Source organism: Nocardia sp. NPDC059154 (genome assembly GCF_042755705.1).
Classification (GTDB): Bacteria; Actinomycetota; Actinomycetes; order Mycobacteriales; family Mycobacteriaceae; genus Nocardia.
Genome location: NZ_JBHZCS010000043.1, coordinates 1 through 56,619, shown reverse-complemented (window position 1 = coordinate 56,619; position 56,619 = coordinate 1). Strand labels below are relative to the sequence as shown.

Genomic DNA, 56,619 nt, shown 5'->3' with positions numbered 1-56,619 from the left:
GCCGATCGGGTGGAGCTCCTCGAAGCGCTCATCCGCCGCGAGGAGGACTACCTGGTGCAGGGCGTCATGGACACGCTGCCGCGCCGCCGGGTCGAAGCCGACGAGGCGGTCTTCGTGGAGGGCTTCCGCGCCCTGCTGCACACGGTGTCCCAGCGGCCCGACACCTGGCGCCTGCTGTACGGCAATCCCGATCCGGCCGTGGCGGATTCGTTCGGCAAGGGCCGGCTGCTGGCCGTGGAGCGCTGCACCCGGCGGTTGCGCCCGACCCTGAAGGCCTGGGGCACCGCGCAGGCCGAACGCAAGCTGCCGGCCCTGGTCGAGCTGTGGGTCTCGGCCGGCGAGGGTGCGGTGCGCACCCTGCTCACCGATCCGGGCGAGTGGACCCCCGACACACTGGGCGAGTTCGTCGGCGCGGCGGTGTATCGGGCCCTGCGCCACGCTTGAGAATCCGGGGTCCTGCCGTTATCCGGTGGCTACGATGGGAAAGGGACCATCGGTCATCGGGAGGCCGCCATGACGTTCTATCGGCAGGTTGGTTCGGTGCCGCCCAAGCGGCACACGCAGCATCGGGACGAGCGGGGCACGCTCTATTACGAAGAGCTGATGGGCGAAGAGGGCTTCTCCGGTGATTCCTCGCTGCTCTATCACCGGGGATTGCCTCCGGCCATTGTGGATTCGTCGGTGTGGATACTGCCCGAGCAGCGGCTGTACCCGAATCATCCACTGCGGCACCGGCATCTGAAGCTGCACGAACTGTTCCTGGGCGACAAGCCGGCCGACAGCGATGTGGTGACCGGGCGGCGGCTGCTGCTGGGCAATGCCGATGTGCGCATCTCCTACGTGGCGGCGCTGCGGGAATCGGCGCTGTACCGCAATGCCGTCGGCGACGAACTCGTCTACATCGAATCCGGTTCGGGGCGGGTGGAAACCGTCTTCGGGGCACTGCCGGTACGGCAGGGGCATCAGGTGCTGCTGCCGCGCGCCACCACGCATCGTTGGATTCCCGACGGCCCCGAACCCTTGCGCGCCTATGTCATCGAGGGCGCCGGCCACATCACCCCGCCCAAGCGGTATCTCTCGAAATACGGCCAGTTCCTGGAGAACTCGCCCTATTGCGAGCGGGATCTGCATGGGCCTGCAGAGTTGATGCAGACCGACGGCGAGAACGTGGAGGTGCTGGTCAAGCACCGTCCCGCCGGTGAGATCGTCGGCACCAGCATGGTGTACGCCAGCCACCCCTTCGACGTGGTGGGCTGGGACGGCTGCCTGTACCCGTTCACCTTCGATATCGCCGACTTCGAACCGATCACCGGCCGCGTGCATCAGCCGCCGCCGGTGCATCAGGCCTTCGAGGGGCAGAACTTCGTGATCTGCAATTTCGTGCCGCGCAAGGTGGACTACCACCCGCTCTCGATACCGGTCCCCTACTACCACTCGAATGTGGACTCCGACGAGATCCTCTTCTACTGCGGCGGAAACTACGAGGCGCGCAAGGGATCCGGGATCGGGCAGGGCTCGGTGTCGGTGCATCCGGGCGGGTACGCGCACGGGCCGCAGCCGGGGGCCTACGAGCACAGCATCGGCATCGATTTCTTCGACGAGCTGGCGGTCATGGTGGACACCTTCCACCCGTTGCAGCTGGGTGAGGGCGCGCTGGCGTGTGAGGACGCGCGGTATGCCTGGACCTGGTCGGGGCGAGGGCCGTCCGAGTGGATCTGAGTCCGAGTGGTGCGACGGTGCAGGGGTTGGTGACATGGGATCGGGTGGTGGGGAAATGAGCAGCCGGGTGCGGATCGAGGTGCCCGCGGGTTCCGGATTCGGTCCGGAACACCTGCCGTACTGCGTGTTCCGCCCGCTGGGCGGGGACCCGCGGGTGGGGGCGCGGCTGGGCGATTCGATCATCGATCTGGCGGTGGCCCTGGATGATCCGATGTTCGCGCAGCCCAACCTGAACGCCTTCATGACCCAGGGCCCGCAGTGCTGGCGGGAGGTGCGCGAGCGGGTGCGCGCGGCGGCCGACGCGGAACTGCCCGCGCCGGCGGTGCATTCGGTGCGGGCGGTGCGGCTGGACCTGCCGGTGGAGATCGGCGACTACGTCGACTTCTACGCCAGCCTCGATCACGCCACCGCCATGGGCCGGATGCTGCGGCCGGCCGGTGAACCGCTGCTGCCGAATTGGCGGCACCTGCCGGTGGGGTATCACGGGCGCGCGGGCACCGTGGTGGTGTCGGGCACGGATGTCGTCCGGCCGCACGGGCAGCGCCGGACCGATTCCGGCACACCGGATTTCGGGCCGAGCCGCCGCCTCGATATCGAGGCCGAACTGGGCTTCGTGGTGGGCGCGGGCTCGCGGCTCGGTACGCCCATCGGGACCGGAGAGTTCGCCGAGCACGTCTTCGGGGTGGCGCTGGTGAACGACTGGTCGGCCCGGGATATCCAGGCCTGGGAGGGGCAACCGCTGGGCCCGTTCCTCGGCAAGTCCTTCGCGACCAGCCTGTCGGCGTTCGCGACTCCGCTCGACGCGTTGGCCGCCGCGCGGATTCCGCTGCCGCCGCAGCATCCGGAGCCGCTGCCGTATCTGCGGGACGACACGTCCTGGGGACTGGACATCACGCTGACCGTCGAGTGGAACGGCCAGGTGATCTCCACTCCCCCGTTCCGGCGCATGTATTGGTCGGGGCCGCAGATGCTCGCGCATCTGACGGTCAACGGCGCGTCGACCCGCACCGGCGACCTGTTCGCCTCCGGCACCATCTCGGGGGCCGATCGTGGCGAGCGCGGGTCGCTGATGGAAATGAGCTGGGGCGGTACCGAACCGATCGAGTTGAACGGGGTCCAGCGGACCTTCCTGCAGGACGGCGACGAGGTGGTCATCACGGCCACCGCACCCGCCATCGGGGGCGGTCACCTGGAGCTGGGTGAGGTGCGCGGGCGCATCACGAAAGCCGAGTGATAGCTAATCCGCATCACCATGAACATCATCACTGACCCTACCGACCGGTAAGTCAGGAACGTTACCGTTCCGAAGGTCTGAAGACTTCGGAGGGTGGCGTCAATGTTGACCAGTTCTGCCCGGTTCGCCATGGCACGCCCGCGCGCGGTCCTGGTGGCCGCGCTCCTGTTGATGCTCGTGTGCGGTGGCTTCGGAGCCACCGTGAAATCCCACATGGTCGGCGGCGGCTATCTCACCGACTCGCTGGAGTCGGTGCGCGCCAATGACTTCATCACGAAGAACTTCCCCGGCGGCAATCCCAACCTCATCGTCATGGTCAGCGGTGACGGGGGCGTCAACAGCCCACAGGTGCGCGGCGAGGCGCAGCGCGTCACCGACGAGCTGAGCCAGGACCCGACGGTGACCGGCGTGCAGTCGTATTGGACCAGCCTCGCCGCCCGGTCCGATCTGGCCGCCGCACTGAAGAGCAAGGACGGGCAGCGCGGGCTCATCATGGCCACGGTCACCGGCACCGACACCGAGGTGCAGAACCGGGCCGCCGAGCTGTCGAACCAGCTCAATGGGGACAACGACGGCGTGCAGGTCCGGGTCGGCGGCATGGCCGGTTCCTTCGCCGATATCAATCACCAGGTCGAGAAGGACCTGCTGCTGGCGGAGGCCATCGCGGTGCCGGTATCGGCGCTGCTGCTGGTGCTGGTGTTCGGCAGCGTGGTCGCGGCGCTGCTGCCGGTCGGCGTGGGACTGTTCGCGATCGCCGCGACGCTGGGCATTCTGCGCGGGCTGACCACGGTCATGGATGTCTCCATCTTCGCGCTGAACATGACCAGCGCGCTGGGGCTGGCCCTGGCCATCGACTACAGCCTGTTCATTGTCAGCCGGTATCGCGAGGAGCTGGCCAATGGCCGCGATACCCGGGCAGCCATTCTGCGTTCGGTGCAGACCGCGGGCCGCACCGTGGTGTTCTCCGGCTTGACCGTCGCCCTGGCCCTGGCGGCGCTGGCGGTGTTCCCGCAGCCGTTCTTCAAGTCCTTCGCCTACGCCGGTGTCGCCGTCGTCGCCGCGGCCGTGGGCGCGTCGGTGCTGTTGCTGCCCGCCGCGCTGGTGCTGCTCGGCGATCGGGTGAACGCCTGGGATCTGCGGAAACCGGTGCGCCGCCTGCTCGGTCGCGGCGAGCCCGCGCCCAAGCCGGTCGAGACCACCTTCTGGTACCGGCTGGTGACCGCGGTCATGCGGCGGGCGCTGCCGGTCGCGGTGATCGCGGCGGCGGTGCTGCTGGCCCTCGGATCCCCCTTCCTGAAGGCACATTTCGGCACCCCGGACGATCGCGTGATCGGCACCTTCGCGTCCAGCCGTCAGGTGGGTGACGCGCTGCGGCAGGACTTCAATGCCGACATGGCCTCCGGCACGGTGATCGTGCTGCCCGGATTCCACGGCGGCGCAGCGGAAATCGGCGCATATGCCAAGAGCCTGTCGGAGGTGCCGGGTGTCGCGGCGGTGCTGTCCAGCGAAGGCGTCTACCTGGCGTCGCCATCCGCCGAGGGCATTCCGCCGACCGGCAAGCGGGTGGCGGCCGGTATCCCGCAGATGGCCGGCCCGAACGGGACCTACCTTTCGGTCGGCACGAAGGTCGCGCCCTACTCCGCCGCGGGCAAACAGCAGCTCGCGGCACTGCGGGCGGTCCCGGCTCCCGGCGAGGTGCGGTACGGCGGCGCGGCGGCCCTGAACGAGGACACCATGGACTCGGTCATCAGCCGGATCCCCTTGGCGGCCGCGCTCATCGCCGTCATCACCCTGATCCTGCTGTTCCTGTTCACCGGCAGCGTGGTGCTCCCGGTGAAGGCACTGCTGTTGAACATGCTGTCGCTGACCGCCACCTTCGGCGCCATGATCTGGGTCTTCGCGCAGGGCCACCTGTCCGGTCTGCTGGGGTTCACCCCGACCGGCAGCATCGACCTGTTCATGCCGATCCTCATGTTCTGCCTGGCCTTCGGCATGTCGATGGACTACGAGGTCTTCCTGCTGTCCCGGATTCGCGAGGAGTGGCTGGCCTCGGATCGCGGCCGGGCGGCCAATACCCGCTCGGTGGCCCTCGGGGTGGCCCGCACCGGCCGGATCTTCACCGCCGCAGCGGGTTTGATGGCGGTGGTGCTGCTGGCCGTGGCCACCTCCGAGGTCGCACCCATGAAGTTGTTCGGCATCGGCCTGGCGCTGGCCGTGGTCTCCGACGCCACCATCATTCGCGGCCTGCTGGCCCCGGCCCTCATGCGCCTGATGTCCACCGGCAACTGGTGGGCGCCGAAACCGCTTGCGGCGCTGCACAAGCGGATCGGGCTGGAGGAGGAGTCAGCCGCGGCGGTAGCCGAGGGCGACCACGCCGGCGGCGAGCAGCACCAGGACGCCGAGACCGACGCCCATGCTGTCGGCGAAGGCGACCGGGTGGGCGCCGTCTCCGGCGTGTGAGGCCATCACGATGCCGATCACCGCGACGCCGCTGGCGGCGCCGAATTCCCGTGCGGCGAGATCATGCTCGCCGCCCGCCCGCGCGACTGAGCGCCCCGGTCGGAGGTTCGCTCAGCGGGCGGCGGTCCGGCCCGCGTCGACCACCGCCACGAAGTGGTTCAGATCGGCGACGAGGGTGTCCACGGAATCCGGTGCGCCGCCGTCGTCGTGGTGGTGCAGCCAGTCGGCGACCAGTTCGAACATGCCGCCGATGGTGGCGAGGGCCAGCGCCAGCAGGTGCGGGTCGTCGCGCGGATCGGCCTGCAGCCATTGGTGTTTCAGGAATTCGGCGGACCAGCGGCGGTTGGAGCGGCGCATGGCTTCGACGGTGGGTGAGATGCCGCCGGCTTCGCCGAAGGTGACCTTGGCCAGGCGGGGGTCGTCGGCGATGGCGTGGACGAAGGCGGCCAGGACGGTAGCGCGGCGGGTGGCCCAGTCCGCGTCGGCGGTTTCGACGGCCACCTCGGCCACCCGTTGCTGGATGCCCGTGGTGATCTGTTCCAGCAGGGCGGTGTAGCAGGCTTCCTTGCTGTCGAAGTGGTCGTAGAAGCCCTTGGTGCCGACGTAGGCGTGCTGACAGATCTGTTCGATGGAGGTGCCCGAATAGCTCTGCCGGGCAAAGAGTTCGGTGGCGGCGGCGAGCAGCTGACGGCGGCGCTGGGCGCTGCGCTCGTCGGCGTCGAGGCCGCGGATGCGACGCCGTACGGGGGTCCGGTCGGTCGGCGCGGCAGATTTGCTGCGGGACATGCCTAGACGATAGCCAAGCTCATTTCAGAAAGACATCTTGTTGGTAACCTGAGGCCGTGCTGTAATCGCTGTCACGTCGATGCGGAAGGGAACAGAGACGTGGCAATCACTGGGGATCGCGGGCGTGGGAGGCGGCTGCTCGCGGCCCTCGCGACGGCACTGACGACCGCCTCGGCCGTACTACTGGGGGGAGTCACCGCGGGAACGGTTGCCGCGCAACCACTCCCGGTGAACGCCGACCCGTTCTATCGAGCGCCCGGCGGGTTCGAATCCACCGATCCCGGCACGATCCTGCGCAGCCGCGAGGTGCAGCTGGCGATGCTCACCGTGCTGCCGGTGCACGTGCGATCGTGGCAACTGCTGTACCGCACCACCGACCTGTTCGGGCAGCCGACGGTCGCGGTCACAACCGTGGCGATTCCGGAGGGGGCCAACACTTCTCACAGTCGGCCGCTGGTCTCGCACCAGTTCTTCTACGACAGCACCTCACCCGCGTGCGCGCCGTCCTACGTGCTGCAGCAGGGTGGCGGGCTACCCGCACTGGAGGGCGTGCACTCCACCGTCGAGTACCTGGAGCTCGCGGCCTCCATCAGCCAGGGGTACGCCATCAATGTGCCCGACTACGAGGGCCTGAACGGGCATCTCGCGGTCGCCAAGGAACCAGGATATCTGGTTCTCGACAGCGTGCGCGCCGCCGAAAGCTTCCAGCCGCTGGGCCTGGACGGCGCGAATACGCCGGTGGCCCTGTGGGGTTACTCCGGTGGCGGCATGGGCAGCGGCTGGGCGGCGGAGATGCAGCCGGGCTATGCGCCGGAGCTGAACCTCGAGGGCATCGCGCTGGGCGCGCCAGTTTCGGATGTCGAATCCCTGTTGCACGTCAACGGTTCGATGTTCGCCAGCCTGATCGGCGTGGGTATCGCCTCGCTGCGTAATGCGTATCCCAAGTTCGCCGAGACCACCGAGAAGTACCTGACACCCGAGGGCCGCGCGGTCATGGATCGCACCGCGAACCAGTGCCTGGTGCGCAATGTGCTGAACCTGATGTTCACCGACTATCAGCGCATGCTGACCATCCCGATCGCCGACTACCTGGCGCTGCCGGAGATCAAGGAGGTCTTCGATTCGACTGTGCTGGGCAGTAATCCGCCGACCGCGCCCACCATGGTCTATCAGGGCGTCTACGACGAGGCCGTGCCGTGGTACACCAACGACCGCATGGTCCAGCGGTGGTGCGACGGGGGTGCTTCCGTCTATTACAAGCGCGACCACCTCAGCGAGCACCTGACCCTGACCACCCTCGGCATGGCCGACGCCTTCAACTGGATCAAGTCCCGCCTCGCCCCCGGCGCGGCCGACCCGTCCGGCTGCCGTACCGACGATGTGATCACCATGCTCGGCAGCCTCGACGCCCTCGCCACCCAGACCGAGATCGAGCTGGACGCCGCGTTCGGCGCACTGGGCTGGCCCATCGGCCCGCAGGAGCGCTGAGACTCGCCTACCCGCTGAACCGCACCCGGCCGAGTCCATCCCCCGAGCAGACCGAATCGTATATTCCGCGGTCTCGGAGCGTGCGTGCCGTGGAGCGCGGTATGGTCGCTGCGGAAAAGTACGTATGCCAACGGGGGCTCGCACCAGCGGGCTGAGAGGACGGCTAGCGGGCCGTCGACCGTATGAACCTGACCGGGTAATGCCGGCGTAGGGAGGATTCACCCATGTCATCGAGTCGCGTCCCGAGCAACTCCGCGCCCGTCGACACCGTGACAACCGGTCCCATCGAGGGCAGCGTCAAGCACTACGAACAGGTCGAGGCCGACGGCACGACGCTGCGGGTTCCGGTGCGGCGCATCAATCTCACCAATGGCGAGCACTTCGACGTGTACGACACTTCCGGTCCGTACACCGACGACACCGCCACCATCGATCTCGAGGCGGGGCTGCCCAAGCTCCGCGACACCTGGGACAAGCCGCAGGTCGACGGCCCGCCGACCCAGCTGGCCTGGGCCCGCCAGGGCATCATCACCAACGAGATGCGCTATATCGCGGCGCGCGAGGGCGTCGGGCCCGAGCTGGTGCGCGACGAGGTGGCCGCCGGTCGCGCGGTGATCCCGGCCAACCACCGCCACCCCGAGTCCGAGCCGATGATCATCGGCAAGAAGTTCGCGGTCAAGATCAATGCGAACATCGGCAATTCGGCCGTGAGCTCCTCCATCGCCGAGGAGGTGGAGAAGATGGTGTGGGCCACCCGCTGGGGCGCCGACACCATCATGGATCTGTCCACCGGCAAGAACATTCACGAGACCCGTGAGTGGATTCTGCGCAACTCCCCCGTCCCGGTCGGCACCGTGCCGATCTACCAGGCGCTGGAGAAGGTGAACGGCGATCCCACCAAGCTCACCTGGGAGATCTACCGCGACACCGTGATCGAGCAGGCCGAGCAGGGCGTCGACTACATGACGGTGCACGCCGGCGTGCTGCTGCGCTACGTGCCGCTGACCGCCAAGCGTGTCACCGGCATCGTTTCGCGCGGCGGTTCCATCATGGCGGCGTGGTGCCTGGCGCATCACCAGGAATCGTTCCTGTACACCAACTTCGCCGAGCTGTGCGAGATCCTGGCCAAGTACGACATCACCTTCTCGCTGGGTGACGGTCTGCGCCCGGGCTCCATCGCGGACGCCAATGACGAGGCCCAGTTCGCCGAGCTGCGCACCCTGGGCGAGCTCACCAAGATCGCGAAATCCTATGGCGTGCAGGTGATGATCGAGGGCCCGGGCCACGTGCCCATGCACAAGATCGTCGAGAACGTGAAGCTGGAGGAGGAGCTCTGCGAGGAGGCCCCCTTCTACACGCTCGGGCCGCTGGCCACCGACATCGCGCCGGCCTACGACCACATCACCTCGGCCATCGGCGCGGCCATCATCGCGCAGGCGGGCACCGCCATGCTCTGCTACGTGACGCCCAAGGAGCACCTGGGCCTGCCCAACCGGGACGACGTGAAGGTCGGCGTGATCACCTACAAGATCGCCGCCCACTCCGCTGACCTGGCCAAGCAGCACCCGCGCGCCCAGGACCGCGACAACGCACTGTCCAAGGCGCGCTTCGAGTTCCGCTGGACCGACCAGTTCAACCTCTCGCTGGACCCCGACACCGCCCGCGAGTACCACGACGAGACCCTCCCGGCCGAGCCCGCCAAGACCGCGCACTTCTGCTCCATGTGCGGTCCGAAGTTCTGCTCCATGCGCATCTCGCAGGACGTGCGCGACTACGCCGAGAAGCAGGGCCTCACCGATATCGCCGCCATCGAAGCGGGCATGGCGGAGAAGTCCGCCGAGTTCGCCTCCACCGGCAACCAGGTGTACCTGCCGGTCGTGTCCTAGGACCGCATCCGGTAGCCGGCGAATCCGATTCGGGGCGGGCGGCTTTCGAGCCGCTCGCCTCGAATCGTGTTCCGGCCCGGCGTCGTTGCCTCAGGCCCTGCTCGAGATCTGCTGGACGGCCCAGCTGTTGCCGTCCGGATCGTCGAAGAAGATGAACCCGCTGTTGTCCAGCGGGTCGCCCGCCGACGGCGGCCCCGGCAGCACCTGGATGTCGCTGACCTCGACTCCGCGCTCGACCAGTTCAGTGTGGGCACGCTTCAGATCCGGCACCACCAGCTGCAGCCCTTTGAGATATCCCGGCTCCATCTTCGGCACCACACCCTCGCCGATGACGATCGAACAGCCCGAGCCCGGCGGGGTGAGCTGACAGATCCGCGTCCCCTCCGCGGGCCGGACATCGTGGTCCACATGGAACCCGAGCTTGGTGCTGTAGAAATCCTTGGCGCGGTCCACGTCCGACACGGGGACGATGACCACTTCGAGTGTCCAGTTCATGACAGTTCCTTCCGATTCGAGTGCTCTTGCGGAAGTCGGAGCCGAGCCGCGGAATTCATCATGGTTCGGGAATGAATGCCGGCACGCCCGCGGCGAACGCTACCGTTCACTGGTCACGACGCTGCCAGCGTTGGGCGAATTCGCCCGGAACCGGTGGCGGGCCGGGCAGGTCACCGGTGGCGGTGAGGCCGTCGATCAGCAGGGCCAGGACCCGGCGGCGCAGCTGGGCGGTGCGCTCGGGATCGGGCAGTGCGATCGTCGCGCAGGCTTCGAGGATCAGGCCGAAGTCGGCGACGGTGACCCCGGGCCGCAGCCGCCCCGATTCCCGGGCCCGGCGCAGGAGTTCGTCATTGAGTTCGGCCGAGCGCTGGACGTCCGGGAGGATCGATTCGTCCGGGGTGAAGGTGCCGGCCAGATGCACGGTCAGCGAGTGCACATCGGCGTCGACCACGCGGTGCAGGAAGTCGACCAGTGCCGCCCAGCCGTCGGAATTCTCCAGGGCCGCTTCGGCTTCCGCGTTATAGCGGCGCAGTCCGTCGTAGCAGAGGGTGCGCAGCAGCTCCTCCTTGCTCGGATAGCGGCGGTACAGCGCGCTGATGCCCACCCCCGCGCGCTCGGCGACGGCCGAGATCGGCGCCTTGGGTTCGGCCAGGAACACGTCCCGCGCGGCGGCCAGGATGAGTTCGTCATTGCGCGCGGCCTGCGCCTTGCGGCCGGGTAGGGCGCGCTGAGCTGCGGGTTCGGCTGTCTTCGGCATGAATCCGAGCTTACCACTTGAACGGAATGATCCGTTCTGTTATGGTTTGAACAGAACGAAGCATTCCGTTCCACTGAGGAGAGAATGATGAACGCCATCCGCCCCTTCCGCATCGACGTCCCCCAGGCCCAGCTGGACGATCTGACCGAGCGGCTGCGCAGGGCGCTGTGGCCGAACGAGCTGCCGGGCGTGGGCGACGCGTACGGCGTCCCGAACGCACGCATTCGCGAGCTCGCGCAGTACTGGCTGGAGGAGTTCGACTGGCGGGCACTGGAATCCGAGCTGAACGCCTACCCCCAGTTCACCACCGAGATCGAGGGTGAGGACATCCACTTCCTGCACGTGCGGTCCGCGCGAGAGGATGCCACCCCGGTGATCCTCACCCACGGCTGGCCGGGCTCGATCCTCGAGTACGTGGATCTCATCGCGCCGCTCACCGCACCCGAGGACACGGACGCTCCGGCCTTCCACGTGGTCATCCCGTCGCTGCCGGGCTACGGATTCTCCGGCCCGACCCGCTCCACCGGCTGGAACCGCTACCGCACCGCCCGCGCCTGGGTGGAGCTCATGGACCGGCTCGGCTACACCCGGTTCGGTGCGATCGGCAATGACGCCGGCTCGATGATCGCGCCGGAAATGGGCCGGATCGCGCCGGATCGCGTGCTGGGAGTCCATGTGACGCAGCTGTTCTCGTTCCCGTCGGGCGACCCGGCCGAGATGGCCGGCCTGTCCGAGGAGGACATGGCCGCACTGGCGCACCTGCAGTGGTTCTACGACAACAAGTTCGCGTTCAATACGCTGTCGAGCCAGCAGCCACACACCCTGGCCTTCGCGTTGTCGGATTCGCCGCTGGGGCTGCTGGGCTGGAACTCGCAGCTCTTCCCCGAGAGCCTCGACGCGGAATTCGTGATCGGCAATATGGCCATCTACTGGCTGACCGGCACCGCCGGATCGTCCATCCGCTTCTACTACGAGGACGCCCACGCCACCGAGCAGCCCACCGGACCGACCACCGTCCCCACCGCGCTGGCCATGTTCGCCGGCGATTTCCAGTCCATCCGCCCCTTCGCCGAACGCGATCACAAGAACATCGTGAGCTGGCACGCCTACGACGTGAACTCGGGCTCGACCAGCGCCAATGATGCGGCGGGACACTACGCCGCACACGAGGCGACCGACGTGCTGGTGGCGGATATTCGCGAATTCTTCGCCGGGCTGCGCTGATTCGCCCGGTTCTGCCCGAAGGCCGGCCTGGATCCTCCCGCATGTTCGCGAGACGCGCGGCGATGGTTCCCGGAGGCTCTCGCTGATGTACTGAATTCATCATCGCAACAACGAATTACACGAGGTGAGAGCCATGAAGGTCGCCATTTTCGGAGCCACCGGAACCGTCGGTCGCCACGTCGTCGCCCGTGCCCTCGCGGCCGGGCATCAGGTCACCGCGCTGACCCGCGATGCCGCCAACCTGACCGCCGCAACCCACGAGCGGCTGCGCGTCGAGGTCGGCGATGTGCTGGACCCGGCCGCGGTGGAGCGCACCGTGATCGGGCAGGACGCGGTGATCGTCACCCTCGGCGCGGGCCGCAAGGGCGTGGTGCGCGCCGAGGGCACCCGCCACATCATCGAGGCCATGGCTCGGACCGGGGTGAAGCGGCTGATCTGCCAGTCCTCGCTGGGTGTCGGCGACAGCCGCGGCAATCTGAACTTCGTTTGGAAGTACGTGATGTTCGGCATGCTGCTGCGGCAGGCCTACGCCGATCACGTGCGGCAGGAGGAGTACGTGCTGGCCAGTGATCTGGATTGGACCATCGTGCGGCCCAGCGCCTTCACCGACGGACCGGCCACCGGGAACTACCGCCGGGATTTCCCGGCCACGGAAACCGGTCTGTCGCTGAAGATCTCACGCGCGGACATCGCCGAGTTCCTCGTCGAACAGCTCACCGACGGCACCTACGTCCGCCGCACCCCGGGCATCTCGAACTGACCCGGTGCGCCGCCGATCAGAAACCGAAAACCTCTGCCATGGAGATGGATTCGTCGTCCCAGCGCCGTTCTATGGCGGCGCGCTCGGCATCCGGGAGGTACGGATCCCATCCGGCCCTGCGCCAGAAGGCTTCTCGATGCTCATCGCTGAGGAGATGCGGCGTGCTCATGGCGAATTCCCTGGATCGTGACGACCGTCACATCGATTCTAACGACGAGGTAGATCACTTGCGGCCGAGTCGCACACCGACTTGTGTCCGACGGAAAGAATCGAGCGCTCGTCCCCCATCGGGTACGAGCGCTCAGTCCTGTTGTGGCGGTGGCAAGCCCGCCGGTTATGTGGTCTTCGGCGAGGTCAGGTCGTAGAGGGTGATGCCGTCCACCTCCTGCGAGTTGAAGTGCTCCTTCACCCACGCCGTGATCTGCGAGCTCTGGCTCTGGTTGCCGCCGTTGCCGCCGCGGTCGCCGCCCATCTGATTGCCGCTGATGAAGTAGTGGATCCGGCCGACCTGCACGTACTCCTGGAACTGGGACAGTGTCGGCGAGGGGTCGCTGCCATTGAAGCCACCGATCGGCATGACCGGCAGCTGGGTCGCCAGCTGGAATCCGGCCGCCGAGTTGGAGCTGACCGTCGCCGCCACCCAGGTGTACTCGGAGCCGTCGGCCTTCAGCAGCGCGGTGACCTTGTCACTCGGGTTGCTCGCCATCATCATGTTGCCCGCGCCGCCGCCGAATCCGCCGTGCTGACCGCCACCCGGCTGCCCGCCGGGCATGCCATTGCCGGGTCCCGCATTGCCACCCGGTCCACCGTTGCCGGTGCGGCCGTTCGGCATACCGTGGTCGCCGCCACGCGGACCGCCCGGACCCCAGCCGCCGCGCACCGCGGGTCCGGCCGAGGGCATCGGCCCCTGGTGTGCGGTGGCGATGCCGTCCACGGCGTAGGCGGTGGGACCGGCCAGACCGACCAGCACCGCGGCCGCCGCGACGGCCAGACCGGCCTTGCGGGGCAGGCGAATCAGCAGCAGGACGGTGGCGACAATGCCGCCCACCAGGACCACCCAGCGCAGCCACGGCACGAAGGACGTGCTGCGGGACAGGATGATCCACGCCGTGGCCGTGGTCAGGCCCATCGCCAGAACGGCGGCCAGACGCACACACAGCCGATCGCGGTGCTGCCAGGTGAGCACCGAGCCCGCGCCGATCAGCGCGGCCACGGCCGGGGCCAGCGCCACCGTGTAGTACGGGTGGAAGATGCCCTTCATGAGGCTGAACACCAGTCCGGTGCCCACCAGCCAGCCACCGAACAGGATCAGCGTGGCGCGCTGGGGATCGGTGCGGGCCAGCTTGCCGCGCAGGGCGATTCCCGCCACCAGCAGTACCAGGGCGGCCGGGATGAGCCAGGCGATCTGACCGGCCTGCGCCGGTTCGAACAGCCGCCCGATGCCGGGCGTGCCCCACATGCCGCCACCACCGCTCGGCAGCTGGTCGCCGCCGCCGAAACCGCCGACGCTGCCGCGCTCATTGCCGTCGAGACGGCCCAGGCCGTTGTAGCCGAGGGTGAGTTCGATGATCGAATTGTGCTGCGAGCCGCCGAAGTACGGGCGATCCGAGGCCGGCCACAGCTCGGCCAGCAGCACCCACCAGCCGGCGCCCGCCACCATGGCCGCGGCCGCACCGAACAGCTGCGCGATGCGCTTGCCCAGCTCGGGCGGGCCCGCGATCAGGTAGGTCAGCGCCAACGCGGGCACCACCAGCAGCACCTGCAGCTGCTTGGCCAGGAAGCCGAGTCCGATGAACGCGCCGGTGAGCAGCACCCAGCGCCAGCGGCCGTCGGCGACCGCGCGGGTCATGGCCCAGGCCGCGGCCAGCATGAGGAACACCAGCATGGCGTCCGGGTTGTTGAACCGGAACATCACGGCGGCAATGGGAGTCAGCGCCAGCACCAGGCCGGCCAGCAGTCCGGCGCTCGCGCCGAAGGTGCGGCGCACGATGGCCCACAGCAGCGCCACCGAGGCCACGCCGAGCAGGGCCTGCGGCAGCAGCATGCTCCAGCTGTGCAGGCCGAAGATCCGCACCGAGATCTCCATGGGCCACAACGACAGTGGCGTCTTGTCCACGGTGATGGAGTTGGCCGCGTCGGAGGAGCCGAAGAACATGGCCTTCCACGACACCGAACCCGCCTGCACGGCGGCCGCGTAGAAGGAGTTGGCCCAGCCGTTGGCGGACAGGTTCCAGAGGTAGGCGATGGCGGTGCCGATCAGCAGGGCCGCCAGCGCCAGGTACTCCCGGCGGCCGGTGCGGGCCGCGGGCGGCTCGGCCGGGGCTGGAGCGAGCCGGGGCTCGGTCAGAGTCGCGGTCATCGGTCGCCTCCTCGGTCAGCTCGATCGGTGGGGGTGTCGGACGGGGTGGTCCAGTACGGCAGGTCGCCGTGTTCGGGATAGCACCGGCCGGGAAAGTCCACTCGCACCAGACGGAAGCCATCGGTCGGAAGCGCCTGTGGCGCAGGGAAGATCGTTGTCACCGGACCGCCTCGGGCACGGGATGCCGTCCGGCATTGCGGAAGACCCAGCGCAGCCCGACGAAGCGCAGCAGGGTGGCGACCAGGTTGGCGATCACCAGCACCAGCAGCTCCAGGTGCACCGCCGCATCCGGGGCCCAGTGGTGCAGGGTGTAGAGCGAGCCACTGGTCAGCACAAGGCCGACGCCGAAGATGACCAGACCCTGGAAGTGATGCGACACCGCCTGATTGGACCCGCGCACCCCGAAGGTGAAGGCGCGGTTGGCGGCGGTATTGCCGATCGCGGTGACCAGCAGGGCCAGGAAGTTGGCGGCCTGCGCGCCCGTGATGCCCTGCAGCAGGACATAGAGCAGCAGGTAGGCCAGGGTCGAGGTGACGCCGACGATGCCGAAGCGGACCAGCTGCCCGACCATGCCCAGCGGCACGCCCTCCACCAGCGGCTCGCGGCCGATGGCGGCACGCAGCTCGTTGATGGGGAGCCGGCCGGTGGTCAGCGCGCGGCCGACCCGCCAGACGCCGAGCAGGTCCTTGCGGGCCGTGTCGATGATGTCCACCCGGGAGTCCGGGTCGTCGATCCAGTCCACCGGCACCTCGTGGATGCGCAGCCCGATGCGCTCGGCCAGCACCAGCAGTTCGGTGTCGAAGAACCATTCGCCGTCCTCGACGAGCGGCAGCACCAGCTTGGCCACGTCGCCGCGCATGGCCTTGAAGCCGCACTGCGCGTCGGAGAACTTGGCCTGCAGCGAGGCCCGCAGGATCAGGTTGTAGCAGCGGGAGATGATCTCGCGCTTGGGCCCGCGCACCACCCGTGAGGAGGAGGCCAACCGGGTGCCGATGGCGACGTCCGAGTGCCCGGACACCAGCGGCGCGACCAGCGGTAGCAGCGCGTTGAGGTCGGTGGACAGGTCCACGTCCATGTAGGCGACCACCTGGGCGTCGGAGGCCTGCCAGACCTCGCGCAACGCGCGGCCGCGGCCCTTACGGTCCAGGTGCACCACCCGCACGCCGTCCATCTGGTCGGCCAGCTGCCGGGCCACCTCGAGGGTGTTGTCGGTGGAGGCGTTGTCGGCGATGGTGATGCGCGCCGTGAAAGGGAAGTTCAGGGTGAGGAACGCGTGCAGTCTGCGCACGCAGGGGCCGAGGTCGACCTCTTCGTTGTAGACCGGAACGACCACGTCCACGACGGGAGCGGTCACTGCTTCTGCGGGTTCCGCCGCCCGCACGGCGGTTACGGTGTCGTTCATAGTGACCAATCTCGATCACCAGACTCACATCAGTCTGCGGCCTGCCTGGGAGGTTCCTGGGAGCCGCTTGCCTCGGCGTCGATTTCGTGCGATGCGCGAACCCGGATCGAGATCGCACGGACCCCGCCGTGATCGCGCTAGCTCGGTCCGAGATGCAGCCGCCACAGCGGGGAGACCGGTCCGTGTCCTTTGCCGAGGTCGTAGGACGCTTCCAGGCAGCGGAAGGTCCATTCCTTGGCGAAGGCGACGGCGTCGGGGACCGAGTAGCCGTGGGCCAGCGCGCAGCAGATGGACGCGGCCAGGGTGTCGCCACCGCCGTGATCGTTGCCGGTGACCAGGCGCCGGGCCGGGAGCTCGTGGAAGGTGTCGCCGTCGAAGAGCAGGTCGGTGGACTGCTCCGAGGTGCGCAGGTGCCCGCCCTTGACGATGGCCCACTGCGGGCCCAGCGCGATGAGCGCCTCGGCGGCCTTGCGGGCGGAAGCGTCGTCGATGACGTCGATGCCGGTGATCAGGCGGACCTCGTCGAGGTTGGGGGTGACCACGGTGGCCAGCGGAATCAGGGTGTGGCGCACCGCGTCCAGGGCCTCGGCGTGCAGCAGGGCGTCGCCGTGCATGGAGGCGGCGACCGGATCGACCACCAGCGGGATGCTGCCCTGGCGTCCGATTCCGACCTCGCGGCAGACCCCGGCCACAGCCTCGATGATGGCGGTGGAGGCCAGCATGCCGGTCTTGGCCGCACCGATTCCGATGTCGCCGACCACGGTTCGCACCTGGTCGGCCACGATCTGCGGCGGGATCTCGTGGAAACCGCTGACGCCGACGGTGTTCTGCACGGTCACCGCGGCGACCGCCACGCACGCGTGCACACCGCACAGGGCCATGGTGCGGGAGTCGGCCTGGATGCCCGCGCCGCCGCCGGAGTCGGTGCCCGCGATGGTGAGGGCGCGAACCGGGGTGGTGCCGTTCGGGGCAAGCGGTAGCAGATGCACGGCGCTTATTTTGCCCTCCGCTTCGCTCCGGGCGGGTTCCCGGCCCTGGAGGTCTCGTTCTTCCCTCCCTCCGCCTCCTCCGCTTCGCTCCCCCGGCTCCGCTCAGTCCAGAACGAGACGGGCCGCGAACCCTGGGGGCGATCGATCGCAGATATTGAAAATCATTATCATTAATGGATGACTTCAACTCAGCTGCCTGTGACCGTGCTGTCGGGATTCCTCGGTGCGGGCAAGACGACCCTGCTCAACCACATCCTGGCCAACCGGGAGGGCCGCCGGGTGGCGGTCATCGTCAATGACATGAGCGAGGTGAACATCGACGCGGCGCTGGTCGCGGGGCAGGGGCATCTGGACCGCACCGAGGAGAGACTGGTGGAGCTCACCAACGGCTGCATCTGCTGCACACTGCGCGAGGACCTCATCGAATCGGTGGGAAAACTCGCGCGGGAGGGGCGCTTCGACCAGCTGGTCATCGAATCCACCGGGATCTCCGAGCCGATGCCGGTGGCGGCCACCTTCGAGTGGGAGTTCGAGGACGGCTTTCAGCTCGGTGAACTCGCGCGCCTGGACACCATGGTGACGGTCGTGGACTGCTCCACCTTCCTCGCCGAAGTGGTGAAGGGGCAAGCCCTCGCCGAGCGGAATCTGCAAGCGGGAGAAGGGGATGCGCGCACCATCGCCGACCTGCTGGTCGATCAGGTCGAGTTCGCGAACGTGCTGGTGCTCAACAAGACCGACCTGGTGAGCGCGAATGCCCTCGGAACCGTGGAGGCCACGATCCGGCGATTGAACCCGGGCGCGCGGATCGTGCGCGCCGCACACGGCGTCGTCGACCTCGCGGAAGTCCTCGACACCGGCCGCTACAACCCCGATCTCGCCGCCCAATTCGAAGGCTGGGACGAGGAATTGGCGGGCGGCCACACCCCCGAAACCGAGGAATACGGCATCAGCAGCCTCACCTTCACCGCCGACCGCCCCTTCCACCCCGAACGCCTCGACGCCGCCCTCGCCCAACTACAGCGACTGCTCCGCAGCAAAGGCTTCTTCTGGCTGGCGAGCCGCCCCCACCTGGCCGCCATCTGGTCCCAGGCCGGCCCGAACCTGACCTTCGAAGCCGGCGCCTACTGGGACGCCCTCGACATGCAACCCGGCCAGGAAATCGTCTTCATCGGCATCGGACTCGACCGCCACCACGTCCACGACCTCCTGACCTCAGCCCTCCTCACCGACACCGAACTCGCTGCGGGCCACCAGGAATGGCTCACCTACCCCGACCCCTTCCCCTCATGGGGCCCATCCCACAACCACGCCTGATCATCCGAACCGGCGGCGACTGCCCGATCGACTCCACCACCCGTGACACAGGTCATACGAAGGTGATGTCACAAGACCGGACGATTTCGAGTCTTGTGTGCGAATCGCCGAGAAGGAGTCGCCACCATGAATATCGCCCTGTGGATCTGCGCCGGCCTGCTGGCAGCCGCAGCCCTCTTCGGCGGCCTCACGAAAATCGTCGTCCCCAAGGAGAAGCTGGCCGCTGCCCCCGGCGGCGGCTGGACCGGCGACGCCACCGCCACATTCGTCAAAACCCTCGGCGCCCTGGAAGTCCTGGCCGCCCTCGGCCTCACCCTCCCCGCAGCCCTCGACATAGCCCCGTTCATGGTCCCGGTCACCGCCGTCTGCTGGATCCTCCTGATGATCGGCGCCATGATCACCCACCTCCGCCACGGCGACCGAGCGGCCTTGATAGCCAACGTGCTCTACTTGGCCCTGGCCCTCTTCATCACAGTGGGTCGCTTCTGGCTCCACCCGTTCTGACCGGCGATCCAGTTCCTGCGGGGCAGACCTGGGGATGGCCGCTTACCGCGAACAGTCGCTCCTCCGCGCGGCTGGTGAGGATTTCATCGTGCAAGGCGCGTGCAAGGCCTCGACTGCGATCTTCGCGAAAATTGTGTGTACGTCGGGGCTTACGCTCCGAGTGAGCGGTTCGTTCGTCATCTCTCGGCGCCTTGGGTTCGCAGGGCGGGGCTGTCGTGGTGTGCGGCGCGGCGGGTTCCGATGAACAGGAGGATTGTTGCGAGCGCCATGATCGGCCAGGGGGTGGGCGCGAGGACGATGGCGCCGATCACCGTCCAGATTCCCAGAATCCAGGGGATGAAGGGCGGGGGCGTGATGTGCCGGTTGTCCAGCCAGAGCACCGTCAGGCCGACCACTATCAGTGGGATGCCGAAGCTGTCCAGGGAGAGCCAGTAAGCGCTGTCCGCCGGGCTCATGGCGGCGAAGTCGTCGCCCCACAGCTCCCCGCTGAACCACGCTCCGGCGTGGCTTGCCGCGTGCTCGATCGTCAATGCGCCCACGGTGTGTGCGGCTCCGAAAAATACGATGAGCCGACCAGCCCATTTGATCATCGGACCTCTCCATTTCCCTTGCGGGGGCGCGTGTCTCGTCCCCCAGTCTTGATATACGGTGGCGTATAACAGCGAGGGTAGCCCTGATATACGGTGCCGTATAGAAGGCGAGGCGTGAGAGGAGTCACCATATGGGCGTGGCCCGTACCCCGCGCGAGGCGTGGATCGAGCAGGGCTTGCAGACGCTCGTCGACAGCGGCGTGGAAGCGGTCCGCATCGAAGTCCTGGCCAAGCAGCTGGGCGTGACCAAGGGCGGGTTCTACGGTTACTTCCCCGACCGCGCAGCCCTTTTGGAAGCGATGCTGGACGTCTGGGAGCGCGAGAGCACCGACGAAGTGCTCGAAACCATTGCGCTCGAGGAGGACCCACGGGACAAGATCGCCCTCGCCGGCCAGTTGACCTTGTCCCCCAACCGTTTGCTGGGGATCGACCTGGCGATCCGGGACTGGGCCCGCCGCGATGAATCGGTCGCCGCCCGGCTGCGCCACGTCGACGACCGTCGGATGGCCTTGCTGCGCAAGACGATCGGCACCTTCTGCTCCGACCCCGACGAGATCGAGGCGCGCAGCCTGCTCGCCTTCTGCCTGGCCATCGGAAACCAGTTCCTCGCCGCCGACCATCCCGGCCGCACCCGCGCCCAGGTCCGCGCCCGCGCCTCCGCGATCCTCCTCAACCGCCCCACAGCGCCGGACCGCTAGCCGTCAACGCCATTTTCGGTTGAAGACGAACGACATGGCCAGGCGTACAGCGGTTTCGGTGAGCGCGGCAGTCCGGGCGACGGATGGTCAGTGGCGGGCGGCCAAGGCGGTGTGGAGGGTGGCGGCCCACTGCTGCACGATTTCCTTGCGGCGCAGGGAGTCGTCGGTGAGGACATCGGCGAGGCCGAGGCCGCGGGCCAGGTCGAGGGTGGCCTGCACCAGGTGGTGGGCGACCGGATCCGAGTCGTCCACGCTCAGCGCCTCGACGGCCATCCGATGCGAGATGCGGCCGAAGCGGGCTTCCATGGGGACGATTCGTTCCCGCAGGGCCGGGTCGGCGGCCGCGTGGGTCCACACCTGCAGCGCCGCTTTGAACAGCGGGCTGGTGTAGGACTCGACCAGGCCGGCCACCACCGCCTCGGTGCGCGCGACGCCCTCGGCGACGTCGGCGACCGCGAGGGCGTCGGCCTTGGCCTGGTCCATCCGGGTGTCGAACATGTACTCCAGTGCGGCGGTGATCAGATCCTCACGGGTGGGGAAGTGATGCTGGGCCGCGCCGCGCGACACCCCGGCCCGTTCGGCCACCACCGCGACCGTGGCGGCCGCCCAGCCCGTCTGGGCCAGGCAGTCGATGGTCGCCTCCAGCAGCCGCTGCCGGGTGGCCCGGCTGCGGTCCTGCTTGGGTTCGTGGGGTGTCGCCATGGTTGCCTATTCTGCCCAGCTGGGTGGGCGGCGCTGCATGAAGGCCGTGATGCCCTCGATCACCTCGGGGGTGCCGAAGAAGCTCGCGGAGCGTTTGGCCAGTTCTTCGGCCCCGCGGTCGAAGCCCGTGAGCAGGTCCGCGTTGACGAGCTGCTTGGCTTCGGCCAGGCCCTGCGGTGAGCCCTTGCGGAGTTCACCGAGCAGGCGCGCGGTCTCGGTTGCGGGGTCGTCGGCGGCGCCGGTGATGAGGCCGATGCGCTCGGCCTCGGCCGCGTCGAAGGTCTCGCCGGTCTGGAAGTAGCGGGCCGCCGACCGGCCGGTCATGCGCGGCAGCAGGGTCAGCGAGATCATGAACGGGGCCAACCCGATCCGCACCTCGGTCAGCGCGAAGCTGCTGTTCCGCCCGGCGACCACGAGGTCGCAGGCGGCGAGGATGCCCATGCCGCCCGCCCGCACATTGCCGTCCACCTGTGCCACCACGGGCTTGGGCATGGCGAGGATGTCGCGCAGCACCGAGATCATCCAGCGGGTGCGGATGTCGGCGGCGGCCGCCGGGTCGGCGTCCACCGCCTCCTTGAGATCCGCTCCCGCGCAGAAGGTGTTGCCGGTGTGGGTGAGCACCACCCCGCGCACCGCATCGTCCCCGGACGCCCGCTCCAGTCCCGCCAGCAGTTCGGTGACCAGCCGGGAGGACAGGGCGTTGCGATTGTGCGGGGAGTCCAGGGTCAGTACCGCGAATCCGTCGCGCACCTCGTAGCGCACGAACGGCGCGTCCGCGGCGGCACCGGCTGTGTCGGTCATCGAATACTCCTGCTGCTGTGTGGCTTTCGGGTGCGGGAGGGACGAGTGGCGGTGGCCGCGCACACCGCCGCCACTCGTCGCCCCGGTCAGTAGGACCGGGGCAGACCCAGCGAGTGCTGGGCCACGAAATTGAGGATCATCTCGCGGCTGACCGGCGCCACCCGGGCGATGCGGGCAGCGGCCAGCATGCCCGCCAGGCCCACATCCGAGGTCAGGCCGGAACCGCCGTGGGTCTGGATGGCCTGGTCGAGAGCCTTGATACTGGCCTCGGCCGCAGCGTATTTCGCCATATTGGCGGCCTCGGCCGCGCCGAAGTCGTCACCGGAGTCGTAGAGGAACGCGGCCTTCTGCATCATGACCTTGGCCAGTTCCAGCTCGATCTTCACCTGCGCCAGCGGATGCGAGATGCCCTGGTGCGCCCCGATCGGCGCGCCCTTCCACACCGCGCGCTCCTTGGCGTAGGCCACGGCCCGGTCGATGGCGTAGCGGCCCATGCCGACCGCCATGGCCGCGCCCATGATGCGCTCCGGGTTCAGGCCCGCGAACAGCTGCGCGATGGCGGCGTCCTCCTGGCCGACCAGGGCGGTGGCGGGCAGCCGCACATCGTCGAGGAACAGTGTGAACTGGTTGTCCGGCTCGAGAATGTCCATCTCCTGCTTCGTCTTCACGAAGCCGGGGGCATCGGTGGGGACGATGAACAGGGCGGGCTGCAGGTTGCCGGTCTTGGCGTTCTCGGAGCGGGCCACGATGAGCACCGCCTCGGCCTGGTCCACGCCGGAGATGAAGATCTTGCGGCCGTTGAGGATCCAGTCCTCGCCGTCGCGGCGGGCGGTGGTGGTGATCTTGTGCGAGTTGGAGCCCGCGTCCGGCTCGGTGATGCCGAAGACCATCTTCGACGAGCCGTCGGCCAGCTTGGTCAGCCAGTGCTGCTTCTGCGCCTCGGTGCCGTACTTGGTGATGATGGTGCCGCAGATGGCGGGCGAGACCACCATGAGCAGCAGGCCGCAGCCCTGCGCCGCCAATTCCTCTTGCACGAGCGCGAGTTCGTAGATGCCCGCACCACCGCCGCCGTACTCCTCGGGCAGGTTCACGCCCAGGAAGCCGAGCTTGCCGGCCTCGTCCCACAGCTCGTCGAAGGGCTCGTTGCGGCGAGCCTTGGGGCCGGCGTAGTCGCGGAAGTTGTACTTGGCGGCCAGCTTGGCCACCGCGGCCCGCAGCGCCTTCTGCTCGTCGGTCTCGATGAAACTCATTGCCTACTCCTGATCTTCGCTGTGGACCACGGCGAGAACCGCGCCGACCTCGACCTGCTGGCCGGCGGAAACGTTCAATTCGGTGAGCACGCCGGCGGTGGGTGCGGCAATGGTGTGCTCCATCTTCATCGCCTCCAGCCACAGGATGGGCTGGCCCTTCTCGAGCCGGTCACCGACCGCCGCGCCCAGGCGGATGACCGCGCCCGGCATCGGGGCCAGCAGCGAGCCCTCGGCCACCTGGTCGGCCGGGTCCTCGAAGCGGGGCAGGCGGCGCACCGCAACCGGGCCGAGCGGGGAATCCACCGCGACCAGGTCGCCGTAGCGGGCGATCTCGAAGCGACGGCGCACCGGGCCGCGCTCCCCCGGGACCTGGAGCACCACGAGATCCGGTGTGGCCTCCAGCAATTCGAGCCCGTCGTGGCCCTCGACCTCGACACCCGCGCGGGTCAGGCGGTAGCGCACCTCGTGCTTGCCGGTCAGGCGCGACTCGTAGGACTTGGACTGCGGCTGCGACGGCAGATTGCGCCAGCCGCTGGGCAGGCCGCTGCCGACCCGGGCCGCGCGCCGGTTGGCGGCGGCGTCGGCGAGCGCGGCGGCCACGATGGACAGCTGCTCGCCGGCCTCGGAAACCAGTGGCGCCGACAGCTTCTCGAGATCGTGGGTTGCGAAGAACGCGGTATCGGTGTCGCCCGCCAGGAACGCCGGATGCCGCAGCACCCGCACCAGCAGGTCGCGGTTGGTGACCAGGCCGTGGATCTTGGCCCGCTGCAGGGCAGCAGCCAGCAGATGCGCCGCCTCGTCACGGGTCTCGGCGAAGGAGATGACCTTCGACAGCATGGGGTCGTAGTGCACGCCCACCACGGAACCGTCCACCACGCCGGTGTCCAGGCGCACGCCCGGCTCGGTCAGGACGGTGAATTCGCCCAGGGTGCCGGGGATGTCGAGCTTGTGGACGGGGCCGGACTGCGGCTGCCAGTCGTGGGCCGGATCCTCGGCGTACAGGCGCACCTCGATGGAGTGGCCGCGCATCTCCGGCTGCCGCGCGGGCAGCGCGCGACCGGCGGCCACCTGCAGCTGCAGGCGCACCAGGTCCAGGCCGGTGACCTGCTCGGTGACCGGATGTTCCACCTGCAGACGGGTATTCATCTCCAGGAAGAAGAAGTCGCCCTTTTCGTCGGCCAGGAATTCGACGGTGCCCGCACCCTCGTAGCCGATGGCCTCCGACGCCAGCCGCGCCGCCTCGAACAACCGCGCCCGCATGCTCTGTCCCTCGGCCATGCGCGCGGGCTCTCCGTGGTTACGCTGCGCTGCCTCCTCCGAGCCTGACGCGCGCATGGCGTCGACCTTCTCCACCAGGGGCGACGGAGCCTCCTCGACGACCTTCTGATGCCGGCGCTGGATCGAGCACTCGCGCTCGCCGACCGCCCACACGGTGCCGTGCGTGTCGGCCATGACCTGCACCTCGATGTGGCGGCCGGTCTCCAGGTAGCGCTCACAGAAGACGGTCGGATCGCCGAAGGCGGACTGGGCTTCCCGCTGCGCCGCCTCGATCTGACCGGTCAGCTCGGACAGTTCGCGCACCACGCGCATGCCGCGACCGCCACCGCCGGCGGACGCCTTGATCAGCACCGGCAGCATGTCGGCGGTGACCTCGGCCGGATCCAGCTGCTTCAGCACCGGGACACCGGCGGCGTCCATCATCTTCTTGGACTCGACCTTGGAGCCCATCTGCTCGATGGCCGCGACCGGCGGGCCGATCCAGATGAGGCCGGCGGCCTGCACGGCCTTGGCGAATTCGGCGTTCTCGGAGAGGAATCCGTAGCCGGGGTGGATGGCGTCGGCACCGGCGGCCAGCGCGGCCTCGATGATCAGCTCGGCGCGCAGGTAGGTCTCGCCAGGGGTGTTGCCCGGCAGGCGAATTGCGGCATCGGCCTCGGCCACGTGCGGGGCGTTCGCATCGGCATCCGAATAGACGGCAGTGGTCGCGATACCCATGCGACGGCAGGTGGCGAATACGCGCCGCGCGATCTCGCCACGGTTGGCAACCAGAACATTGGTGATTTCCATTTCTGGCCTCACATCCGGAAGACGCCGAAGCCCTCGGCGCCCTTGATCGGGGAATTGTGGATGGCGGACAACGCCATTCCCAACACCGTGCGGGTGTCACGCGGGTCGATGACGCCGTCGTCGTAGAGGCGGCCCGACATGAACATGGGCAGCGACTCGGCCTCGATCTGCGCCTCGATCATGGCGCGCATCCCGGCGTCGGCCTCCTCGTTGAAGGGCATGCCCTTGGCCTCGGCCGCGGCCCGGCCCACGATGGAGATGACGCCCGCCAGCTGCGCGCCGCCCATGACGGCGGATTTGGCGCTGGGCCAGGCGAACACGAAGCGTGGATCGTAGGCGCGCCCGCACATTCCGTAGTGGCCCGCGCCGTAGGACGCGCCCATGAGCAGCGAGATGTGCGGCACCTTCGAATTCGACACCGCGTTGATCATCATCGCGCCGTGCTTGATGATGCCCTTCTGCTCGTACTCCTTGCCGACCATGTAGCCGGTGGTGTTGTGCAGGAACAGCAGTGGCGTGTTCGACTGGTTGGCCAGCTGGATGAACTGGGTGGCCTTCTGTGCTTCCTCGGAGAACAGCACGCCGCGGGCATTGGCGAGAATGCCGACCGGGTAGCCGTGCAGTTCCGCCCAGCCGGTCACCAGGCTGGAACCGTAGAGCGGCTTGAACTCGTCGAAGTCGGAGCCGTCGACCACGCGGGCGATGACCTCGCGCGGATCGAACGGGATCTTGAGGTCGGTCGGCACGATGCCGAGCAGTTCCTCCGAGTCGTACATCGGCTCGATCACCTCGGTGACCGGGCGCGCGGCCGGACCCTGCTTCTGCCAGTTCAGTCGCTTGACGATGGAACGGCCCAGCCGGATCGCGTCCTGCTCGTCCACGGCCAGGTAGTCGGCCAGACCCGAAATGCGGGCGTGCATTTCGGCGCCGCCGAGGGATTCGTCGTCGGACTCCTCACCGGTGGCCATCTTCACCAGCGGCGGACCGCCCAGGAACACCTTGGAGCGCTCCTTGATCATGACCGTGTAGTCGGACATGCCCGGGACGTACGCGCCACCGGCCGTGGAGTTGCCGAAAACCAGTGCGATGGTGGGGATTCCGGCCGCCGACAGCCGGGTGAGGTCCCGGAACATCCGCCCGCCGGGAACGAAGACCTCTTTCTGCGTCGGCAGATCCGCGCCGCCGGACTCGACCAGGCCGATCACCGGCAGCCGGTTCTCCAGCGCGATGTCGTTCATGCGCAGGTTCTTGCGCAGCGTCCACGGATTCGACGTACCGCCGCGCACGGTCGGATCCGGCGCCACGATCATGCACTCGACGCCCTCGACAATGCCGATGCCCGCGATCACGCTGGCGCCCACATGGAAGTCGCTGCCCCAGGCCGCGAGCGGAGCCAGCTCCAGGAACGGAGAATCCTCGTCGATGAGCAGTTCGATGCGCTCACGCGCAGTCAGCTTGCCGCGCTTGCGGTGCCGGGCCATCTTGTCCGGGCCACCGCCCGCGATGTTCTTGGCGTACTCGGCCTCCACCTCGGCCAGCTTGGCCGTCATGGCCTCGGCGGCGGCCTGATAGTCCGCCGAATTCGGGTCTACGGACGTGCGCAGAATACTCAAGACTGGAACCCCAATCGCTTGGCCGCGAGGCTGGTCAGGATCTCGTTGGTGCCGCCACCGATGCCGAGGATCCGGACATCGCGGTAGTGGCGCTCGACTTCGGACTCACGCATGTAACCGAGGCCGCCGAAGAGCTGTACCGCCTGGTGGGCAACCCATTCCGCGGTCTCCACTGCGGTGTTCTTGGCGAAGCACACCTCGGCGATCAGATCGGTCTCACCGCGGGCGGCGCGCTCGGCCACCGCGTGCGTGTACACGCGCGCGACATCGATGCGGCGCGCCATCTCCGACAGCGTGTTCTGCACGGCCTGGCGGCTGATCAGCGGGCGGCCGAAGGTCTCCCGGTCCCGGCACCACTGCAGCGTCAGGTCCAGGCAGCGCTGGGCGTGCCCGTACCCCTGCACGGCCAGCCCCACCCGCTCGCTCACGAAGGCCTGTGCGATCTGGGCGAATCCGCTGTTCTCCGGGCCCACCAGGTTCGAGACCGGCACTCGCACATCGACATACGAGAGTTCGGCGGTGTCCGAGCACAGCCAGCCCATCTTCTCCAGCTTGCGGCTGACGGTGAACCCGGGCGTGCCCTTCTCCACCACCAGCAGCGACACACCGGCCGCGCCCGGACCGCCCGTACGCACCGCGGTCACCACGAAATCCGCGCGCACACCGGAGGTGATGAAGGTCTTGGACCCGTTCACGATGAAGTCGTCGCCGTCCCGGACCGCCGTGGTCCGCAGATGCCCGACATCCGAACCGCCGCCCGGCTCGGTGATGGCCAGCGACCCGATCTTCTCGCCCGCCAGCGTCGGCCGCACCCAGCGCTCGATGTGCTCGGCATTGCCCGAGGCGATGAGGTGCGGCACCGCGATACCGCAGGTGAACAGGGAGGCGAACAGGCCGCCCGAGCAGCCCGCGTAGTGCAGCTCCTCGGCCACGATGGCGGCGTCGATGCCGTCGCCACCGGAACCGCCGGCGGATTCCGGGAACTGGATGCCCAGCAGCCCCAGCGCACCCGCCTTCTTGTGCAGCTCACGCGGGATCTCGCCGTTGCGCTCCCACTCGTCCAGATACGGCAGTACCTCCCGCTCCGCGAAACCGCGCACGGTGGCGCGCAATTCGCGGCGTTCGGGCGTCTGCCACGGGTCTGCATATCCGGCGCTCATACCGCCTCGTTCCCTTCCGCGAGGCCGAACCCTCGCCTGTCACCGGCTCGGCCGGTCCACGGCCGCAGCGCAGGTCCGCCGCGCCGGCTCACGGCAACAACTCCGCGGGGATGTCGAGGTACCGGGCGCGCAGCCATTCGCCGAGCCCCTTGGCCTGCGGGTCGAAGCGGGCCTGATAGGCCACACCCTCGCCGAGCAGGCCCTCGACAATGAAGTTCAGCGCCCGCAGATTCGGCAGCACGTGCCGGGTGACCGGCAGCGCGGCGGTCTCGGGCAGCAGGCGGCGCAGCTCGTCGACGGTCAGCGTGTGCACCAGCCAGCGCCACTGCTCCTCGGTGCGCACCCAGACGCCGATATTGGCATTGCCGCCCTTGTCGCCACTGCGGGCCAGCGCGATCGCGCCCAGCGGGGCGCGGGTGGTGGCTCCGGCCGGAAGCGCCTGCGGCAGTTCCGGTTCCGTGACGGCAGCCAGCTCCAGGGTTTCCCCGGCCGGCGCGATCGCCACCTCGGTGCCGTCCGCCAGGACCGCCGTGTGCGGAATCTCCTTGGAATCCACGTATCCCGGCGTGAACACCCCGTACGGACCGCCATTGCCGGGCGGGGCCGTCAGCGAGAAGCCGGGGAAGCTGGCCAGGGCCAATTCCACTGCGACACTGGAGAACGCGCGCCCCACCTTGTTCGGATCCGGGTCGCGGACCACACAGCGCAGCAGGGCGCTGGCCTGCTCCTCGGTGTCGGCGTCGGGCCGGTCCAGCCGCGCCAGGGTCCACTCCAGCTCGGCGGGCCGCGCCGGCAGCCAGGACTCCAGCTGCCGTTGCGCCAGTTCGGCTTTGGCCTCGATATCCAGGCCGGTGAGGATGAACTCCATCTCGTTGCGGAATCCGCCGATGGTGTTGGTCGACACCTTGGTCTGCGGCGGCGGGGCCTCACCGGTCACGCCGCTGATCAGCACCCGGTCGGGGCCCTCCTGGCTCACCCGGATGGTGTCGAGTCGCGTGGTGACATCCGGCCCGGCGTAGCGCGCGCTCTGGATCTCGTACATGAGCTGGGCTTTCACCGTGTCCACGGTGACCGCGCCGCCGGTGGCCGCATGCTTGGTGATGACACTGCTGCCATCACGCCGCACCTCGGCGATCGGGAAGCCCGGCCGCCCCAGATCGGCGATCTCGGTGAAGAAGGCGAAATTGCCGCCGGTGGCCTGGGTGCTGCACTCGATGACGTGTCCCGCCACCACCGCACCGGCCAGCGCGTCGTAATCGGTTCGGCCCCAGCCGAAATGAGCGGCCGCGGGACCGACCACCACCGAGGCGTCGGTGACCCTCCCGGTCACCACGATGTCCGCGCCCGCGGTCAGGCATTCGGCGATGCCCCACGCGCCCAGGTAGGCGTTCGCGGTGAGCGGCGCGCCCAGCCCCAGCTCTCCGGCCCGCGCCAGCAGATCGTCGCCGGTCACGTACGCGACCTTCGGTGCGAGACCGAGCTTTTCGGCCACCTCCCGCACCCGCTGGGCCAGCCCGGCCGGATTCAGCCCGCCCGCATTGGCGACGATCTTCACCCCGGACTCGAGGGCCAGGCCGAGGCTGCCCTCCAGCTGCTTCACGAAGGTTTTGGCGTAGCCGAGGTTCGCGTCCTTCATCCGATCGCGTCCCAGGATCAGCATGGTGAGCTCGGCCAGATAGTCGCCGGTGAGCACGTCGAGCTGCCCGCCCTCGAGCATCTCCCGCATGGCGCTGAGGCGATCGCCGTAGAACCCGGAACAGTTGCCGATCCGAATCAGATCCGGAGTGTCGGCGAGCTGACTCATGGCGGGCCTCCCTGTGCACCTGCGCTGTCACAGCGCGGTCGGCGCAGCCTCGGTGCTGCGGTCGGTTACAGGGTCACATCGGTCCCGGAAAAAATCAAGCCCGCGTGCTTGTTATTTTTCATAATCCCAGGTCGGGACCGGTCCCCGATGCGGCGGCAACCTTCAGGCACACTGAACACGTGTCCTCAGACGTCACCGTGATCGTCCTGCTCGCCCTCGCCGGATTCCTGCTCGGCGGGGCGTACTCGCTGTTCAAGACCTCGCGCCCACTGGCCATCGGGCTCGCCGTCTGCGGCGTGCTCGCGGCCGTGGGCGCGGTGCTCTGGATGACGAACTGACTCTCGCGCCGGCCGACCGTCACTCGGCCTCGAGGCGGAAGATGCGGAGATCTTCCGGGACGCCGCTCAGTGGAGCCGCGAAAAAGCTACGGCGATAGGGCTTTACACCCAGGCCGAGCTCCTCGAGCGTCTCCGGGCGCAGCGAGTCCAGCGTCACGCCCGAGAGCATGGTGTTGCCATTGCCGCCCGCTTCCATGACGCGGGCCGCGATGTTCACATCGATGCCGAGCCAGTCGCCGCCGATCTCGCGCGGACTGCCGGTGTGCAGCCCCAGGCGCATCTGCGGGCGATAGCCGTCCACCGACACCGCCGACAGGTTCTCCTTGGCCGCCACCGCCGCCCGCACGGCCCGGTCCGCGGACGGGAACACGGCCATCACGCCGTCGCCCATGCGCTTGACCACCTGGCCGCCGCGATCCACGATGGGCGGCTCGATGGCCTTGGCCACCCGCCGCAGCAGGTCCAGGGTCACCTCGTCCCCTGCGGCCAGGGACCAACTGGAGAAGGCCACCAGATCGGTGAACATGATGGTGATCTCCTGCGGGCCGCGGCCCTTGCCGATCCGCTCCAGCACGGCCTGCCAGACCTGCAGCGCACCCAGCCCCAATTCGCGTGCGGCACTGGGGGAATCACCGACCAGCTTGTCCGCCGCGCGGGCCACGGCACGCGCGCCACCGGGTCCGGAGACCGAGAGCGGATCACCGAAGGCCGGATCGCCGGGCAGGTTCTCGCGCGCCTTGCGGATGGCATCGATGATGTCGCCGCGCTGATTGGCGGCATTGACCATGGCCGAGAGCTGCCCGGGGAAGCGGCCGCGCCGCCGCCCGGTCTGCGACTCGTCGGTCTCGTCGGGGTCCTCGGACAGTTCCGCGGGAATCAGGGGGATGACCACATCCGGGTCGATGCGGGGTTGCCGTGCCCGACTGGGGGGCGCGTCGCGGGACCGGTTGCGATCGGTTCCCAGTCCGTCCGTACGGTTCGCGTCGGAGGCGCGTTCACCGCCGTCGGAGGGTCGTTCGCTCACGCCCAGAGCGTATCTCAGCGTTCCGTCGTGGAATGGATCAATGATTGCCACCTGACACCTCCCGATCGGTGCTAGCGGCCACATCATTGGACCCGCCGAAGGTTTGAGTGTTTTGGTTGCTGTTTCGATGCTACCGACCGTCCAGTACGACGGCCAACGATCCATGCCGACAGGAAAAGTTAGCTGGCACACACTTTTGGCCCGTTATGACACCGGCCCGATACGGAGAATCCGTATCGGGCCGATGCTCGCCGCCGTGCCGGGCAGTGGCCGGCGGCCCCTAGGGCAGGGTCTGTGCGCGCTCTACGCGTCGCGCTTATTTACCACGAACAACGCGGCTGCGAAGATCAATCCGACAAAGACCGCAAAGTAGACCAGGCCGCCCCACGGACCCCAGTGCCAGTACGACGACTTGGCGTCCACGGTGCCCAGGAACAGGCCCGCGTTCTGGAACGGCAGCAGCACCTGGATCTCCCGGCCGATCTTGCCGAACGCGCCGACCATGGGCTCGAGGATGACCGGCCACACGATCAGCAGCGACAGCGCGCCCGCCGACTGCCGGATCAGCGTGCCCACGCCGACCGCCAGGAAGACCACCAGCAGGATGAACAGCGGCACGGCGTAGAAGACCCGCAGATCGCCACTGCTCAGGCTCAGGTGGCTGCCCGCGTCGTGGTTCACCATGACCTTGAAGATGAAGAAGCCGAGGAAGGTCAGCGCCGCACTCAGCAACGCCATAGCAACCCCGATGACACCGGCCTTGGTGAGCAGCACGGTGGTTCGACCGGGAACCGCGAGGAAGGTGGTCTTGATGGTGCCGAAGCGGTATTCACTGGTGACCGCCAGCGCCGCCAGGATCATGACCATCAGGTAGCCGAAACCCGGAATGCCCTGGGCCAGGCCGGTGATACCCAGGCCCGCCACCGAGTTCTCCGCGTACGGCGCATCGGCCGGGGTCATCTTGCCCTGGGCCAGCTGATCCTCGAAGACCCGCCAGGACGCGTTCAGGGCCAGGCTGAACAGCGCCGCGATACCGAGCGCGAACACGACCAGCAGCGCCGTGCACCAGACCGGCGACTTGGTCGAGGTGAGCTTGATTCGTTCCGCCGCGAGCACTCCCATCAGAGCGCACCTCCCATAACCTGATCGAAGCCTTCGCCGTGGTACTGCACCGCGCCACCGGTCATGCGCATGAACGCCTCCTCCAGCGAAGCGCGCTGCGGCGAGAGCTCGTAGAGCGTGATGTCATTGGCGCCGGCCAGTTTTCCGACCGCGTCGCTGGTGACGCCCGCGACCACCAGGGCCGGGCCGTCCGCCTCGGCACCATCCTCGCGCACCGTCATGCCGTTCGAGGTGAGCAGGCTGCGCAGCTGATCCAGCTGCGGACTGCGTACGCGCACAGACTGTTCCGAGGCCTTCTCGATGAAATCCTTTGTGGTGGTGTCGGCAATGAGCCGGCCCCGGCCGATCACGACGAGATGCTCGGCGGTCTGCGCCATTTCGGAGAGCAGATGACTCGACACCAGCACGGTGCGGCCCTCGCCCGCCAGCCGCTGCATGAAGCGGCGGATCCACAGAATGCCCTCGGGATCCAGGCCGTTCACCGGTTCGTCGAACAGCAGCACCTGCGGGTCGCCGAGCAGGGCGCCGGCCAGGCCGAGCCGCTGCGACATGCCGAGGGAGAAACCACCGGCGCTCTTGTTGGCGACCTCGGACAGGCCGACCAGGCGCAGCACCTCCTCCACCCGCGACTGCGGAATGTCATTGGAGGCGGCCATCCACCGGAGGTGCGAGCGCGCGGAACGATTGGGATGCACCCACTTCGCGTCCAGCAGCGCGCCGACGGTGTCGAGCGGACGCTTCAGGTCGTGGTACGGCTTACCGTCGATGAGGGCGGTGCCGGAGGTCGGTGTGTCCAACCCCAGGATCATCCGCATGGTGGTCGACTTGCCCGCCCCGTTCGGGCCGAGGAAGCCGGTCACCTGCCCCGGACGAACCGTGAACGACAGGTCCGACACCGCGACGGTCTGGCCGTAGTGCTTGGTCAGGCCTCTCAGTTCGATCATGGCGACCAGTCTTCCCCATGTAAGGAGCGCGCACTATCGCTAATTGGTCGCGCGTCGCTCATCCCTGAGGATGACTACGGGCCGGACCGGACTCCGGGTTCAGAACCCGGGCCGGACTTCAGAATCCGGGCGAGGAAGCTTGGGCCCAGAAGCGCTTGGGGATTCGCCCGGCCTGCCGCGCCAGCCGGCCGCCCTCGACCGCGTGGGCCATGGCGGCGGCCATCAGCGCGGGCTGCCGGGCGCGGGTGACCGCGGTGGCCAGCAGGACCGCCGAGCAGCCGAGTTCCATTGCCAGCGCGGCATCACTGGCGGTGCCGATGCCTGCGTCGAGGATGACCGGCACGCCCGCGGCGGCCACGATCATCTCGATATTGTGCGGATTGCCGATACCCAGACCGGTGCCGATCGGCGAGCCCAGGGGCATGACCGCGGCGCAGCCGGTGTCCTCGAGGCGCTTGGCCAGCACCGGGTCGTCGGTGGTGTAGGGCAGCACGGTGAAGCCGTCGTCCACCAATTGCTCTGCGGCGGCGACCAATTCGATGGCGTCGGGCAGCAGGGTGCGCTCGTCGGCGATGACTTCCAGCTTCACCCAATCGGTTTCGAGAGCCTCGCGGGCCAGCTGGGCGGTGAGCACCGCCTCGGCGGCCGTGCGGCAGCCGGCGGTATTGGGCAGCGGCGCGATCTCCAGCCGCTTGAGCAGGTCCAGCACGCCGGTGCCGCCCGCGGCGTCCACCCGGCGCATGGCGACCGTGGTCAGCTCGGTGCCCGAGGCGACCAGGGCCTCCTCCAGCACGGCCAGATTCTCCGCGCCGCCGGTGCCCATGATGAGCCGGGAGCCGAACTCGCGTCCCGCGATGACCAGCGGCGCTGCGCTCGATGCGGCGTGCGCGGGGCCCTGCGTGGTTACGCGAGCTGCCGCCTCCGGGCCCTGAGCTCCCGCCGGCGCGCTAGCCACCCTGCACCGCCGTCAGGACCTCGATCTCCCAGCCGCGGCCGACCGGCTCGTCCCAGCGGGACTTGGGGAACACCGCGCCGTCGATGGCCAGCGCCACGCCCTGGCACGGCAGGTTCAGCCGTTCCAGCAGCTGCCGGATGGTGAGCTCGTCGGGGAAAACATGATCCTCGCCATTGACGGTGACGCCGACCGGAATTGCGGTCATCGGACTCCTCCTGGGTGAAACGGTGCGGCGGTGGTGAACCGGCGCGGGTCCGCGGCACGCGCCTCGGGCAGCTCGGTGTCGGCGAGCAGCGCCAGGACGGCGTCGGCGGTGACCGGGGTGTCGAGAATGCCGTTGCGGCCGTGTCCCGCGGCCACGATCACCCGCTCGTCCAGGTAACCGATCAGCGGCAGATTGTCGGGCGAGCCCGGGCGCGAACCCGCGATGGCCTCGGCGAATTCGTACTCGCCGATACCCGGCAGCACGGCCTCGGCATCGGTGACCAGGTCGCGGACACCGGCGACGGTGACGGCGTTGTCGAACCCGACTTCGTATTGTGTTGCACCCAGCACGATTCCGTCACGCCTCGGCACAAGATATATGGGGCGGCCGTGCACCCGGGCCCGGATCACGCGGGCGGGCACGGGCGGGGCGCTGGGGCGGCGGCGCAGGCGCAGGATCTCGCCTTTCACCGGGCGCACCGGCAGACCGGGCCACAACTCGGCGGCCGCGGCGCCGGTGGCGAGCACGATGCGATCGTGCGACAGGCCCGCCGGCGATTCCACCCGCTCGGCGCGGAACTCGACTCCGGCCGCGGCACAGGCGGTTCGGAGCACGGTCACCAGGGCGCGATTGTCAACGGCGGGTTCGGCGACGGCGAGCAGTCCGGCGCGCACGCCGCGGCCCACGCCGGGTTCGGCGGCACGCACCCCGGCGCGGTCCAGCAGGCGCAGCTCGTGGCCGCGGGCATTCACCCAGTCGGCGATGGTGCGCAGGTCGGCGGCATCGGCGCCGTCCAGAGCGACGGTCAGGGTCTGATCGGCGACGAAGACATCGGTGCCGGTGACGCCCCGCAGCTCGGCGGCGAAACCGGGCCAGCGGATCAGGGAGGCGGCGCCGAAGGCGAGAGCGGCGTCCTCACCGGGCCAGCCCTCCGAGAGCGGGGCGAGCATGCCGCCCGCCACCCACGAGGATCCGGAGCCCACGGCCGGGTCGAAGAGGGTGACGGTCCAGCCCGCTCCGGCGGCACGCCAGGCTACCGAAAGTCCGATCACACCGCCGCCGACGACGGCCAGAGTCCGCATGTGAATCCACCTAACTCATCCCGGCATCCGCGGGACCTGCATATATATCGCGCGAAACAGTGGACTCGGCGGGAGCGTCGCGCGGCTGCACGCCGGGTGCGCTCTCTCGGGTCGTTTCGACTCGAACACCGTAGCGCGACTACCGTCGAGACTGTGCAACCCTCCCACCCGAACCGGCCCGCCACCCCACGGGAACGCCTCGCCACCGCGCGGCTGTACCTGTGCACCGACGCCCGCCGGGACCGGGGTGACCTGGCGGAGTTCGCCGAGGCGGCCCTGGCCGGCGGCGTCGACATCATCCAACTGCGGGACAAGGGCTCGCCCGGGGAGAAGCAGTTCGGGCCACTCGAGGCCAAGGCCGAACTGGGTGCGCTGGCCGAGCTGAAGGCCGCCGCCCGCCGCCACGGCGCACTGGTCGCGTGCAACGACCGCGCCGATATCGCGCTCGCGGCCGGGGTGGACGTGCTGCACCTGGGCCAGGGCGACCTGCCGCCCTGGTACGCGCGGCAGATCCTGGGCGGCGAGGTGGTGCTGGGCCGCTCCACGCACAATCGCGCGCAGGCCGGACTGGCCGCGGTGGACGAGCACATCGACTACTTCTGCACCGGGCCGGTATACGCCACCCCGACCAAGCCGGGTCGCACCCCGGCGGGCATCGATCTGGTCCGGTCCACCGCGGATTCGCACACGCAGCGGCCGTGGTTCGCCATCGGCGGTATCGACGCCCGCAGCCTGCCCGAGGTGCTGGACGCGGGCGCGACGCGAATCGTGGTGGTGCGGGCCATTACCGAGGCCGACGATCCGGCGGCCGCCGCCCGCGCCATCAAGCAGCGGATCCTGGCGAACGACCGCTAGTCAGCCGACCGGGTCGAGACGAATCGGGACGCCGTTCAGATTGGACATGCCCGCGAGGCGTTCCACATCGGCGAGATCGGTGGACATCAGGTCGTTCACATTCGCGCCCCCGGCGGCATTGGCGCGCTGCCAGCCGCCGTCGTGACCCCAGCCGTGCGGAATGGCCACGGTGCCCTCGGTCATGTCCTCGGTGAGCCGGGCGGTCACCTCGATGGCGCCGTGCGCGGAGGAAACCCGGCAGCGGTCGCCGTCGGAAATGCCCGCCACCGCCGCGTCTTTGGGGTTGATGCGGGCGGCGTGCTCGCGGTCGCCGCGCATGAGCGGCTCGGCATTGTGCATCCACGAGTTGTGCGATTTGAGTTCGCGCAGGCCGATGACGCGCAGCGGATAGGCCGGATCGGCCGGCCGCGCGCTGAGGGCGCGCAGTTCGCCGATGATCTCGTCCGGATCCAGCCGCACGCGGCCCCCCTTGTGCCGCACCACGTTCCGCAGCACCCCGGTGGCGATGCTGTCGGCGAGCACCACCCCGTGCGGGTGACGGCGCAGCATGCGCAGGCTGAGGCCATTGCGGCGCAGGCCGAATCGGTCGCCGTAGGGGCCGGTGCGCAGGGCCAGGTCGGCCAGCAGGGTCGGGGTGGGGCGGGCGGAACCGAGGCCCGGGACGCGGCGGCGCAGGGCACTCAGCAGGCGACCGGCCGGGCGGGCCGGACCGATGGCGAAGGGCTGCACGCCGATCCGGGTCGCGATGGCGTCGATGATCCGCCATTCCTCGCGAGCCTCCCCGTACGGTTCGACGACCCGCTCGGTGTACTGGGTGTACGGCGTCGGGGAGAACGCGGTGAACGGCAGCGGAATGTCGTCGCGCTCCAGAAAAGTGGTCGCCGGGAGGATGTAGTCGGCTATCCGGTTGGTGTCGTTGACATATATGTCTATGGAAACGAACAGGTCCAGTTCGGTGAGCGCGGCGGCCAGTTCGCGGCCGTTGGGCACCGAGGAAACCGGATTGCCCGCCGAGGTGAACAGGGCACGCAGCTGCCCAGGGCCGGGCGTGGTGATCTCCTTGGCCATGATGGCGGCCGGGAAGGTGCCCAGCACGTCCGGGAATCCGCCGATGCGGGAATGGTTCTTGCCGTAGCCGGCGAAACCGAGGCGGGCGCTCAGTTCGGAGACCGCCACCAGTTCCTTGCCGAAGACCGAACCGCCCGGCCTGTCGAGGTTTCCGGTCACCAGGGACAGGACGTCGATGAGGAAGGCCACCAGGGTCGCGTGCCTGCCCAGGCAGGTACCGGTGCGGCCGTAGACCGCGGCGGATTCGGCGCGGGCCAGATCGCGGGCCAGGGCGCGCACCCGATCGGGCTCGAGGCCGGTGACCTCGGCGGTGTATTCGGGCGTGAAACGCGCTACGGCATCCCGTAGTTCACGTGCGCCGCCGGCCTGGCGACGCAGCGCCCCGGTGTCTTCCAGACCCTCGTCGAAGATTACCTGCAACAGGGAGGCCAGCAGCCAGGCGTCACCGTCCGGTCGCACGCCGACGTGCTCGAACAGCTTGGCGGTCTCGGTGTTTCGCGGGTCGACCACCACCACACGCCCGCCCCGCTTCGTGATGGCGGTGAGCTTCTCGCGGATACGCGGCGCGCTCAGCACGCTGCCGTGTGAGACAAGGGGATTCGCGCCCAGCATGAGCAGGAAATCGGTGCGGTCCAGATCCGGCACCGGCACGGTGGTGAGGGAGCCGTAGAGCAGCTCGCTGGCCACGAAACGGTTGTTGATGTCCTGGGAACCGGCCGAATACACGTGCTTCAACCCGGCGGCCAGCTGGAAACCCACCATCCACAGGGTGTGTGAATAGGAGAAGGAGGACGGATTGCCGAAATACCAGCCGAGGCTCTCGATTCCGTGCTCGCGGATGAGCCCGCACAGGCGTGCGCCGATCTCGTCCAGCGCCGTGTCCCAGGACGCCCGCTCGAACTCGCCGGAGGCGGTGCGCCGCAAGGGATACAGCACCCGGTCGGGATCGTTCTGGATCTCGGTGAAGGCGATGCCCTTGGGGCAGGCGTTGCCACGGGAGAGCGGATGGTCCTTGTCGGCGCGCAGGCGCACCAGCTTCCCGTCCTCGACGGTGGCGATCAGCCCGCAGAGGGGCTCACAGATCCGGCAGTAGGTGGGGAGCTCGCGCGTTGTCACGCCTCAAGACAACACCTGGTCCAGAGTGAGGAACAACACATTTCCGGCCAAATCGGTCTGTTCCGTAACCGATTGGGGCGCGCCGATGCGGGCGGTGCGGCCGACCCCGTCGCCGTTCGAATGCAGCCAGAGGAATTCCTGCCCGGCCAGATCCAGGGTGCGCGGCAACGCGGCCGCCACCGCGCCGGTATCGGCGATTCCCTCGAGACTGATCAGGGTGGGCGTGGCGCGCAGGGCGGGCCAGGCGGCGGCGAAGCCGGGGTGCAGCGGCCGGTCCTCGACCTCGTCCTCGGGCACCCAGATCAGGTCCTGACTCTCCTTGTTGCCGCGGGTGCGCAGCTGATCGGCGGCATCGGCGATGACGGTGGTGTAGGTCCAGCCACTGGGCGCGGTCGCGGTCACGCGGGATCCGCGCACCCGGATCGAGCCGGGCGCGATGCCCGCCTCCTCCTCGGCCTCACGGACGGCCGCGTGCACGCTGGTCTCGTGGGAGTCGCGGGCTCCGCCGGGCAGCGCCCAGGTGCCGCCCTGATGGGTCCAGGCGGCCCGATGATGCAGCAGGACTGCAGATCCGCCGCCGGCCAGCGGGGCGCGCAGCAACAGTCCGGCAGCGCCGAAACGACCCCACTGGCGGGTGCCATCCGGACTCTCCGCCCACCCGTCCCCATCACCACGCATCTTCGCAATCCCATCGTCCGACCGCACTGCCGTGCACAGTCCCCGCTCAGCGGAGCACATCGCGGGGATTCCCGCGTCACAGCGGCGGTACGTCCACAATAAGCTCATCCGGCAGCAACAAGTCGGTCGTTCGATATCGGTCAGTGGGAGGTGAGGATGGCTCGCACCGAGGAATTGCGGCTCGCGGAGCTGTCCCCCCGCACCGCCGCGGCGGCCTGGCGCGAACGCTTCGCGACCACCGAACTGCGCAGTTTCGCCCGGTCCTCACCGGCCAAACTGATCGCCATCGGACTGGTCCTGCTGAGCTTGTGCGTGGCGGCCGGCATCGTGACCGCCACCGCGGTGACCAACCGGCAACACGCCCTGGACGCCCTGCTGGATCAGTCGGAGCCCGATGCCTATTCGGCGCAGCGGCTCTACACCTCACTGTCGGTGGCCGACGCCTCGGCCGGTGCCGCCTTCATTTCCGGTGGGCTGGAATCGAAGCCGGTGCGCGACCGGTACAACCAGGCGGTCGGCGAGGCCGCGGCCGAACTGGTGACCCAGTCCAATCGCAGTGACGGGGACACGGATACGCAGCTGCGCAGCGGCATCGCCACCGGACTGCCGGTGTACACCGGCGTCATCGAGACCGCGCGGGCCAACAACCGCGCCGGGGAGCCGGTGGGCGCGGCCTATCTGAGCGAGGCTTCCAACCTGATGCAGGGGACACTGCTGCCGATGGCGCAGGAACTGCAGGAGCACCGGTCCGCCGCCATCACCGCCACCCAGCACACCCACGTGCGCCCGCCCTGGCCCGCCATCCTGCTGCCGCTGCTGGTGGTGGCGGCGCTGATCGCGGCGCAGCTGTTCCTGTACCGGCGCTGGCACCGGGTGCTCAATCTCGGGCTGCTGCTGGCCACCGGGACCATGGTGGTACTGCTGGCCTGGACGGTGATCGCGGGCATCATCTCCGCGGTGGACACCACCCACGCCCGCGACCAGGGCAGCACCCCCACCACGGCGCTCACCCAGAGCCGCATCCTGGCCCAGCAGGCCCGCACCGCGGAGACCCTCAAACTGGTGCGCCGCGACACCAGCGCGGACTACGACAAGGCCTACGACCAGGCCATCGACAAACTGCGAAACATCCTGTCCGGCTATCGAACCGACGCGCCCGGCGCGAGCGACGTGCAGACCGCGTCGGCCGCCCTGGACCGTTGGCGGGCCGCGCACCAGCGCATGAACGACGCGCTGTCCAAGGGCGACTTCATCGGCGCGGCCGCGGTCGCCACCGGGCCGGGCGCCAACGAGGCCGCCGCCCAGACCGACGCGCTGGACCGCGCGCTCGGCGACGGCATCGCCGACACCCGGAACATGCTGCGCACCGACACCTCGCACGCCGCCCGCACGCTGGACCTGCTCGGCCCCGGGGCGCTGGTGCTGAGCACCGCCGCCGCCGTGCTGATCGCGGCCGGGCTCTGGCCCCGACTGCGGGAGTACCGATGACCCGAAGACCCGTCCGCTCCCTGACTCTCGCGGTCCTGGCCGCGGCCGTGGCCTACACGGCCGCCTGCGGCGACAGCAGTCCCCCGCCGCCTGCGCCCTCGACCCGGGTGCCCAGCTATGTCGAGCCGCCACTGCCGTCGGGAGCCGTTGCGGCACAGACCCAGAGCGCGCCGCCGCCGGAGGTGACCGACTGCGGTGACCCGACCGCGAGCCTGCGGCCCAACGGCACCAGGAGCGGGCCGGACATCGACGCCATCCGGGCGCGGGGGCGGCTGCTGGTGGGCCTGGACCCGGGCAGCAATCTGTTCAGCTTCCGGGATCCGGCCAGCGGCACGCTCGCCGGATTCGATGTGGACATCGCCCGCGAGCTGGCCCGGGACCTGCTGGGCGATCCGGCGGCGCTGGAGTTCCGGATCCTCGGCTCCGCCGACCGCGAGCGGGCGCTGCAGGAGCACACCGTGGACGTCGTGGTGAAGACCATGACCATCAATTGTCAACGGCGGCAGACGGTTACCTTCTCCACCTCGTATCTGCAGGCGCATCAGCGCGTGCTGGCCTTCCGCAACTCCGGTATCAACGGACTGACCGATCTGGCGGGCAAACGGCTGTGCCTGGTCAACGGCACCACCTCCCTGGACCTGATCCGGCGCTCGCAGCCCGCCGCGTCCATCCTCACCGTGCCCACCTGGGCCGACTGCCTGGTGGTGCTGCAGCAGCGGCAGGTGGACGCGGTCAGCACCGACGACACCGTGCTGGCCGGGCTGGCCGAGCAGGATCCGGCCACCGAGGTGGTCGGACCCAACCTGAGCACCGAGCAGTACGGGATCGGCATCTCCAAGGGCGCGGACGATCTGGTCCGCTTCGTCAACGGCACCCTGGAACGCATTCGCGCGGACGGGACCTGGAACCGGCTCTACCGCCGCTGGCTGGTGACCGAGCTCGGCGACGCCGCCATTCCGCCGCCCCCGAGGTATCAGGACTGACGATGACCACACCGGAGCAACCCGAGGGGACGCAGGCGGTCGCGCGCACCGAGATGACCGTGGGGCCGTACTGGCCCGCCCGGACCGAGCTGACCACGCGGCACGCACCGGCCGGCGACGACGGCGCGGGCACCCGGCCCGCCGAGCGCACCGAGCCGACGCCGCGCGCGGAATCCCCCGGCACGGAGCCGACCGCCGTGGAACCGGAAATCCCGGTGGCGCCGAGTGTTTCGAGCGCGGAGGGCGAGACGCGGACCCCGACCCGGCCCTCCCAGCGCACCGCCCGCATGACCCGCCCGCGCCCCGCGGTGCGTCGGCTCGGGGCCGGACTGGTGCCGATCCCGGCGGTGGAGCCGATGGATCCGGAAGCCGCCGTGCTCGACGATCCGGTGGTGGCCGAGGGGCGGCGGTTCTGCTGGCGATGCGGCAAGCCGGTCGGGCGGGCCACCCCGACCCAGGTGTCCACCACCGCGGGCACTTGCCAGACCTGCGGCGCGCCTTACGATTTCCGGCCCTCGCTGTATCCCGGCGACCGGGTGGTGGGCCAGTACGAGATCCAGGGCTGTATCGCGCACGGCGGACTGGGCTGGATCTACCTGGCCATCGACCGCAATGTGAGCGACCGCTGGGTGGTGCTCAAGGGCCTGTTGCACGCCGGTGACGCCGAGGCGCAGGCGGTCGCGCTGGCGGAGCGGCAGTTCCTGGCCGAGGTCGTGCACCCGAGCATCGTGAAGATCCACAACTTCGTGGAGCACTCGGGGCCGGACGGGACGCCGATCGGCTACATCGTCATGGAGTACGTGGGCGGGCATTCGCTGCGCGATCTGCTCGATCACCATGCGCCCGACCGCATGCCGGTCGCCGAGGCCATCGCCTACCTGCTGGAAATCCTTCCGGCCCTGGACTATCTGCATTCGGTGGGGCTGGCCTACAACGACCTCAAGCCCGACAACATCATGATCACCACCGACCGGGTGGAGCTCATCGACCTGGGCGCGGTCACCCAGTTCGAGGCGTACGGAAACCTGTACGGCACCAGGGGATTCCAGGCGCCCGAGATCGCGCACACCGGGCCGACGGTGGCCTCCGACATCTACACCGTGGGCCGCACGCTGGCCGTGCTCACCCTGCACCTGCCGATGGAGCGCGGCGCCCACGTCGACGGCATCCCGGATCCGAAGGAGCAGCCGGTGCTGGCCCGGCACCCGTTCCTCTACCGGCTGCTGCTGCGCGCCACCCACCCGGACCCGGAGCGCCGATTCCCCTCCGCGCGCCTGCTCGCCACCCAGCTCACCGGCGTGCTGCGGGAGATCCTGGCCGTCGAGACCGGCAGTGAGCATCCGCAGCTGTCCACCCTGTTCAGCCCGCCGCGCACCAGTTTCGGCACCGGCGAGCTCATCGCGCAGACCGACGGCATCATCGACGGCGTCCCCCGCGACACCCTGCTGCAGCCCGGCGACGTGGTGGCGGCGCTGCCGGTGCCCATCATCGATCCGGGCGACCCGTCCGCGCCGCTGCTGGCCGGGGCCGCGCATCCCGAACCCCGGCACTCCCTCGACGAACTGCGGCACGCCCGCCAGCGCGCGGCGGCCGAACCCGGCGGCGCGCCCGAGACTTTCGAACTGGAGGTGACGCTGGCCGAGGCCCGCGCCCACCTGGACCTCGACGAGCCCGCGGCCGCCCGCATGCTGCTGGCCCGGCTCACCGACGAGCCGCTGCCGCCGGCCCCGGACTGGCGCATCGACTGGTACCTGGGCCTGACCGAGCTGCTGGAACTGGAGTACGAGCGCGCCTTCGCCCGCTTCGACGCCGTGCTGGAGGCGCTGCCCGGCGAGATCGCACCCAAGCTGGCGCTGGCCGCCACCGCGGAACTCGTTCTCCAGCACTGGGATTCGCCCGATCCCGAGGAGTGGCGGTCCTATGCCGAGAACTACTACGCCACCGTGTGGCGCACCGATCGGGGCGTGGTGAGCGCGGCCTTCGGTCTGGCCCGCCAGCTGGCAGCGGCCGGGAACATCACCGCCGCCGTGCACGCGCTGGATCAGGTGCCGCCCGCCTCACGGCATTACGCGGAGGCCCGGATGACGGCCATTCTCATACTGCTGACCTGCGCGCCCGCCGCGGACCTGGACGAGTCGACGCTGCGGGTGGCGGCGGCGCGGGTGCAGGATCTGCCGACCGGCGAGGGACGCGCGGCCCAGTTGCGGATTCTCACCCTGGGGGTCGCGCTGGGCTGGGTGCAGGCCGGAAAGCAACCGAAATCGGTCGGCTCCAAGCTGTTCGGGTCACCGTTCACCGAGCGGGATCTCCGGCGCGGCATCGAGGCCGGCCTGCGCGGCCTCGCCCGCTCCGCGCCTGAACGCACCCACCGGTACGCGCTGGTGGATCTGGCCAACGCGGTGCGTGCCAAATCCTGGTTCTGAGGAACCGGAAGAGTCCCGTGTCGCCCGCGGCGGTCACAGAGGCAGTCTGCGAACCACGGGGCCGGCGAGGGAATTTCGGCCCCTACCACGGTTGTGCGTGGTGCGACACGGGTTCCGGTGGACCGGGCGAACCGGATCCGGTGACCACCATGCCAGGCCCATCATGATGTTTTCGTGAAGTCCGAATCGCCATGCGGGTGCCGTGGCGCTCAGCCGACCAGATCGGCGGCGGCGCGGGCGATGGCGAGTTCCTCGTTGGTCGGGACCACCAGCACCGACACGTCCGAGTCGTCGGTCGAGATGCGCCGGGCCGTACGGTCTTTCGCGGTGTTCCGGTCGGCGTCGATGCGAATCCCGTACCGCTCCAGTCCCGCCAGCGACTCGGCGCGCACCTTGGCGTCGTTCTCGCCGACACCGGCGGTGAAGGTGATGGCGTCCACCTCCCCCAGCTCGATCAGGTACGCGCCGATGTAGCGGCGCAGCCGGTGGATGTAGACGTCGAACGCCAATTTCGCGGTCGGATGGCCGGTTTCGATGAGGCGGCCGAGCTCCCGGAAGTCATTGACACCGGAGATGCCCTTGATCCCGGAGTTCCGGTTGAGTAGGGCGTCCACATCGTTCACATCCATGTCCGCCGTGCGGATGAGGTGGAAGATGATCCCCGGATCCAGATCCCCGGACCGGGTTCCCATGACCAGGCCCTCCAGCGGGGTCAGGCCCATGGAGGTGTCCACCGCCTGCCCGGCCCGAATGGCCGAGGCCGACGCGCCGTTGCCGAGGTGCAGCACGATCTGGTTGAGCTCGGTTCTGTCCTTCCCGAGGAAGGCCGCGACCTGGCCGGACACGTAATCGTGCGAGGTGCCGTGGAAACCGTACTTGCGAACACCGTGCGCCGCCGCGATTTCCGCGTCGATGGCGTAGGTCTTCGCCGCGGCGGGCAGATTGTGGAAGAAGGCGGTGTCGAACACCGCGACCTGCGGCACGTCCGGCAGCAGCGCGCGCGCCGATTCGATGCCGATGACATTGGGCGGATTGTGCAGCGGCGCAAGGGAGGACAGGTCGACAATGGCCTGCACCACCGCGTCTGTAATGAGCGTCGGCTCGTAGAAGACCTCACCGCCGTGCACCACCCGGTGCCCGACCGCGGCCAGATCCGCGTGCGCCAGATCCTGGCCGCTCGCGCTGAACAGATCGAACACCACCCGCAGGCCCTGCGCGTGATCGGCGATGGGCCCCTGATACTCGAGAGTCTTCTCGCCCGAGGTGTGTTCGACGGTCACCGCATCCGGCTCGACCGCCTCGCCGATGCGTTGCACCACGCCATGCGCGCACACATCGGCGGTCGCCGGATCGAGCAGCTGATATTTGATGGACGAGGATCCGGAATTGATCACCAGAACCTTCATCACGCCTCCTGCTGAGCCTGAATCGCGGTGATCGCGACGGTGTTCACGATGTCCGCGACCAGCGCGCCCCGCGACAGATCATTGACCGGCTTGCGCAGACCCTGCAGCACCGGGCCGATGGCGACGGCCCCGGCGCTGCGCTGCACCGCCTTGTAGGTGTTGTTGCCGGTATTGAGGTCCGGGAAGATGAAGACCGTCGCCTGGCCCGCCACTTCGGAATTCGGCAGCTTGGTCTTGGCCACCGTGGGCTCGATCGCGGCGTCGTATTGAATCGGCCCCTCCACCAGCAGTTCCGGCGCCCGCTCGTGCACCAGCTTGGTGGCGGCGCGCACCTTGTCGACGTCCGCGCCGGACCCCGACTCGCCCGTGGAGTAGGAGAGCATGGCCACGCGCGGGTCGATGCCGAACTGGACGGCGGTACGGGCGGAGGAGATGGCGATATCGGCCAGCTGGTCGGAGGTCGGGTCCGGCACCACGGCGCAGTCGCCGTACACCAGCACCCGGTCGGCCAGGCACATGAGGAAGACGCTGGACACCGTGGACACGCCCGGCTCGGTCTTGATGATCTCGAAGGACGGGCGGATGGTGTGCGCGGTGGTGTGCGCCGCGCCAGAGACCATGCCGTCGGCGACCCCCATGTGCACCATCATGGTGCCGAAATACGAGATGTCGCTCATGAATTCGCGGGCGCGGTCCACCGTCATGCCCTTGTGGGCACGCAGGCGGGCGTACTCCTCGGCGAATTCGTCGCGCAGCGGGCAGGTCTTGGGATCGAGCACCTCGGCGGCCTCGATGTCCACGCCGAGCTCGGCGGCACGGCCGCGCACCGCCGCCTCGTCGCCGAGGATGGTGAGGTCGGCGATCTTGCGCTGCAGCACCCGCCCGGCCGCGCGCAGAATGCGGTCGTCGTCGCCCTCGGGCAGCACGATGCGCTTGCGGTCGTTGCGGGCGCGGTCGATGAGCTGGTACTCGAACATCTGCGGGGTGACGATGTTCGGGATGGGAATCTCGATCTGCCGCAGCAGTTCCCGCGGATCGACCCGCTGCTCCATGAGGGCCAGCGCGGTGTCCACCTTGCGGATGCTGGACAGCGAGACGCGGCCGCGGGTGAGCGCGGTGGCCTTGGCGGTCTCGAAGGTGCCCAGGTCGGTGGCGAGGATGGGCAGCTTGGGTTTGAGGCCCGCCATCAGTCGCGCGATGGACGGCTCGGGCAGCATGCCGCCGTTCATGATGATGCCGGCCAGCGACGGAAAGCCCTCCGCCTCATGGGCGTTCACCAGCGCGAGCAGCACGTCGGAGCGGTCACCGGGGGTGATGACGGCAACGCCGTCGGCGAGGCGTTCCAGAATGTGCTCGGCGGTCATGCCGCCGACGATCACCTCGAGCGCCTCGCGCTGCATGAGTTCCGGGTCGCCGCTGTAGAGTTCGCCGCCGATCGCCTCGCGCAGCTCCTCCATGGTGGGCGCCTGCAGCAGCGGCACCTCGGGCAGCGCCCAGGAGGGCACGGTGCAGGCCCCCTTCAGGGCGGCCGCGTCGGCCTCCAGCTGCCCGGGCTCGCACCGGTTGGCGATCACCGCCACCAGCTTGGCGTGCTCGGCCGCCAGCTCGGCGCGGCAGAGCTCCACCAGCTGGCCCAATTCCTCAGGGGTGCGGCCCATTCCACGCACCACCAGCAGTACGGGCGCGCCGAGGTTCACCGCGATGCGGGCGTTGTAGCGCAGTTCGCTGGGGCTGGCGACATCGGTGTAGTCCGAGCCGACGATGAGCACGGCGTCGCACTGCTTGGCGACCGCGTGGTACCGCATGACGATCTCGCTGATCGCCGCGTCCGGATCCTCGTGCACCTGTTCGTAGGTGACGCCGATGGCCTGGTCGTAGTCGACATCGGCGGTGGAGTGCTCGAGCAGCAGCTCGAGAATGTAGTCGCGCCCGATCGCGGACCTGGTGATCGGCCGGAACACGCCCACTCGCGGCGTGGTGGCCGCGAGGGCCTGCAGAACACCGAGCGCCACCGTCGACTTGCCGGTGTCGCCCTCGGGGGACGCGATGTACACACTGGAAACCGGTGTGGCAGCCATGGGCGAAAGCCTACCGACCGTTATGGGCTGATTTCCGCGCGTACCCGGTTACCCGGCCGCGGATATTCGGGGACGGACTACCGCGAGAGCCGCCCGTCCCCGGGTGCCACGGCGTGAACCGACTCAGAGGGCCCGCAGGCGGGGCGCCAGATCGCGCTGGAACAGATCCAGGAACCGGCGCTGATCATGACCGGGCGCGTGGAAGACCAGGTGGTTCAGGCCCGCGTCCAGGTACGGCTTGATCTGCTCGACCGCCTGGTCCGGATCGCTGGCCACGATCCAGCGCTTGGCGATCTGCTCGATCGGCAGCGCGTCGGCGGCCGCCTCCATCTCGATGGGATCGGTGATGGAGTGCTTCTGCTCCGCGGTCAGCGAGAGCGGGGCCCAGAAGCGGGTGTTCTCCAGCGCCAGAACGGGATCGGTGTCGTAGGAGATCTTGATCTCGATCATGCGGTCGATGTCGTCGACGGAGCGGCCGGCCTTGGCGGCGCCCTCCGCGACGGCGGGCATCAGCTTCTCGGTGTAGAGATCCATGCCCTTGCCGGAGGTGCAGATGAAACCGTCACCGGCGCGGCCGGCATAGCGGGCCACCAGCGGGCCGCCCGCGGCGATGTAGACCGGGATGCCGCCCTTGGGCACGTCGTAGATCGAGGCGCCGACGGTCTTGTAGTACTGGCCGTCGAAGTCCACCCGCTCGCCCGTCCACAGCGCGCGCATCAGGTCCACCGACTCGCGTAGCCGCGCGAAACGCTCCTTGAACTCCGGCCATTCGCCCTGGAAGCCGGTGGCGATCTCGTTCAGCGCCTCACCCGAGCCGACGCCGAGCATGATGCGATCCGGGTACAGGCAGCCCATGGTGGCGAACGCCTGCGCGATGACCGCAGGGTTGTACCGGAAGGTCGGGGTCAGCACCGAAGTGCCGAGCTGAATGCGCTTGGTGCGCTCGCCCACCGCGGCCAGGAAGGCCAGCGAGAACGGGGCGTGCCCGCCATTGTGCCGCCACGGCTGGAAATGGTCGGAGACGGTGGCGCTGTCGAGGCCGTGCGCCTCCGCCTCCACCGCGAGCTCCACCAGTTCGCGCGGGCCGAACTGTTCCGCGGACGCCTTGTAACCGAGCTTGAGGTCTTTCACCTGGGCACTCCTGTCGCCATGCTGCGCTCGAGCTGTGCGGGCCAACCTCCCGCACGACCGCCGCGACACCGGGCATCGCGAACGGTCCTACTTCGCACGATAGGTCAGCGGTGAAACGCGGTGCGGCAGGGGTCACACCCAAGGGGTCGAACCTCGGGTGGGCGGACGGTATTCCGGGGATGAAACCGGTCGGACGGTCAGTTAGGGCAGGAATATATGAGCGTCCGGTCCCGGGATAGCGGAGAATGTGCGCGTGACCTACTCGAGCGCTGAACCGATCCTCTCCTATCTGACCGACATGGACGGCGTCCTCGTGCACGAGAATCACATGGTGCCCGGGGCCGATCAGTTCCTCGCCGAACTGCGCGACAACGACATTCCGTTCCTGGTTCTCACCAACAATTCGATCTACACCGCGCGCGATCTGCAGGCCAGGCTCAGGCACACCGGCCTCGACATTCCGGTCGAGTCCATCTGGACCTCCGCCCTCGCCACCGCGACCTTCCTCGACGACCAGCGCCCAGGCGGCACCGCCTACGTGGTCGGCGAATCCGGCCTCACGACTGCGCTGCACGAAATCGGTTACGTTCTCACCGATTCCGACCCGGACTACGTGGTGCTCGGCGAAACCCGCACCTACTCTTTCGAAGCCATCACCACCGCCATCCGGCTGATCTCCGCGGGCGCGCGCTTCATCGCCACCAACCCGGACGCCACCGGCCCGTCCCGCGAAGGCATCCTTCCGGCCACCGGCTCCGTCGCCGCCCTCATCACCGAGGCCACCGGCCGCAAGCCCTACTACGTCGGTAAACCCAACCCACTGATGATGCGATCGGCGTTGCGCCGCATCGGTGCCCACTCCCAGTCCACCGTCATGATCGGCGACCGGATGGACACCGACGTCATCGCGGGCCTGGAGGCGGGCATGCGGACCATCCTGGTCACCACCGGCATCTCCACCCCGGCCCTGGTCGAGCAGTTCCCGTACCGCCCGACCACCATCCTGCCCTCGGTGGCCGCCCTGGTCGGCAAGACCAAGGACCCGTTCGCGCTGTAGTCAGGCGTCGCCCTCGAGTGCATCGAGGGCGGCCGACAGGGTCGTCAGCGCGTCCACGATGTGGGCGAGCTGCTCGATACCCAGCTGCGCCACAAGCCGTTTCGCCATGGCCGCGTGCTGCGGGTCGATCCGCCGCACCGCGTCGTGACCCGCCTCGGTGATGGCCACCAGCTTCGCGCGCCGATGCGCCGGATTGGGGCGGTATTCCACGAATCCCTTGTCCGCCAGCACATCCGCGATGCGCTGCACGCTCTGGCGGGTGATACCCATTTCGCGGGCGATACCGGCCACCGGGAGCGGTTCGTGCAGAATCGCACCGAGCACCTGCCACCACGCGACCGTGATCCCGGACGGCTTGGCCAATTCCTCTGCGATCGAGAGGAATTGGCCGTTCAGCTTGAACGACGTGACGGCCGCGGCCCCGAACAGCTGCTGCGCGGTGCGGGTCATTGCGCGGCCGCCGCGCGCTGCTGCTCGTACTCGAACAACGCGTAGAAGCCCGCGGGATCATTGTTTCCGTACAGCCGGTACCAGGACTCCAGCACGTGCGGCTCGTAGATACCCAGGCGCGCGAAGATCTCGCGGGCGAAATCGACCGGTCGGGTACCGGTCGCGGTGATCAGGTCACCGTCGGTGACCGCGGTCGCCTGAACATAGTGCTCGCCACCCGAATATCCGCTGTAGGCAAGATATCCCGCGTCATTGCTGGTGTGCCGCCGATCGTCCAGCAGGCCCTCCTGCGCCAGCCCGAAGGTCGCGCCGCAGATCGCCGCCACCGGCACCCCGGCCGCCAGAAACTCCCGGGCCTTGCGCGCGAAGGCCGCCGGCGTCTCGGGATGCTGCTCGGTTTCGAGTCCCGGCAGGATCAGCATGGCGCTGTCGGCGGGCTTCAGCTCATCGAGAACCAGATCGGGCAGGATCCGCATGCCGCCCATCGAGGTGATCGGCTCGGCGCCGAGGGCGACCGTCTTCACCTGCCAGGTTCCCGGCTCGCGCTGCCAGAGTTCGCGATTGATGTGTGCGGTCGCATGCCCGACCTCCCAGTCCGAGAAGGTGTCGTACACGGCCATGTGGACTGTTTTCATCATGACAGCATGCTGTCATATTTGACAGCATGCTGTCAAACGACGCTCGATGATTCTCAGGGGCTGCCCCGAACCCCGTCGCCCCCGAACACGAAAGGGCCGGAACCCAGTGGGTTCCGGCCCTTTCGAACACTCGTCGGATCAGCTCAGTGCCTGGTCCAGGTCATTGAGCAGGTCCTCCACATCCTCGAGCCCGATGGAGATGCGGAGCACGCCATCGGTAATCCCCACGGCCGCACGGCCTTCCGGGCCCATCGCCCGGTGGGTGGTGGTGGCCGGATGCGTGATCAGCGTCTTCGCATCGCCGAGGTTGTTGGAGATGTCGACGATGCGCAGGCGGTTGAGCACCTCGAAAGCGCGCTTCTTGGCCTCGTTCTCCGACGCCTTCAGCTCGAAGGTGATCACCGTGCCGCCACCGGACATCTGACGCTTGGCCAGCTCGTACTGCGGGTGCGAGGACAGGAACGGGTACTTCACCCACGCCACGGCGGGATGGGTCTCCAGGAACCCGGCGATCTTCAGCGCGGAGTCCACCGACTGGCGCAGGCGCAGCGGCATGGTCTCCAGACCCTTGAGCAGGGTCCACGCATTGAAGGGGCTCAGCGCCGGACCGGTGTGGCGCATCAGGTTCTTCACCGGGCCGTCGATGTAGTCCCGGGGTCCGAGGATCGCGCCGCCGAGGACGCGGCCCTGCCCGTCGATGTGCTTGGTGCCCGAGTACACGGTGATGTCCGCGCCCAGGTCGAAGCCGCGCTGCAGCAGCGGGGTGGCGAAGACGTTGTCCAGCACCACCTTCGCGCCCGCCGCGTGTGCGAGATCGGAGACCGCGCGCACATCGGTGAGGGTCTGCATGGGGTTGGAGGGGGTCTCGAAGAAGACGGCCTGGGTCGGCACCGACAGCGCCTGCTCCCACTGGTCCAGATCCTCGCCGTCGACGAAGACGGTCTCCACGCCCCAGCGCGGCAGGATCTCGTTGGCCACCACGAAGCAGGAGCCGAACAGGCTGCGCGCCGCCACCAAGCGGTCACCCGCGGCGAGCAGCGCGCCCAGCGCGGTGAACACCGCCGACATGCCGGAGGCCGTCGCGAAACAGGCCTCCGCGCCGTCGATCAGGCGCAGCCGCTCCTCGAACATGGCGACCGTCGGGTTGCCGTAGCGGGAGTAGACGAAGTGGTCGATATCGCCGGTGAAGGAGGCCTCGGCCGCCTCGGCGCTCTCGTAGACGAAACCCGAATTGAGGAACAGCGCCTCGGAGGTCTCGTCGAAGCCCGAGCGCCGGGTGCCGCCGCGCACGGCCTGCGTGGCGGGGCCGACGCCCTCGGGGAGCGGTTTGTCGAAGGAACCACCGGTGATCATGACTGCCTCCCTGCGATCCGGCCGGACACGAAACTCATGACTGACGCCAGGGCAGGCCGTCGGCGCGCCAGCCGGTGCCGCCGCGATGCCCCTGACCGTCGAGCGCACCCTCGAAGCCGTCGACCACATTGAAGGACGGACCGATGCCGAGGGTGGTGGCGGCAGTGGCCGCGCCGATGGAGCGCTGGCCGGAGCGGCAGATGAAGATGACCGGCGCGGCCGAGTCCTGGCCGCGATCGCCGAGCGCCTGCTTCAGCTGATCGGTGAAACGGGTATTGGGGGTGCCGGAGACGTCCACCCACTCGATCAGCGCGGTCGGCCGGCCGATGCCGCTGGTGTCGGGCACCCCGACGAACCGCCACTCGGCTTCGGTGCGCACATCCACCAGCACCGCATCGGGGTTGTCGCGCAACAGTTCCCACGCCTGCTTCGGCGTGATGTCACCCGCGTAGCTCACTTGTCCTCCTGTGAATCCGCACTTGCCGCACCGCTGTCCGATGCGAGGCCAGGTCGTCACCCGGAGCACCCCACCGCGGAGGAGGGTTGCCGACCAGCCAGCCGGGGCTTGACGCTGGTACTCATGACCTGGGTTGAGACTGCCGAAAAAACGGCCCCACTGTCAAACCCCGGCCGCGACTTCGGCCGTTGTCAGGAATTGCAGACCAACCAGCGGGAATTCTCCCGGGTGAAGTGCCAGGTCGAGGTGGTTTGGGCGCCGGAGACCGTGAAAGTGACCTGCGCCGTGGCCTTCTCGCCGTCGACGGCCGGGTCGGCCAGCTTTTCGAACGTGATGGTCCCCCCGGTCGCGGCCGCGATCTTGAGCGGCGAGGCGTTCTCGTCGAATCCCTTGCAGGACAGGGTCGGATCGTACTTGCCGGTCTCGCTGCGGGACTTGATGAAGTTGCCCGCGGCCGCCGCGAGCCGATCGGAATCTGTGACATTCTTCTCAACCGGCGAGACCAGCGTCGCGATCACGATGCCCAGGATCACGACCGCGATGACGCTCGCCGCGACCAGGAACGGCCACATGCTGCGGGCCTCGTTCTGATCGATCGGAACCGATGTCTCCCCGGCTGTCTCCTCGGCGTCGCTCATGGGTAGATCATGCCTGGTCGCCGCCGTTCGCCCGGCACGGCATTCCCACGGTTCGGGCCTCGGCATTCCCACAGTTCACAGCCCTGCGCGTGAAGGGCCTCGTGCGCCATCGATAGAATCAGCAGAATTTCCGCCCCAGGCGCGGGAATAGCAAGACTACGCAGCAACGCTGCAGCGTCGGGGGCCAACGGCGGTCACCGAAGCCAGGGCGTCAACTTAGCCTAAGCTAAGAACGACGGCTGAGTTTTGACGACAAGTTAGTTTCGACCCAAAGGGTGCGCGGAAGAATGACCGAACAGAGTGCAGCGACCCGCCCGCTACGCATTGCGATCGTGGGCGCAGGCCCGGCCGGTATTTACGCCGCCGATGCCTTGATGAAGTCCGATGCCGAGGTGAGCATCGACCTCTACGAGCGCATGCCCGCGCCCTTCGGCCTCATCCGCTACGGCGTCGCGCCCGACCACCCGCGCATCAAGGGCATCATCACCGCCCTGCACAAGGTCCTCGACAAGCCGCAGGTCCGCCTGCTCGGCAATATCGACTACGGCGTCGACATCACCCTCGAGGACCTGCGTCAGTTCTACGACGCGGTCATCTTCTCCACCGGCGCCAACGCCGACCGCGCCCTCGAGGTGCCGGGCATCGACCTCGACGGCTCCTACGGCGCCGCCGACTTCGTGTCCTGGTACGACGGCCACCCGGACGTGCCGCGCACCTGGCCGCTGGACGCGGAGAAGGTCGCCGTCCTCGGTGTCGGCAACGTCGCCCTCGACGTGGCCCGCGTGCTCGCCAAGACCGGCGACGAACTGCTGCCCACCGAGATCCCGCCGAACGTCTACGAGGGCCTGCAGGACAACAGGGCCCTCGAGGTCCACGTCTTCGGCCGCCGCGGACCGGCCCAGGCCAAGTTCACCCCGCTCGAACTGCGCGAACTCGACCACTCCCCGACCATCGAGGTCATCGTCGACCCCGAGGACATCGACTACGACGAGGGTTCCGAGGCCGCGCGCCGCCACTCCAAGCAGGTCGACATGATCTGCAATACGTTGGAGCAGTGGGCCATCCGCGATGTCGGCGACCGCCCGCACAAGCTGTTCCTGCACTTCTTCGAGAACCCGTCGGAGATCCTCGGCGCGGACGGCAAGGTCGTGGGCCTGCGCACCGAGCGCACCCAGCTCGACGGCACCGGAAACTGCAAGGGCACCGGCGAATTCAAGGACTGGGACATCCAGGCCGTGTACCGCGCGGTCGGCTACCTGTCGCAGAACATCCCGCTGCTGCCCTTCGACGACCAGGCCGGCACCGTGCCCAACGAGGCCGGGCGCGTGCTCGTCGACGAGGACGCCGACGGCGCGGCTCGCTACATGCCCGCTACCTACGTGACCGGCTGGATCAAGCGCGGCCCGGTCGGCCTCATCGGCCACACCAAGGGCGACGCCAACGAGACCATCGCCTGCCTGCTCGACGACGCCGCGAACTTCACCCCGGCCGCGCGGCCGGAGCTGGAGGCGGTCACCGAATTCCTCGAGCACAAGGGCATCCCGTTCACCACCTGGGCCGGCTGGTACCGCCTCGACGCGCACGAGCGCGCCCTGGGCGAGCCGCAGGGCCGCGAGCGGGTCAAGGTCGTCGAGCGCGACGAGATGCTCGCCGCCTCCGAACCCGGCAAGGTTTCCTGACCAGCTCCGGGCAAGGTGTCCTGACCAGCGCCAATCCGACTGCCGGACAAGGTTGTCCACACATGTCACCGTTCTGAGGCATGCTGATCACGTGTTCGATGCCCATCTCCACATCTTCGATCCGCGGTTCCCGCTGGTCGAGAACGAGGGCTACCTGCCCGACCCGTACACCATCGCCGCCTATCGCAAGCGCATGTCCCGCTTCGATATCGACGGTGGCGCCCTGGTCAGCGGGTCGTTCCAGGGCACCGATCAGAGCTATCTGCTGGCCGCCCTCGCCGAACTCGGCGAGGGCTGGGTCGGTGTCACCAATCTGCACGTGGACGCCACCGACGCGGAGATCCTCGAGCTGAACCGCGCCGGGGTGCGGGCCATCCGGTTCAACCTCAAGCGCGCGGGCGGCGACATCGTCGGGCTCACCATGCTGGCGCTGCGGGCCTACGAACTGGCCGGCTGGCATGTGGAGCTCTACATCGACGGGTCCATGCTGGGCTCGCTGGAACCGGTCATCACCAAGCTGCCCAAGCTGTCGATCGACCATCTGGGCATGTCCGACGAGTGCCTGCCCTACCTGCTCAACCTGGTCGACCGCGGGGCCAAGGTGAAGGCCTCCGGCTTCGGGCGGGTGGCGATGAATGTGGGCTCGGCCCTGCGCAAGATCCACACCGTCAACCCCGAGGCCCTGATGTTCGGCACCGACCTGCCGGGCACCCGGGCCGGACGGCCGTTCCGCGACGCCGATATCTCGCTGCTCGCCGACGCCGTGGGCTCCGATCTGCACCGGGTGCTCGAGGACAATGCCCGCGCTTTCTACGGGCTGCCAGCCAAGGAACACCTGTTCGAGGACCCGAACCCGTCCATGCGCCGGGCCGCGGGCGAAGCACCCACCCTGCGGCTGCCGCGCTCGGAGCTCCCCGGACCCCCGCCCCCGCCCACCCTGCCGCTGCCGATCATCGATCGCTAGCGCAACGGGCCACCCCCTGAGGGCCGCGGAGACTTCGCGTTATTGTCATACCGTCAACACCGGTGTGTGAGCCGGTGCGCAGGATTCGACGACGAACCGAGGTAGGGCGTGAGCACTCCATCCACCGCCAAGCAGGGCCCGCTCGCGGGCATCCGGGTTGTTGAACTGGCCGGCATCGGCCCCGGTCCGCACGCGGCACTGCTGCTCGCCGACCTCGGCGCCGACGTGGTGCGGGTGCAGCGGCCCGGCATGCTGCCCGGCTTCATGGAGCGTCCGCAGTGGCGCGGCCGCACCATCGTCGAGGCGAACCTGAAGGATCCCGCCGACATCGAGCAGGTGCTCGGGCTCATCGAGAAGGCCGACGTGCTGCTCGAGGGCTTCCGGCCCGGCGTCACCGAGCGCATGGGACTGGGCCCCGACACGGC

At 68.8% G+C, this 56,619-nt stretch carries 51 protein-coding genes and 2 riboswitches (1 of these 53 only partly in view); of the genes, 20 read left to right on the top strand and 31 right to left on the bottom strand.

Features of this window, described 5'->3' with window-relative positions:
* From ACFXN1_RS31680 to ACFXN1_RS31665, 4 genes are all read left to right on the top strand, one after another.
* Positions 1 to 444 carry the 3' portion of a TetR family transcriptional regulator gene (locus tag ACFXN1_RS31680; RefSeq protein WP_354843547.1) on the top strand. The gene continues 183 nt to the left of window position 1, outside the view, so 444 of the gene's 627 nt are visible here — the last part of the coding sequence; its start codon lies beyond the left edge, outside the window; it ends in the stop codon at positions 442 to 444.
* Positions 445 to 513: 69 nt separating this feature from the next.
* Positions 514 to 1,719 carry a homogentisate 1,2-dioxygenase gene (locus ACFXN1_RS31675; protein WP_379438247.1) on the top strand — a complete coding sequence of 402 codons (1,206 nt, stop codon included), beginning with the start codon at positions 514 to 516 and terminating at the stop codon, positions 1,717 to 1,719.
* 55 nt (positions 1,720 to 1,774) lie between these two features.
* Complete coding sequence (gene fahA, locus ACFXN1_RS31670) at positions 1,775 to 2,953, top strand: fumarylacetoacetase (RefSeq protein ID WP_379438249.1); 1,179 nt, start codon at positions 1,775 to 1,777, stop codon at positions 2,951 to 2,953.
* Positions 2,954 to 3,055: 102 nt separating this feature from the next.
* Positions 3,056 to 5,413 (top strand): MMPL family transporter, encoded by a 2,358-nt coding sequence (locus ACFXN1_RS31665; RefSeq protein WP_379438250.1) that lies wholly within the window; start codon positions 3,056 to 3,058, stop codon positions 5,411 to 5,413.
* 111 nt (positions 5,414 to 5,524) lie between these two features.
* Here the strand turns inward: ACFXN1_RS31665 and ACFXN1_RS31660 are convergent, their stop codons facing one another.
* The gene (locus ACFXN1_RS31660; protein WP_379438252.1) at positions 5,525 to 6,199 is read right to left on the bottom strand and encodes a TetR/AcrR family transcriptional regulator; all 675 of its coding nucleotides are present in this window, start codon (positions 6,197 to 6,199) and stop codon (positions 5,525 to 5,527) included.
* Between the two features lie 99 nt (positions 6,200 to 6,298).
* On the opposite strand from ACFXN1_RS31660, the gene ACFXN1_RS31655 reads away from it, so the two are divergent.
* Both ACFXN1_RS31655 and thiC read left to right on the top strand, forming a co-directional pair.
* A complete protein-coding gene (locus ACFXN1_RS31655; protein WP_379438253.1) occupies positions 6,299 to 7,687 on the top strand; it encodes a lipase family protein in 1,389 nt (462 codons plus the stop codon).
* 120 nt (positions 7,688 to 7,807) lie between these two features.
* A riboswitch (TPP riboswitch) is annotated at positions 7,808 to 7,918 on the top strand.
* A complete protein-coding gene (thiC, locus tag ACFXN1_RS31650; RefSeq protein WP_379438255.1) occupies positions 7,912 to 9,573 on the top strand; it encodes a phosphomethylpyrimidine synthase ThiC in 1,662 nt (553 codons plus the stop codon). (Overlaps the previous riboswitch by 7 nt.)
* A 90-nt stretch (positions 9,574 to 9,663) precedes the next feature.
* Here thiC and ACFXN1_RS31645 read toward each other — a convergent pair whose 3' ends face one another.
* Together ACFXN1_RS31645 and ACFXN1_RS31640 are read right to left on the bottom strand one after the other, a co-directional pair.
* The gene (locus ACFXN1_RS31645) at positions 9,664 to 10,068 is read right to left on the bottom strand and encodes a VOC family protein (protein WP_379438256.1); all 405 of its coding nucleotides are present in this window, start codon (positions 10,066 to 10,068) and stop codon (positions 9,664 to 9,666) included.
* Positions 10,069 to 10,174: 106 nt separating this feature from the next.
* Positions 10,175 to 10,825: a TetR/AcrR family transcriptional regulator gene (locus ACFXN1_RS31640; RefSeq protein WP_379438258.1), complete on the bottom strand. Its 651-nt coding sequence runs from the start codon at positions 10,823 to 10,825 to the stop codon at positions 10,175 to 10,177.
* Positions 10,826 to 10,912: 87 nt separating this feature from the next.
* Here ACFXN1_RS31640 and ACFXN1_RS31635 point away from each other — a divergent pair, with 87 nt between their 5' ends.
* A complete protein-coding gene (locus tag ACFXN1_RS31635; protein WP_379438260.1) occupies positions 10,913 to 12,049 on the top strand; it encodes an epoxide hydrolase family protein in 1,137 nt (378 codons plus the stop codon).
* Positions 12,050 to 12,182: 133 nt separating this feature from the next.
* Positions 12,183 to 12,809, top strand: a complete 627-nt coding sequence (locus tag ACFXN1_RS31630) for an NAD(P)-dependent oxidoreductase (protein ID WP_379438261.1) — start codon at positions 12,183 to 12,185, stop codon at positions 12,807 to 12,809.
* A gap of 16 nt (positions 12,810 to 12,825) precedes the next feature.
* Here ACFXN1_RS31630 and ACFXN1_RS31625 read toward each other — a convergent pair whose 3' ends face one another.
* The 4 genes from ACFXN1_RS31625 to thiD form a co-directional block, all read right to left on the bottom strand.
* Positions 12,826 to 12,978 carry a hypothetical protein gene (locus ACFXN1_RS31625; RefSeq protein WP_379438263.1) on the bottom strand — a complete coding sequence of 51 codons (153 nt, stop codon included), beginning with the start codon at positions 12,976 to 12,978 and terminating at the stop codon, positions 12,826 to 12,828.
* 165 nt (positions 12,979 to 13,143) lie between these two features.
* Positions 13,144 to 15,168, bottom strand: a complete 2,025-nt coding sequence (locus tag ACFXN1_RS31620; protein ID WP_379438264.1) for a glycosyltransferase family 39 protein — start codon at positions 15,166 to 15,168, stop codon at positions 13,144 to 13,146.
* 157 nt (positions 15,169 to 15,325) lie between these two features.
* Positions 15,326 to 16,570, bottom strand: a complete 1,245-nt coding sequence (locus tag ACFXN1_RS31615) for a glycosyltransferase (protein ID WP_379438266.1) — start codon at positions 16,568 to 16,570, stop codon at positions 15,326 to 15,328.
* 137 nt (positions 16,571 to 16,707) lie between these two features.
* The gene (thiD, locus tag ACFXN1_RS31610; protein WP_379438267.1) at positions 16,708 to 17,559 is read right to left on the bottom strand and encodes a bifunctional hydroxymethylpyrimidine kinase/phosphomethylpyrimidine kinase; all 852 of its coding nucleotides are present in this window, start codon (positions 17,557 to 17,559) and stop codon (positions 16,708 to 16,710) included.
* Positions 17,560 to 17,736: 177 nt separating this feature from the next.
* Between thiD and ACFXN1_RS31605 the strand changes: the two genes are divergently transcribed.
* Positions 17,737 to 18,873 carry a GTP-binding protein gene (locus tag ACFXN1_RS31605; RefSeq protein ID WP_379438269.1) on the top strand — a complete coding sequence of 379 codons (1,137 nt, stop codon included), beginning with the start codon at positions 17,737 to 17,739 and terminating at the stop codon, positions 18,871 to 18,873.
* 126 nt (positions 18,874 to 18,999) lie between these two features.
* Positions 19,000 to 19,377 carry a DoxX family protein gene (locus tag ACFXN1_RS31600; RefSeq protein ID WP_379438271.1) on the top strand — a complete coding sequence of 126 codons (378 nt, stop codon included), beginning with the start codon at positions 19,000 to 19,002 and terminating at the stop codon, positions 19,375 to 19,377.
* A 176-nt stretch (positions 19,378 to 19,553) separates the two neighbouring features.
* On the opposite strand, the gene ACFXN1_RS31595 is transcribed toward ACFXN1_RS31600, so the two are convergent.
* Positions 19,554 to 19,916, bottom strand: a complete 363-nt coding sequence (locus ACFXN1_RS31595; RefSeq protein WP_379438300.1) for a hypothetical protein — start codon at positions 19,914 to 19,916, stop codon at positions 19,554 to 19,556.
* A gap of 182 nt (positions 19,917 to 20,098) precedes the next feature.
* On the opposite strand from ACFXN1_RS31595, the gene ACFXN1_RS31590 reads away from it, so the two are divergent.
* The gene (locus tag ACFXN1_RS31590) at positions 20,099 to 20,665 is read left to right on the top strand and encodes a TetR/AcrR family transcriptional regulator (RefSeq protein ID WP_379438272.1); all 567 of its coding nucleotides are present in this window, start codon (positions 20,099 to 20,101) and stop codon (positions 20,663 to 20,665) included.
* A gap of 87 nt (positions 20,666 to 20,752) precedes the next feature.
* Here ACFXN1_RS31590 and ACFXN1_RS31585 read toward each other — a convergent pair whose 3' ends face one another.
* The 7 genes from ACFXN1_RS31585 to ACFXN1_RS31555 form a co-directional block, all read right to left on the bottom strand.
* Positions 20,753 to 21,367 carry a TetR/AcrR family transcriptional regulator gene (locus ACFXN1_RS31585; protein ID WP_354843499.1) on the bottom strand — a complete coding sequence of 205 codons (615 nt, stop codon included), beginning with the start codon at positions 21,365 to 21,367 and terminating at the stop codon, positions 20,753 to 20,755.
* A gap of 6 nt (positions 21,368 to 21,373) precedes the next feature.
* Positions 21,374 to 22,168 carry an enoyl-CoA hydratase family protein gene (locus ACFXN1_RS31580; RefSeq protein WP_379438274.1) on the bottom strand — a complete coding sequence of 265 codons (795 nt, stop codon included), beginning with the start codon at positions 22,166 to 22,168 and terminating at the stop codon, positions 21,374 to 21,376.
* An 86-nt stretch (positions 22,169 to 22,254) separates the two neighbouring features.
* Entirely contained in the window at positions 22,255 to 23,418 is a 1,164-nt protein-coding gene (locus tag ACFXN1_RS31575) for an acyl-CoA dehydrogenase family protein (protein ID WP_354843494.1), read from the bottom strand.
* 3 nt (positions 23,419 to 23,421) lie between these two features.
* On the bottom strand, positions 23,422 to 25,485 hold the full coding sequence (locus ACFXN1_RS31570) for an acetyl/propionyl/methylcrotonyl-CoA carboxylase subunit alpha (RefSeq protein ID WP_379438275.1): 2,064 nt from the start codon (positions 25,483 to 25,485) through the stop codon (positions 23,422 to 23,424).
* An 8-nt stretch (positions 25,486 to 25,493) separates the two neighbouring features.
* Positions 25,494 to 27,098: a carboxyl transferase domain-containing protein gene (locus ACFXN1_RS31565; protein WP_364619804.1), complete on the bottom strand. Its 1,605-nt coding sequence runs from the start codon at positions 27,096 to 27,098 to the stop codon at positions 25,494 to 25,496.
* Positions 27,095 to 28,258 carry an acyl-CoA dehydrogenase family protein gene (locus ACFXN1_RS31560; protein WP_379388616.1) on the bottom strand — a complete coding sequence of 388 codons (1,164 nt, stop codon included), beginning with the start codon at positions 28,256 to 28,258 and terminating at the stop codon, positions 27,095 to 27,097. Before ACFXN1_RS31560 ends, ACFXN1_RS31565 begins: the two co-directional genes overlap by 4 nt.
* 88 nt (positions 28,259 to 28,346) lie before the next feature.
* Entirely contained in the window at positions 28,347 to 30,062 is a 1,716-nt protein-coding gene (locus ACFXN1_RS31555) for an acyclic terpene utilization AtuA family protein (RefSeq protein WP_379438277.1), read from the bottom strand.
* Positions 30,063 to 30,241: 179 nt separating this feature from the next.
* Between ACFXN1_RS31555 and ACFXN1_RS31550 the strand changes: the two genes are divergently transcribed.
* Entirely contained in the window at positions 30,242 to 30,400 is a 159-nt protein-coding gene (locus ACFXN1_RS31550; protein ID WP_354843480.1) for a hypothetical protein, read from the top strand.
* A 19-nt stretch (positions 30,401 to 30,419) separates the two neighbouring features.
* Here ACFXN1_RS31550 and ACFXN1_RS31545 read toward each other — a convergent pair whose 3' ends face one another.
* The 6 genes from ACFXN1_RS31545 to thiO form a co-directional block, all read right to left on the bottom strand.
* Positions 30,420 to 31,187, bottom strand: a complete 768-nt coding sequence (locus ACFXN1_RS31545) for an adenylate/guanylate cyclase domain-containing protein (protein WP_379401332.1) — start codon at positions 31,185 to 31,187, stop codon at positions 30,420 to 30,422.
* Positions 31,188 to 31,727: 540 nt separating this feature from the next.
* Complete coding sequence (locus ACFXN1_RS31540; RefSeq protein WP_379388622.1) at positions 31,728 to 32,546, bottom strand: ABC transporter permease; 819 nt, start codon at positions 32,544 to 32,546, stop codon at positions 31,728 to 31,730.
* The gene (locus tag ACFXN1_RS31535; RefSeq protein ID WP_379401279.1) at positions 32,546 to 33,490 is read right to left on the bottom strand and encodes an ABC transporter ATP-binding protein; all 945 of its coding nucleotides are present in this window, start codon (positions 33,488 to 33,490) and stop codon (positions 32,546 to 32,548) included. The genes ACFXN1_RS31540 and ACFXN1_RS31535 overlap by 1 nt, the downstream gene beginning before the upstream one ends.
* A 118-nt stretch (positions 33,491 to 33,608) precedes the next feature.
* The gene (locus ACFXN1_RS31530) at positions 33,609 to 34,352 is read right to left on the bottom strand and encodes a thiazole synthase (protein WP_379438302.1); all 744 of its coding nucleotides are present in this window, start codon (positions 34,350 to 34,352) and stop codon (positions 33,609 to 33,611) included.
* Positions 34,353 to 34,437: 85 nt separating this feature from the next.
* A complete protein-coding gene (thiS, locus tag ACFXN1_RS31525) occupies positions 34,438 to 34,650 on the bottom strand; it encodes a sulfur carrier protein ThiS (RefSeq protein WP_354843470.1) in 213 nt (70 codons plus the stop codon).
* A complete protein-coding gene (gene thiO / locus ACFXN1_RS31520; protein WP_379438279.1) occupies positions 34,647 to 35,732 on the bottom strand; it encodes a glycine oxidase ThiO in 1,086 nt (361 codons plus the stop codon). The genes thiS and thiO overlap by 4 nt, the downstream gene beginning before the upstream one ends.
* 153 nt (positions 35,733 to 35,885) lie before the next feature.
* On the opposite strand from thiO, the gene thiE reads away from it, so the two are divergent.
* Positions 35,886 to 36,587 carry a thiamine phosphate synthase gene (thiE, locus tag ACFXN1_RS31515; protein WP_379401277.1) on the top strand — a complete coding sequence of 234 codons (702 nt, stop codon included), beginning with the start codon at positions 35,886 to 35,888 and terminating at the stop codon, positions 36,585 to 36,587.
* Here the strand turns inward: thiE and ACFXN1_RS31510 are convergent, their stop codons facing one another.
* On the bottom strand, positions 36,588 to 38,771 hold the full coding sequence (locus ACFXN1_RS31510) for a molybdopterin-dependent oxidoreductase (protein ID WP_379438281.1): 2,184 nt from the start codon (positions 38,769 to 38,771) through the stop codon (positions 36,588 to 36,590).
* Positions 38,772 to 38,774: 3 nt separating this feature from the next.
* Complete coding sequence (locus ACFXN1_RS31505) at positions 38,775 to 39,449, bottom strand: NUDIX domain-containing protein (protein WP_379438282.1); 675 nt, start codon at positions 39,447 to 39,449, stop codon at positions 38,775 to 38,777.
* A 156-nt stretch (positions 39,450 to 39,605) separates the two neighbouring features.
* Here ACFXN1_RS31505 and ACFXN1_RS31500 point away from each other — a divergent pair, with 156 nt between their 5' ends.
* The 3 genes from ACFXN1_RS31500 to ACFXN1_RS31490 are packed head-to-tail and all read left to right on the top strand — an operon-like array spanning position 39,606 to position 44,343.
* Positions 39,606 to 40,937: a hypothetical protein gene (locus tag ACFXN1_RS31500; protein ID WP_379438284.1), complete on the top strand. Its 1,332-nt coding sequence runs from the start codon at positions 39,606 to 39,608 to the stop codon at positions 40,935 to 40,937.
* A complete protein-coding gene (locus ACFXN1_RS31495) occupies positions 40,934 to 41,920 on the top strand; it encodes a glutamate ABC transporter substrate-binding protein (protein ID WP_379438285.1) in 987 nt (328 codons plus the stop codon). Before ACFXN1_RS31500 ends, ACFXN1_RS31495 begins: the two co-directional genes overlap by 4 nt.
* 2 nt (positions 41,921 to 41,922) lie before the next feature.
* Positions 41,923 to 44,343 (top strand): tetratricopeptide repeat protein, encoded by a 2,421-nt coding sequence (locus ACFXN1_RS31490; RefSeq protein ID WP_379438287.1) that lies wholly within the window; start codon positions 41,923 to 41,925, stop codon positions 44,341 to 44,343.
* A 209-nt stretch (positions 44,344 to 44,552) separates the two neighbouring features.
* Here ACFXN1_RS31490 and ACFXN1_RS31485 read toward each other — a convergent pair whose 3' ends face one another.
* The 3 genes from ACFXN1_RS31485 to fgd all read right to left on the bottom strand — a co-directional run bounded on the left by ACFXN1_RS31485 (position 44,553) and on the right by fgd (position 48,958).
* On the bottom strand, positions 44,553 to 45,749 hold the full coding sequence (locus tag ACFXN1_RS31485) for an acetate kinase (RefSeq protein ID WP_379438288.1): 1,197 nt from the start codon (positions 45,747 to 45,749) through the stop codon (positions 44,553 to 44,555).
* A complete protein-coding gene (gene pta / locus ACFXN1_RS31480) occupies positions 45,749 to 47,827 on the bottom strand; it encodes a phosphate acetyltransferase (protein WP_379438290.1) in 2,079 nt (692 codons plus the stop codon). The genes ACFXN1_RS31485 and pta overlap by 1 nt, the downstream gene beginning before the upstream one ends.
* Positions 47,828 to 47,950: 123 nt before the next feature.
* Positions 47,951 to 48,958 carry a glucose-6-phosphate dehydrogenase (coenzyme-F420) gene (gene fgd / locus ACFXN1_RS31475; RefSeq protein WP_379388639.1) on the bottom strand — a complete coding sequence of 336 codons (1,008 nt, stop codon included), beginning with the start codon at positions 48,956 to 48,958 and terminating at the stop codon, positions 47,951 to 47,953.
* A gap of 298 nt (positions 48,959 to 49,256) precedes the next feature.
* Between fgd and ACFXN1_RS31470 the strand changes: the two genes are divergently transcribed.
* Positions 49,257 to 50,015 carry an HAD-IIA family hydrolase gene (locus ACFXN1_RS31470; RefSeq protein WP_379438303.1) on the top strand — a complete coding sequence of 253 codons (759 nt, stop codon included), beginning with the start codon at positions 49,257 to 49,259 and terminating at the stop codon, positions 50,013 to 50,015.
* On the opposite strand, the gene ACFXN1_RS31465 is transcribed toward ACFXN1_RS31470, so the two are convergent.
* From ACFXN1_RS31465 to ACFXN1_RS31445, 5 genes are all read right to left on the bottom strand, one after another.
* Positions 50,016 to 50,465, bottom strand: coding sequence for a MarR family winged helix-turn-helix transcriptional regulator (locus ACFXN1_RS31465; protein ID WP_379438291.1), 450 nt, complete (start codon positions 50,463 to 50,465; stop codon positions 50,016 to 50,018). It abuts the gene before it with no gap.
* Entirely contained in the window at positions 50,462 to 51,100 is a 639-nt protein-coding gene (locus ACFXN1_RS31460; RefSeq protein ID WP_379438305.1) for a type 1 glutamine amidotransferase family protein, read from the bottom strand. The genes ACFXN1_RS31465 and ACFXN1_RS31460 overlap by 4 nt, the downstream gene beginning before the upstream one ends.
* A 141-nt stretch (positions 51,101 to 51,241) precedes the next feature.
* Positions 51,242 to 52,456, bottom strand: a complete 1,215-nt coding sequence (locus tag ACFXN1_RS31455; RefSeq protein ID WP_379401267.1) for an O-succinylhomoserine sulfhydrylase — start codon at positions 52,454 to 52,456, stop codon at positions 51,242 to 51,244.
* 34 nt (positions 52,457 to 52,490) lie between these two features.
* Entirely contained in the window at positions 52,491 to 52,913 is a 423-nt protein-coding gene (locus tag ACFXN1_RS31450) for a rhodanese-like domain-containing protein (protein ID WP_379438293.1), read from the bottom strand.
* Between the two features lie 13 nt (positions 52,914 to 52,926).
* Positions 52,927 to 53,042, bottom strand: a riboswitch (SAM riboswitch).
* 62 nt (positions 53,043 to 53,104) lie between these two features.
* Positions 53,105 to 53,551: a hypothetical protein gene (locus ACFXN1_RS31445; protein WP_379438294.1), complete on the bottom strand. Its 447-nt coding sequence runs from the start codon at positions 53,549 to 53,551 to the stop codon at positions 53,105 to 53,107.
* A 287-nt stretch (positions 53,552 to 53,838) separates the two neighbouring features.
* On the opposite strand from ACFXN1_RS31445, the gene ACFXN1_RS31440 reads away from it, so the two are divergent.
* The 3 genes from ACFXN1_RS31440 to ACFXN1_RS31430 form a co-directional block, all read left to right on the top strand.
* A complete protein-coding gene (locus tag ACFXN1_RS31440; RefSeq protein WP_379438296.1) occupies positions 53,839 to 55,230 on the top strand; it encodes an FAD-dependent oxidoreductase in 1,392 nt (463 codons plus the stop codon).
* A gap of 91 nt (positions 55,231 to 55,321) precedes the next feature.
* A complete protein-coding gene (locus ACFXN1_RS31435; RefSeq protein ID WP_379438297.1) occupies positions 55,322 to 56,194 on the top strand; it encodes an amidohydrolase family protein in 873 nt (290 codons plus the stop codon).
* A gap of 108 nt (positions 56,195 to 56,302) precedes the next feature.
* On the top strand, positions 56,303 to 56,619 hold a 317-nt coding region (locus ACFXN1_RS31430; RefSeq protein WP_379463733.1), incomplete at its 3' end, for a CoA transferase.

Excerpts from the sequence above, each read along its gene's own strand:
- ACFXN1_RS31675 (WP_379438247.1), top strand. The coding sequence starts at position 514 with ATGACGTTCTATCGGCAGGTTGGTTCGGTGCCGCCCAAGCGGCACACG.
- fahA (WP_379438249.1), top strand. The coding sequence starts at position 1,775 with ATGAGCAGCCGGGTGCGGATCGAGGTGCCCGCGGGTTCCGGATTCGGT.
- ACFXN1_RS31665 (WP_379438250.1), top strand. The coding sequence starts at position 3,056 with ATGTTGACCAGTTCTGCCCGGTTCGCCATGGCACGCCCGCGCGCGGTC.
- ACFXN1_RS31660 (WP_379438252.1), bottom strand. The coding sequence starts at position 6,199 with ATGTCCCGCAGCAAATCTGCCGCGCCGACCGACCGGACCCCCGTACGG.
- thiC (WP_379438255.1), top strand. The coding sequence starts at position 7,912 with ATGTCATCGAGTCGCGTCCCGAGCAACTCCGCGCCCGTCGACACCGTG.
- ACFXN1_RS31645 (WP_379438256.1), bottom strand. The coding sequence starts at position 10,068 with ATGAACTGGACACTCGAAGTGGTCATCGTCCCCGTGTCGGACGTGGAC.
- ACFXN1_RS31640 (WP_379438258.1), bottom strand. The coding sequence starts at position 10,825 with ATGCCGAAGACAGCCGAACCCGCAGCTCAGCGCGCCCTACCCGGCCGC.
- ACFXN1_RS31635 (WP_379438260.1), top strand. The coding sequence starts at position 10,913 with ATGAACGCCATCCGCCCCTTCCGCATCGACGTCCCCCAGGCCCAGCTG.
- ACFXN1_RS31630 (WP_379438261.1), top strand. The coding sequence starts at position 12,183 with ATGAAGGTCGCCATTTTCGGAGCCACCGGAACCGTCGGTCGCCACGTC.
- ACFXN1_RS31625 (WP_379438263.1), bottom strand. The coding sequence starts at position 12,978 with ATGAGCACGCCGCATCTCCTCAGCGATGAGCATCGAGAAGCCTTCTGG.
- ACFXN1_RS31620 (WP_379438264.1), bottom strand. The coding sequence starts at position 15,168 with ATGACCGCGACTCTGACCGAGCCCCGGCTCGCTCCAGCCCCGGCCGAG.
- ACFXN1_RS31615 (WP_379438266.1), bottom strand. The coding sequence starts at position 16,570 with ATGAACGACACCGTAACCGCCGTGCGGGCGGCGGAACCCGCAGAAGCA.
- ACFXN1_RS31605 (WP_379438269.1), top strand. The coding sequence starts at position 17,737 with ATGACTTCAACTCAGCTGCCTGTGACCGTGCTGTCGGGATTCCTCGGT.
- ACFXN1_RS31600 (WP_379438271.1), top strand. The coding sequence starts at position 19,000 with ATGAATATCGCCCTGTGGATCTGCGCCGGCCTGCTGGCAGCCGCAGCC.
- ACFXN1_RS31590 (WP_379438272.1), top strand. The coding sequence starts at position 20,099 with ATGGGCGTGGCCCGTACCCCGCGCGAGGCGTGGATCGAGCAGGGCTTG.
- ACFXN1_RS31585 (WP_354843499.1), bottom strand. The coding sequence starts at position 21,367 with ATGGCGACACCCCACGAACCCAAGCAGGACCGCAGCCGGGCCACCCGG.
- ACFXN1_RS31580 (WP_379438274.1), bottom strand. The coding sequence starts at position 22,168 with ATGACCGACACAGCCGGTGCCGCCGCGGACGCGCCGTTCGTGCGCTAC.
- ACFXN1_RS31575 (WP_354843494.1), bottom strand. The coding sequence starts at position 23,418 with ATGAGTTTCATCGAGACCGACGAGCAGAAGGCGCTGCGGGCCGCGGTG.
- ACFXN1_RS31570 (WP_379438275.1), bottom strand. The coding sequence starts at position 25,485 with ATGGAAATCACCAATGTTCTGGTTGCCAACCGTGGCGAGATCGCGCGG.
- ACFXN1_RS31560 (WP_379388616.1), bottom strand. The coding sequence starts at position 28,258 with ATGAGCGCCGGATATGCAGACCCGTGGCAGACGCCCGAACGCCGCGAA.
- ACFXN1_RS31555 (WP_379438277.1), bottom strand. The coding sequence starts at position 30,062 with ATGAGTCAGCTCGCCGACACTCCGGATCTGATTCGGATCGGCAACTGT.
- ACFXN1_RS31545 (WP_379401332.1), bottom strand. The coding sequence starts at position 31,187 with ATGGTCAATGCCGCCAATCAGCGCGGCGACATCATCGATGCCATCCGC.
- ACFXN1_RS31540 (WP_379388622.1), bottom strand. The coding sequence starts at position 32,546 with ATGGGAGTGCTCGCGGCGGAACGAATCAAGCTCACCTCGACCAAGTCG.
- ACFXN1_RS31535 (WP_379401279.1), bottom strand. The coding sequence starts at position 33,490 with ATGATCGAACTGAGAGGCCTGACCAAGCACTACGGCCAGACCGTCGCG.
- thiS (WP_354843470.1), bottom strand. The coding sequence starts at position 34,650 with ATGACCGCAATTCCGGTCGGCGTCACCGTCAATGGCGAGGATCATGTT.
- thiO (WP_379438279.1), bottom strand. The coding sequence starts at position 35,732 with ATGCGGACTCTGGCCGTCGTCGGCGGCGGTGTGATCGGACTTTCGGTA.
- ACFXN1_RS31505 (WP_379438282.1), bottom strand. The coding sequence starts at position 39,449 with ATGCGTGGTGATGGGGACGGGTGGGCGGAGAGTCCGGATGGCACCCGC.
- ACFXN1_RS31500 (WP_379438284.1), top strand. The coding sequence starts at position 39,606 with ATGGCTCGCACCGAGGAATTGCGGCTCGCGGAGCTGTCCCCCCGCACC.
- ACFXN1_RS31495 (WP_379438285.1), top strand. The coding sequence starts at position 40,934 with ATGACCCGAAGACCCGTCCGCTCCCTGACTCTCGCGGTCCTGGCCGCG.
- ACFXN1_RS31490 (WP_379438287.1), top strand. The coding sequence starts at position 41,923 with ATGACCACACCGGAGCAACCCGAGGGGACGCAGGCGGTCGCGCGCACC.
- ACFXN1_RS31485 (WP_379438288.1), bottom strand. The coding sequence starts at position 45,749 with ATGAAGGTTCTGGTGATCAATTCCGGATCCTCGTCCATCAAATATCAG.
- pta (WP_379438290.1), bottom strand. The coding sequence starts at position 47,827 with ATGGCTGCCACACCGGTTTCCAGTGTGTACATCGCGTCCCCCGAGGGC.
- ACFXN1_RS31470 (WP_379438303.1), top strand. The coding sequence starts at position 49,257 with ATGGACGGCGTCCTCGTGCACGAGAATCACATGGTGCCCGGGGCCGAT.
- ACFXN1_RS31465 (WP_379438291.1), bottom strand. The coding sequence starts at position 50,465 with ATGACCCGCACCGCGCAGCAGCTGTTCGGGGCCGCGGCCGTCACGTCG.
- ACFXN1_RS31460 (WP_379438305.1), bottom strand. The coding sequence starts at position 51,100 with ATGAAAACAGTCCACATGGCCGTGTACGACACCTTCTCGGACTGGGAG.
- ACFXN1_RS31455 (WP_379401267.1), bottom strand. The coding sequence starts at position 52,456 with ATGATCACCGGTGGTTCCTTCGACAAACCGCTCCCCGAGGGCGTCGGC.
- ACFXN1_RS31445 (WP_379438294.1), bottom strand. The coding sequence starts at position 53,551 with ATGAGCGACGCCGAGGAGACAGCCGGGGAGACATCGGTTCCGATCGAT.
- ACFXN1_RS31440 (WP_379438296.1), top strand. The coding sequence starts at position 53,839 with ATGACCGAACAGAGTGCAGCGACCCGCCCGCTACGCATTGCGATCGTG.